This is a genomic window from Pseudomonas sp. PAGU 2196, assembly GCF_022179005.1.
GTDB classification, from domain to species: Bacteria; Pseudomonadota; Gammaproteobacteria; order Pseudomonadales; family Pseudomonadaceae; genus Aquipseudomonas; species Aquipseudomonas kermanshahensis.
Genome location: NZ_BNTL01000019.1, coordinates 1 through 56,138 on the forward strand (window position 1 = coordinate 1; position 56,138 = coordinate 56,138).

A 56,138-nucleotide genomic window follows, 5' to 3' on the forward strand; every position below is an offset into this window, starting at 1 on the left:
GGCGCTTCGCAGCACAAGGCTGCTCCCACATCTGTTTCGGGCCAGTTACGCCTGTACCTACGCGCGCGACCGCCTTGTTTGTTCCACACGATATCGAGGTGGACGCCAAAAGGGCCGCGCGCCTCTGCCTCAGGACTCATTGGCCCGAAACAGATGTGGGAGCAGCCTTGTACTGCGAAGCGCCGCGCGGGCGGCGCTCGATTTCGGCGCCGCCCTCACCCCCAAGGCATTCGCCCGAACCCAACCAGAATCTCAGCCCTTTTCAGCCGGCGCCGAGCTCAACTCGAACGGGCTGCTGTTACGCCGCTGGTTGCGATCTTCCCGCGGCGTCGCGCCAAAGAAATTGCGGTAGGCACTGGAAAAATGCGGCCCGGAAGAGAACCCGCACGACAAGCCGATCTGGATGATCGACTTGCTGGTCTGCATCAGCATCTGCCGCGCCTTGTTCAGCCGCAACTCGAGGTAATACTGGCTGGGCACGCGGTTCAGGTACTGCTTGAAGATCCGCTCCAGCTGCCGACGCGACACGCACACATGCTGGGCAATCTCGTCGGTGGTCAGCGGCTCTTCGATGTTGGCTTCCATCAGCAGCACAGCCTGGGTCAGTTTGGGGTGGCTGGAGCCCAAGCGGTTTTGCAACGGAATGCGCTGACGCTCGCCGCCCTCGCGAATGCGCTCGACCACCAGCTCCTCGGACACCGCCCCCGCCAGCTCCGCGCCATGATCACGCGCCAGCACGGCCAGCAACAGGTCGGTCACCGCCATACCACCACAGGCAGTCAGGCGGTCGCGGTCCCAGTCGAACAGGTGGCTGGTAGCGATGACTTTGGGGAAGCGCTCGGCAAAATCATCCTGCCAGCGCCAGTGCACTGCCGCGCGGTAACCGTCGAGCAGGCCAAGCTGCGCCAGCGGATACACACCGGCAGACAAGCCACCGATCATGCAACCACTGCGCGCCAGTTGTTTGAGTGCGGTCGACAGCACCGAACCCACGGCCTGCGGCGGCTCGTCGGCCAGCAACAAGAGCTTCTGGCACCCTTCGAGGCGGCCATTCCACGGCTCGCCCGGCAAGCGCCAAGCGCCCTCTACCGCCGGCTCGGCCTGCAGAAACGCCAAGTCGTAGACCACATCCGGATGCACCCGCTGGGCCACCTGCAACACTTCCTCGGCCAGCGCCAGGGTCAAGGGCTTGGTGCTGGGCCAAATGAGAAAACCGATTCGCTGGGTGGTCATAGGGTGCGGTCCGAAACCTTGGGGGGCGTTCACGTCAGTGGCACAGGGTCAGGCTGCGCTCGCTGCGCAGCATGCCCTATTCTGGTGCAAAGATGCAGCCTACTTTACTTGAGGCTGCCGGAGAGGAACTGCTTGAGCCGCTCCGATTGCGGGTTGGCCAGTACCTCGCGCGGGCAGCCGGTCTCTTCGACCAGGCCCTTGTGCAGGAACACCAACTGGTTCGACACCTCGCGGGCAAAGCCCATCTCGTGGGTCACCACCACCATGGTCCGGCCTTCCTGGGCCAGCGCCTGCATGACCTTGAGCACATCGCCCACCAGCTCGGGGTCGAGGGCCGAGGTCGGCTCGTCGAACAGCATCACCTCAGGCTCGACGGCCAGGGCACGGGCAATCGCCACGCGCTGCTGCTCACCACCGGACATGTGCCCCGGGAAGGCATCCTTGCGGTGGGCCACACCCACCTTGGCCAGGTAGTACTCGGCCTTTTCCAGGGCCTCTTTCTTGCTCACCCCGAGCACGTGCACGGGGGCTTCGATGACGTTCTCCAACGCGGTCATGTGCGACCACAGGTTGAAATGCTGGAACACCATCGACAGGCGCGAGCGCATGCGCTGCAACTGGCGCGCGTCGGCCGCCTTGAGCGCGCCATCCTTGCCGGCGACCAGTTTCAGCTCTTCGTTATTGAGCAGAATCTTGCCGGCGTGGGGCTGCTCCAGCAGGTTGATGCAGCGCAGGAAGGTCGACTTGCCCGAACCGCTGGAGCCGATGATGCTGATCACATCGCCTGCCTTGGCCGCCAGGGACACGCCCTTGAGCACTTCATGGCTGCCATAGCGCTTGTGCAGGTCTTGGACTTCGAGTTTGTACATGCTGTCGATTCTCACAAAGCGGTCAGTGCTTGCGCGGCGCCAGGTAGCCGAGCCAGCGGCGTTCGGCCATCTTGAACAGGCGCACCAGGATGAAGGTCAGGCACAGGTAGAACACGCCCGCCGTGATGTAGGCCTCGAAAGGCAGGTAGTACTGGGCATTGACCGTGCGCGCCGCACCCGTGATGTCGATCAGGGTGACGATCGACGCCAGGCTGGTGGTCTGCAGCATCATGATCACTTCGTTGCTGTACTGCGGCAATGCCCGGCGCAAGGCCGAGGGCAGCAGGATGCGGCGGTACATCTTGAAGCGCGACATGCCCATGGCCTTGGCCGCTTCGATCTCGCCATGGGGCGTGGCCTTGAGGCTGCCGGCGATGATTTCTGCGGTGTAGGCGCTGGTGTTGACGGCAAAGGCCAGGCAAGCGCAGAAGGTCGCACTGGACAGCAGCGGCCAGAAGATGCTCTCGCGCACCGCTTCGAACTGGGCCAGGCCGTAGTAGATCAGGAACAACTGCACCAGCATCGGCGTGCCGCGGATCACATAGGTGTACAGCCAGGCGGTAAGATTCACCAGCGGCTGCTTGGACACCCGCATCAGCCCCAGCGGAATCGCCGCGAGCAAACCGAACAACAGCGACAGCGCCAGCAGCTTCAGGGTGGTCAGCAACCCGCCCAAGTACAGCGGCATGGCCTCCCACACCACGTTGTAGTCGAAGATCATAGTTCAACCACCTTGACGCCTACCGAGTAGCGTTTTTCAAGATACTTCAGCGCCAGCAGCGAGACACTGGTCAGCACCAGGTACAGGGCCGCCACCGCCAGGAAGAAGGTGAAGGGTTCACGGGTAGCGTCCGCCGCCTGCTTGGCCTTGAACATCATGTCCTGCAGGCCGACCACCGAAATCAGCGCCGTGGCCTTGGTCAGCACCAGCCAGTTGTTGGTGAAGCCCGGGATGGCCAGGCGGATCATCTGCGGCACCTGGATGCGGAAGAACACCTGACGGTTGCTCATGCCATAAGCCACGCCGGCTTCGGCCTGGCCCTTGGGGATGCCGAGGAAGGCGCCGCGGAAGGTTTCCGACAGGTAGGCGCCAAAAATGAAGCCCAAGGTCCCGATACCCGCCGCTAGCGGATTCAGGTCGATGTAGTCTTCGTAGCCGAGCAGCGGCGCTACCCGGTTGATGATGTCTTGCCCGCCGTAGAAGATCAGCAGGATCAGTACCAAGTCCGGAATACCACGGATGACCGTGGCATACATATCGCCCAGCCAAGCCAGCCAGCGCACCGGCGACAAGCGCAGCGCCACACCGATCAGGCCGAGCACGATGGCCAGGGCCATCGACGACAGGGCGAGCTGCAGCGTCAGCCACGCCCCGTCGAGGATGACTGCCCCGTAGCCTTTCAACATGATGAGGTCCTCGACCTAGAGAATGAAAAATGGTGCAAACCTCAGAGCCTCTGCTGTTTGCACCATTGCACAGGTTTAACCCGACGTCTTACTTCGAGTCTGGACCGTAGATATCGAAATTGAAGTACTTGGCTTCGATTTGTTTGTACTTACCGTTGGCACGGATGGCGTCGATGGCCGCGTTGATGCGGTCGACGTTGGCCTTGTCGCCCTTGCGCACGGCAATACCGATGCCGTCACCGAAGTACTTGGCGTCGGTGAATGCTGGGCCTACGAACGCGAAGCCTTTACCAGCGTCGGTCTTCAGGAAGCCATCTTCCAGCAGGGTGGCGTCAGCCACGGTGCCATCGAGGCGACCGGCCGCGACATCCAGGTAGATTTCGTTCTGGGTGCCGTAAGGGACCACGGTGGCACCTTTGGCGCCCAGCACTTCCTTGGCGAAGCGGTCATGGATCGAGCCACGCTGCACGCCGATCTTCTTGCCCTGCAGTTCGTTGAGGCTGTCGCTGACGGTGGTGCCTTCCTTCATGACCAGGCGCGCCGGGGTCAGGTAGTAGCGCTTGGTGAAGTCGACCGATTTCTTGCGGTCTTCGGTGATCGACATCGACGACAGGATAGCGTCGATCTTGCGCACCTTCAGTGCCGGGATCAGGCCGTCGAACTCTTGCTCGACCCAGGTGCACTTGGCTTTCATCTCTTCACACAGGGCATTGCCGATGTCGTAGTCGAAACCGGCGATGCTGCCGTCGGGCTGCTTGAAGGCGAAGGGTGGGTAAGCGGCTTCGATACCGATTTTCAACGGTTTTTCATCGGCCTGCGACACCAGGGAAAACACGGACAGCGCCAGGGCGCCAAGCAGTGCGAGCTTCTTCATCAGGTAACTCCATCGGTACGGGGCAATACAAGGCAGGGTAACAACTGCCCGATATGCGAATGGGTACAACGCGAGCCGCGCAGGGTTCGACCAAGGCCGCAGACCACGAGCGAGTGAGTGGCATTTTAACGACAGCCCGGTAGTCGATATTTCTTCAAAGCGACAACTACTTACAGAAGCGCTTGAAACCACTGCGGGCGATGTTGACAGCCATTGCAAAACATGCAAAGGCGCAAGGAAAATAACCTATAGACCTAGCAATTACTGGGCCTATTATTCGCAAAGCCTTGTACGACGGCAAGTGTAGCGTGCTGTGTTGCAGAAAATGGCTCGGCGAACGCACCGAAACAGGTCATGACTGTTTCCGCTCGCCCCGCGCCTGTGCGTAATCGGTGACAGAAGAGTTACCGATGAATGTCGGGTAACAGTAAAGCAAAAAACCCCGCCGGTTGCCCGTGCGGGGTTTTCTGACACATACACACCCCTGTAGGAGCGGCCTTGTGTCGCGATGGGGCGCGAAGCGGCCCCACCATTTCAGCTTCGCAACTGGCAATGCCGGGGCCGCTTTGCGGCCCTTTCGCGACACAAGGCCGCTCCTACAAGGGCTCGCGCTTTGCTCCAATATCAGGCCGTAGCCAGGTTCATGGCCTTGTGCGTGTCGATCAGATGCTGCACCACACCTGGGTCGGCCAGGGTCGAGATATCACCCAGCGAGCCGTATTCTGCCGTGGCGATCTTGCGCAGGATACGCCGCATGATCTTGCCCGAGCGCGTCTTCGGCAACCCTGGCGCCCACTGGATCACATCCGGCGAGGCAATCGGGCCGATCTCCTTGCGCACCCAGTTCTTCAGCTCCAGGCGCAATTGCTCGCTAGGCTCCACGCCGGCATTGAGGGTGACATAGACATAGATGCCCTGGCCCTTGATGTCGTGCGGCACGCCCACCACTGCCGCTTCGGCAACCTTGGAATGGGCAACCATGGCGCTTTCGATCTCGGCAGTCCCCATGCGGTGGCCAGACACGTTGAGCACGTCGTCCACACGCCCGGTAATCCAGTAGTAGCCATCCTCGTCGCGGCGCGCGCCGTCACCGGTGAAGTACATGCCCCGGAAGGTTTTGAAGTAGGTGTCGACGAAGCGGTCGTGGTCGCCATACAGGGAGCGCGACTGGCCCGGCCAGGAATCGAGAATCACCAGGTTGCCTTCGGCAGCGCCATCGATCAGGTTGCCCAGGTTATCCACCAGCGCCGGCACCACGCCGAAGAACGGACGGGTCGCCGAACCCGGCTTGAGACCAGTGGCGCCCGGCAGTGGGCTGATCAGGATGCCGCCGGTCTCAGTCTGCCACCAGGTGTCGACGATCGGGCAACGCTCCTTGCCGACGGTCTTGTAGTACCAGTTCCACGCTTCGGGGTTGATCGGCTCGCCGACCGAACCCAACAGGCGCAGGCTGGACCCATCAGCACCCTCTACCGCAGCCTGCCCTTCGGCCATCATGGCGCGGATTGCGGTCGGTGCGGTGTAGAGGATATTGACCTTGTGCTTGTCGACGATCTTCGACACACGGGTGATGTCCGGGTAGTTCGGCACGCCTTCGAACAGCAAGGTGGTGGCGCCGTTGGCCAGCGGGCCGTAGACGATGTAGCTGTGGCCGGTGACCCAGCCAACGTCGGCGGTGCACCAATAGACTTCACCTGGGCGGTAGTCGAACACGCGCTCGTGGGTCAGCGCGGCGTAAACCAGGTAACCCCCGGTGGTGTGCAGCACGCCCTTGGGCTTGCCGGTGGAGCCAGAGGTGTAAAGGATGAACAGCGCTTCTTCAGCGCCCATCTCTTTCGGCGCGCAGTGGCTGGAGGCCACTTTCATCAGGTCTTCGTACCAGATGTCGCGGTGTTGGTGCCAGGCGATATCGCCACCGGTGCGCTTGCACACGATGATCTTCTGCACGCTGCTCGTCTCAGGGTTAGTCAGCGCCAGGTCGACGTTGCCTTTGAGCGGCGTACGGCGCCCGCCACGCACACCTTCGTCGGCGGTGATCACCACCTTGGACTTGCAGTCGATGATTCGGCCAGCCAACGCCTCAGGGGAGAAGCCGCCGAATACCACCGAGTGGATTGCACCGATGCGGGCGCAGGCCAGCATGGCGACCACGGCCTCGGGGATCATCGGCATATAGATAGTCACCACATCGCCACGGTGCACGTCTTGGCCGCGCAGGGCGTTGGCGAACTTGCAGACCTGCTCGTGGAGCTCGCGGTAGGTGATGTTGCGGTGCTCGGAAGGGTCGTCGCCCTCCCAGATAATCGCCAGCTGGTCGCCACGCTCTTCGAGGTGACGGTCCAGGCAGTTTGAGGAAACGTTCAGAGTGCCGTCGGCAAACCACTTGATATCGACATGGTGGTCATCGAACGAGGTCTGCTTGACCTTGGTGAACGGCTTGATCCAGTCGAGACGCTGGGCCTGCTCGCGCCAGAAGCCGTCCGGGTTGATCACCGATTGCTGGTACATGGCCTTGTAGGTGGCCTCGTCGGTCAGGGTAGTGGCCGCAACCTCGGGACGAACGGGATACAGTGGAGCCGCACTCATCTGTGTTACCTCGGTGTAATAGTTGTTTTTGTATGGAACCGTTTGTAACTGTACCAGAGCGGCAAAAGCCATTCGACGTTGGTAGTAAAGCAGCGGATTTTGGTACTGACGTACGAGCAAACCGCTCTAGCACGCGGCTCGCAGCCCTGGGCAGAAAGAATCGCGATTTTTTTCGCGCGATTGTTACAGATTCTGTCAAAACACTTTATCAAAAGTCCCACTGTTTCAGCGGTTGCCACCTGCCTAGAATTCATCTCGCCAACAACGGCAAGGCGATTAACTTCTGGCAACAGCCCCCACGAAGGCAAGCGTTAATCACCCGCTAAATCCCGATCGTTAAAACTAGCAGTACTCGCGGCGCCACAAGCGCCGCGCACCCCCTCACGACCTTAGACAGGTAAATAGAAAATGAAAGCGTTACTGGTATTGGTACTTGGCAGTCTTTGCGGCGCGGCAATGGCCGGCGAAGCAAACGATGCCGAGCAGATTCCGGTTGAACAGTACAGTTACTCGCAGCACTTGGACATTGCCCGCGTCATCTCCATGAGCGAAGTGCCCAACGTCTGTGAAGTCGTGCCCGCCCGCATGACCTACGAGGACTCCCAGGGCCAGAAGCACATTCTTGAATACCGCGTGATGGGGAACGGTTGCTCTAACGGCTAACCCTTGAGATCGGGGCCCCGCTGGGGCCCTTCGCGGGTTTCCCCGCGAACAAATAAACCCAGTCGGCTGGCATTATTCAGTTGACTTGCCCAATGCATAATCCCGCAACTTATTGGCAATCGTGGTGTGCGAAACACCCAGTCTTTTGCCCAGCGCGCGACTACTTGTAAATTCCCCCATCAAACTTTCCAGCACGGCTTTTTCAAAACGGCCGACAATCTGTGAAAGGTCCCCTTCCAATGAAAACTCTCCCAACGGTTGCCGCACACCGTAGTCCGGCAACCGTATATGTTCACTTTTAACTACACCACCTTCACATAACGAAACCGCCTGGAACAATACGTTCTCCAGTTGCCGTACGTTGCCTGGCCAGTGGTACTGGCTTAGTTTATCCATCGCGGCCGGTAATAACCGTGGCAAGGCGCAGCCGATCTGCCGACTGGCCTGGTCGAGAAAGTGCTGCACCAAGCCTTCCAGCCCGTCCATGCACTCACGCAATGGCGGAATGTGCAGCGACAGCACGTTGAGGCGGTGGTACAGGTCCTGGCGGAACTCACCGCGCGCGCACAGCTCGGACAAATCCACCTGGGTGGCGCAGATCACTCGCACATCCAGGTACACCTCTTCATCACTGCCTACGCGGCGAAAGCAACCGTCCTGCAGAAAGCGCAGCAGTTTCACCTGCAAACGCGGGCTCATCTCCCCTACCCCGTCAAGGAACAGCGTGCCGCCGGCCGTCAGCTCCAGCAGGCCCAGCTTGCCCTCGGCCCGCGCACCCTCGAAAGCACCCGGCCCGTAGCCGAACAGCTCGGTCTCGGCCATGGATTCTGGCAACCCCGCACAATTGAGCGCCATGAGCGGCGACTGCCCGCGCGGGCTGGCCAGGTGGCAGGCACGTGCCAGCAACTCCTTGCCGGTACCGGTCTCCCCTTCGATCAGCAACGGGGCATCCAAGGGCGCCATGCGCCGCGCCTCGCGCACCACCGCCGCCATCACCCGCGAGCTTTGGAAGATACTGTCAAAGCCGCGCAGCTCCTGCTTGCGCACGTTGTAGATGCGCTCACCGATACGGTCGGCCCGGTGCAGGGTAAGCACCGCGCCGGCCAGCGCCTCGCTGTCGTCATGCTCGGATTGCAAAGGGGCGATGTCGGCGAGAAACACATCCCCTTTCACCTTGACCCGCAGGCCATTGATGCGCGACTTGTTGGCGCGCACCAACTCGGGCAGGTCGAAGTCTTCCACATAACGCGCCAGCGGCATGCCCGGCACCTCGTCGACGCGCACCCCGAGCAACTGCGCCGCAGTGCGGTTGGCGGCGACGATGCTGCCGCCCATGTCGATCGACAGTACCGGAAAGTCCAACGCACCCAGCAACGCGTTCAGCTCCATGTGCCGGCGCTCGCTGGGCATCAAGCCGACGCGTTTGACGCCGAACACCCCGGCAATGGCTTCGAACTTGGGCCGCAGTGCCTGAAACTGCAAGTTGATCAGGTTCGGGCAGTGCAGGTAGATGGCGTTGCCATGGTCGCCGCCCACCTCACCACGCAGCACGTTGATGCCGTACTCCACCAACAGGTTGAGGATGTCGCGAAGGATGCCGATGCGGTTCTGGCAATGCACTTTGATACGCATGAACGCTCTCGAAGCGCCGAAGTTTTTCAACCGGACGCAGAAAATTCGTAAAGATAAGCTGACAAAAACCCGTAAACCATCAGCCCTTTGTCCCGGATTTTCCGACACCTACGCCTTTTTGTAAAATTATCGTTACGAACCAGGGCCAATCCTGGAATGGGGTGGCCACCCTACCCCCGTGCAAATCGGGCAATGAGGGGATATTCCTAAGGTATGTCGTGGACATAACAAGAAAAGCCCTCACCAGGAGAGCCACATGAAACAGACGCAATACGTGGCACGCGAGCCCGATGCGCATGGTTTTATCGACTACCCGCAGCAAGAGCATGCGGTGTGGAACACGCTGATCACGCGTCAGCTGAAAGTCATCGAAGGGCGTGCCTGCCAGGAATACCTGGACGGCATCGATCAGTTGAAGCTGCCCCACGACCGTATCCCGCAATTGGGCGAGGTCAACAAGGTCTTGGGCGCCACCACCGGCTGGCAGGTTGCCAGGGTGCCAGCGCTGATCCCCTTCCAGACGTTCTTCGAACTGCTGGCCAGCAAGCGCTTCCCGGTCGCCACGTTCATCCGCACGCCGGAAGAGCTGGACTACCTGCAGGAGCCCGACATCTTCCACGAGATCTTCGGCCACTGCCCGCTGCTGACCAACCCGTATTTCGCCGAATTCACCCACACCTACGGCAAGCTCGGCTTGGCTGCGACCAAGGAACAGCGCGTTTACCTGGCGCGCCTGTACTGGATGACCATCGAGTTCGGCCTGATGGAGACCCCGCAAGGTCGCAAGATCTATGGCGGCGGCATCCTCTCTTCGCCGAAAGAAACGGTCTACAGTCTGTCGAACGAACCGGAACATCAGGCGTTCGACCCGATCGAGGCGATGCGCACGCCGTACCGTATCGACATTCTGCAGCCGCTGTACTTCGTGCTGCCGAACCTCAAGCGCCTGTTCGACCTGGCCCATGAAGACATCATGGGCATGGTGCAGCAGGCCATGCAGTTGGGCCTGCACACCCCCAAGTTTCCACCCAAGGTTGCTGCCTGAAGCCACCTGATAACAACTCGAACTGGAAAAAGACACCATGAATGCCTTGAACCAAGCCCACTGCGAAGCCTGCCGCGCCGACGCCCCGAAAGTCAGTGACGAAGAGTTGGCCGAGCTGATTCGCGAAATCCCGGACTGGAACATCGAAGTGCGTGACGGCCACATGGAGCTGGAGCGCGTGTTCAAGTTCAAGAACTTCAAGCACGCCCTGGACTTCACCAACGCCGTGGGTGAAATCGCTGAAGCCGAAGGCCACCACCCCGGCCTGCTGACCGAGTGGGGCAAAGTCACCGTGACCTGGTGGAGCCACTCGATCAAAGGCCTGCACCGCAACGATTTCATCATGTGCGCGCGCACCGACAAGGTGGCCGAGACGGCCGAAGGCCGTAAGTAACAAGGGAAAACGGGGCCGCAATGGCCCCGTTTTTTATAAGGCAAATGTCCGCTATTCGCCCGTAAAACCGACAAACGAACGGGAAAAATTTCAAACTGTCATCCAGACTGCTGTATCCTGCCCCAGCTTTTTAAAGCCCCACACGCGCCTGGCGCAGCCTTTTCACTCACACTTGCGAGGAACGACGAGATGCATGAAATCCCGAATCTTCCCTTCCCAAGCCTGAACCCAGAAGAGCAAACCGTTACCGTCCATGCCGAGCCGACGCCTGCCGTCGATCAGGATGGTGACGATCAATCCAGCGCTGACCAGGAATAACTGCGCATCCCCCGACTGTGTGAAAACGGCTGACCTGCGGGCCACCCCCGTCATCACGTTTTCACACCGTCCAGAACTCTGCCACGAAGGCCCCCATGCCCCACTCACCGCGCCCTCTTGCGGTCACCCTGCAAGTCGTCTCCATCGTCCTCTTCACCTTTATCGGCTACCTGAACATCGGCATCCCCCTGGCCGTATTGCCTAGCTATGTGCATAACGACCTGGGCTTCAGCGCCGTGGTCGCCGGCCTGGTGATCAGCGTGCAATACCTCGCCACGTTGCTCAGCCGCCCGACGGCCAGCCGCATCATCGACAACCTCGGCAGCAAGAAGGCGGTGATGTATGGCCTGGCCGGTTGTGGGCTCAGCGGCGTATTCATGCTGGCTTGCGCCTTTCTCACCCACCTGCCCTGGCTGAGCCTGACCTGCTTGCTGATCGGCCGCCTGGTGCTGGGCAGCGCCGAAAGCCTGGTGGGCTCTGGCGCCATCGGCTGGGGCATCGGCCGGGTGGGCGCTGAGAATACCGCCAAGGTCATCTCCTGGAACGGCATTGCCAGCTATGGCGCTCTGGCCATTGGCGCGCCGCTGGGGGTGCTGATGGTCAAGACACTGGGGCTATGGAGCATGGGCGTGAGCATCATGCTGCTGTGCGCGGCCGGCCTTCTGCTGGCCTGGCCCAAGCGCGCGGCGCCCATCGTCAGCGGCGTGCGCCTGCCATTCCTGAGCGTATTGGGCAAGGTGTTCCCGCATGGCTCAGGCCTGGCCTTGGGCTCGATCGGCTTTGGCACCATCGCCACGTTCATCACCTTGTACTACGCCAGCCGCGACTGGCCGAATGCCGCACTGACCTTGAGCCTGTTCGGCGCCAGCTTCATCAGTGCCCGCCTGTTGTTCGGCAACCTGATCAATCGCATCGGTGGTTTTCGCGTGGCGATCGCCTGCCTTTCGGTGGAGACCGTGGGGTTGTTGATGCTGTGGCTGGCACCCAGTGCCGAGCTGGCATTGGCAGGCGCGGCACTGAGTGGGTTTGGTTTTTCGCTGGTGTTCCCGGCGCTGGGCGTGGAAGCGGTGAACCAGGTGTCGGCGGCCAACCGCGGCGCTGCGGTTGGGGCGTATTCGCTGTTCATCGATTTATCGCTGGGGATTACCGGCCCGCTGGTGGGCGCGGTGGCGGCGGGGTTCGGGTTTGCTTCGATGTTCTTGTTTGCGGCGGGGGCTGCGGCGTGCGGGCTGGTGTTGAGCCTTTACCTGTACAGGCAGGCGCGCCGGGCTCGGGATACCCTGCAGCAGTCTTGATTATGCAGTGGCTGTACCGGCCTCTTCGCGGGCAAGCCCGCTCCCACAGGAATCACCATAACCGTCGAGCCAACGGTATCCCTGTGGGAGCGGGCTTGCCCGCGAAGAGGCCGGCGCAGGTTTAGCGCTGCGCGTACTGCAACACCACTTCCAGCGGATGGCGCATCTGCCGTTCGGTCATGCGCTTGACCTGGCTACGGCACGAATACCCCGTCGCCAGCGGTTCATCTTGCTTGTCCAGCTTGGTCGCCCAAGACTGCTCGAAGATGGTCCGCGAGGTCTCCTGGTTTCGCGCTTCATGCCCATAAGTACCGGACATGCCACAGCAACCCGTAGCCTCGGTCACCAGCTTCAAGCCCAGGCGGGCAAACACTTGCTCCCATTGACGGGTGCTGGCCGGCACGTTGGTCTTCTCGGTGCAGTGCGCCATCAGGCGGAAGCTGCCAGCATTGGCAGCCGCTTGCTCGGGCAATGCATCCATCAACCATTCCTGCGGCAACAGCACCTTCGGGCAGTCTTCCAGGCCTGGCACCTTCTGGTACTCCTGGCGATAGACCAAGGTCATCGCCGGGTCCAACCCCACCAGCGGTACACCACAATCGGCCAGGGCCTTGAGCTGGGTGCCATTACGGATCGCCGCCTTGGCGAACGCGCCAAGGAAGCCCTGTACGTGCAGCGGTTTGCCGTTGGCACTGTACGGCGCCAGGAACACCCGGTGGCCAAGGCGGTGCGCCAGGTCGATGAACGCGGCCAGCAGCGGCGTCTCGAAGTAACGGGTGAAGGCATCCTGCACCAGCACGATGCTGCGCTCACGCTGGGCCGGGGTCAGCTCGCGCAGCGCTGGCACGCTGGCCACGCCAACGCGGCAGCGGGTCAGGGTCGCCTGGAAGTTGAAACGGCTGATCAGCGGGCTGTCGACCATGCCGACCTTGTCGGCCAACAGCTTGCTCACCCACTTCGAGCCCATCACCGCGTTATACAGCCCCGGCGCATGCGCCAGGTACGGAATGGTGAACTCCAGCGAACCGATCAGGTAATCCCGCAATGGGCGCTGGTAGCGGCCGTGGTACAGCTCGAGGAAACGCGAGCGGAAGTCCGGCACGTTGACCTTGATCGGGCACTGCCCCGCGCAGGACTTGCACGCCAGGCAACCGGCCATGGCGTCGTAGACCTCGTGAGAGAAGTCCGCCTGCCCCTGGTCACGCCCGCGGTTGTTGCGCAGCCGTGCCGGCAGGCCCTTGAGCCAGGACACCTTGTTACGCGCCGCCGCCAGCACGTCGATATCCGCCGCGCCTTGCAAACGCAGCCACTCACGCATCAACGAGGCACGGCCCTTGGGCGAATGCTGACGCTCCCGGGTGGCCTTCCACGACGGGCACATGGCATCGTTGGGGTCGTAGTTGTAGCAGGCGCCATTGCCGTTACAGTGCACAGCACTGCTGAAGTCCTGCCAGACACGCTCGTCGATGGTGCGGTCGAGGTCGCCGCGCAAGGTCACGCCATCGACCCGGGTCAGGCCTTCGGCGCTGTCGGGTGGGGTGCAGATCTTGCCGGGGTTGAGCTGGTTGCGCGGGTCGAAAGCGCCTTTCAGGCGCTGCAGCGCCGGGTACAGCTCGCCAAAATATTCGGGCACGTATTCTGAACGCAGGCCCTTGCCGTGCTCACCCCACAGCAGGCCGCCGTAGCTTTTGGTCAGCGCCGCCACGGCATCGGAGATCGGCTTGACCAGCGCGGCCTGGGCCGGGTCTTTCATGTCCAGCGCCGGGCGCACGTGCAGTACACCGGCATCGACGTGGCCAAACATGCCATAGGCCAGGCCGTAGCCATCCAGCAATGCGCGGAAGTCGGCGATGTAGTCGGCCAACTGCTCCGGCGGTACTGCGGTGTCTTCCACGAACGGCTGCGGGCGCACCTCGCCCTCGACGTTGCCCAGCAGGCCCACCGAGCGTTTGCGCATGGTGTAAACGCGGGTGACCGCCTCGGCGCCCTCGGCCAGGGTGTGCCCCAGGCGCTCGACGCTGGTGTCGTTTTGCAGGTGCTGGATGAACGCCTGCACCCGTGCATTGACCTCGTCCGGCTGATCGCCGCAGAACTCCACCAGGTTGATACCCAGGGTCGGGCGCTCGGGGTCGGCCGGGAAATACTCGGCGACGCTGTGCCAGACGATGTCCTTCATGGCCAGCATCAGCACCTTGGAGTCGACCGTTTCGATCGACAGCGGCTTGTGCGCCATCAGCGCATTGGCGTCACGCAGCGCGTCCATGAAGCTGGTGTAGCGGACGTTGACCAGTACCGCGTATTTCGGGATCGGCAGCACATTGAGCTTGGCTTCGACCACGTAGCCTAGCGAACCTTCGGCGCCGCACAGCACGCTGTTGAGGTTGAAGCGCCCCTGCTCGTCGCGCAGGTGTGCCAGGTCGTAACCCGTCAGGCAGCGGTTGAGCTTGGGGAAGGTGCTTTCGATCAGCTCGGCCTGGGTTTCCTGGATCTCGCGGGCCACACGGTAGACCTCGCCAACCCGGCCAGGCGCTTCACAGGCCTGCGCCAGCGCAGCGTCATCGATGGGCAGGCTGTGCAGGCGCTCACCACCGAGCAGCACGCTGTGCAGTTCGAGCACGTGATCGCGGGTCTTGCCGTAGGTGCAGCTGCCCTGGCCGCTGGCATCGGTGTTGATCATGCCGCCGACGGTGGCGCGGTTGGAGGTGGACAGCTCAGGAGCGAAGAACAGCCCGTGGGGCTTGAGCGCGGCATTGAGCTGGTCCTTGACCACACCGGCCTGGACCCGCACCCAACGCTCCTCGGCGTTGATTTCGAGGATGGTGTTCATGTGCCGCGACAGGTCGACGACGATGCCATCGGTCAGCGACTGGCCGTTGGTGCCGGTGCCGCCGCCACGCGGGGTCAGTTTGACCTGGGCAAAGCGCGCCTCGGCCATCAGCGTGGCGACCCGCGCCACGTCATCGGCGTCACGTGGGAACACCGCTGCCTGGGGCAGGCGCTGGTAAATCGAGTTGTCGGTGGCCAGCACGGTACGGGTGGCGTAATCGGCACTGATCTGGCCACGGAAGCCGCTGTTACGCAGGGCCTCGAGGAATTCGGGGTAGTTGGCGGTCGGTGCACTGGTCGGCAGCTGGGCGATCATCGACGGATGGCCTCTTGATATGGGCTAATTCACGGAAAACCTGTCAAGCCGGCATGGGTTGTTTCACACCAGATGACGAATAGGCCAATGTTCCTGTAGTTTCGCGCCAAGGGCAAACGGATAATCCTGCCGCTATCGATGACTTTTATGAATGAATTACCGCCACCTGACACCGTCCATGTCGCTGCTGCTGGCGTTCGAGGCTGCCGCCCGGCATGAAAGCTATACCCGCGCCGCCGCCGAACTGTCGTTGACCCAAAGCGCTGTCAGCCGCCAGGTGCAGGCACTGGAGCAGCAATTGGGGTTGACGCTGTTCCGCCGCGAGGGGCGCCAGGTGCAGCTGACCGACGTCGGCCGGCTGTACCAGCGCGAGCTGAGCGAAGCCTTGGGGCGCATCCGCAGCGCCACCTTACAGGCGCTGGCCTACCAATCGGGTGTCGGCACGTTGCGCCTGGCCACCCTGCCCACCTTCGGCTCGAAATGGCTGCTGCCGCGGCTGCATGCGTTCTACAGCGCCCACCCGGGCATGCTGGTGCATATCCATTCACGGATCGAAGCGATCAACTTCGACACCAGCGAGATCGATGCGGCAATCGGTGTGGCGAGCCACGACCTGCCGGGGCTGATCTGCCACCGCCTGCACGCCGAAGAACTGCTGGTGATTCTGCCGCCAGAGGCAGGCGCCGACGCGCATGGCTGGAGCCCCGCCCGGGTTAGCGAAGAAGTGCTGCTGAACGTCGCCAACAACCCGCATGCCTGGGGCGAGTGGTTCTCGCACCACAGCCTGCCGCACCGGGCGATGCGCCTGGGGCCGAGCTTCGAGCTGACGTCGCATTTGATCCAAGCGGTACGGGCCGGCATCGGCATCGGCCTGGTGCCGCGGATATTGGTGGAAGAGGAACTGGCCAAGGGCGAGCTGTTCAGCCCCGGCGAGGCGTTTGCCAGCCAACGCAGCTATTACCTGATCTATCCGCCACGCAACGAAGCGCTGCCGTCGTTGCGGGCGTTTCGCAGCTGGTTGCTGGAGCAGATCTGAGTTTTGTGCTGGTTACACTGGCCTCTTCGCAGCACAAGGCTGCTCCTACAAGGGGCGCTTAACCCAAAAAACCCGATGCCAGTCACCTGGCATCGGGTTTTTCTTGCCGCCTATGGCGTTTACTTGGCCACAGTACCGGCAGCCCCGTTAGCCTGCGCGTCACGCTTAGGCTTGATGAGGTAGAAGAGGAACATCACCACCACCCACACCGGAATCGCATACACCGAGATCTGGATACCCGGGATCTGCAGCATGATGCCCAGGATCAGCACCACGAAAGCCAGGCAGATGTAGTTGCCGTAGGGGTACCACAGCGCCTTGAACAGCGGCTTCTGGCCGGTGCGGTTCAGGTGCTGGCGGAACTTCAGGTGCGAGTAGCTGATCATCGCCCAGTTGATCACCAGGGTCGCCACGACCAGCGACATCAGCAACTCCAGCGCATTCTGCGGGATGAAGTAGTTGAGCAGCACGGCAATCAGGGTCACCGCCGCCGAGACCAGAATCGAACGCACCGGCACACCGCGCTTGTCGACCTTTGCCAGGGCCGCCGGGGCGTCACCCTGCTCGGCCATGCCCAGCAGCATGCGGGCGTTGCAGTAGGTGCCGCTGTTGTACACCGACAATGCTGCGGTCAGGACCACGAAGTTCAGCAGGTGGGCGGCCACATCGCTGCCCAGCAGGGAGAACACCTGCACGAACGGGCTGCTGCCGTAGCTGCCGCCGGACGCGTCGATGCTGGCGACCAGGTTGTCCCATGGGGTCAGCGACAACAGCACGACCAACGCGCCGATGTAGAAGATCAGGATGCGGTAGATGACCTGGTTGATAGCCTTGGGGATCACGGTTTTCGGTTTGTCGGCCTCGGCTGCGGTAAAACCGAGCATCTCCAGGCCACCGAAGGAGAACATGATAAACGCCAGGGCCATGACCAGGCCGCTGACACCATGCGGGAAGAACCCACCGTGTGCCCACAGGTTGGTCACCGACGCGTCCGGGCCACCGCTGCCGCTGGTCAGCAGGTAGGCACCCAGGCCGATCATGCCGACGATGGCCACGACCTTGATGATCGCGAACCAGAACTCGGCCTCACCGAATACTTTCACGTTCATCAGGTTGATGAAGTTGATCAGCAGGAAGAAGCCCGCCGCCGTGACCCAGGTCGGGATCTCTGGCCACCAGTAGTGGATGTACTTGCCGACCGCCGTCAGTTCCGACATGCCCACCAGGATGTACAGCACCCAGCAGTTCCAGCCCGACATGAAGCCTGCGAAACCGCCCCAGTATTTGTGGGCAAAGTGGCTGAACGAACCGGCCACCGGCTCTTCGACGATCATCTCGCCCAACTGGCGCATGATCATGAAGGCGATGAAGCCGCAGATGGCGTAGCCAAGGATCATCGACGGGCCGGCGGATTTCATCACGCCTGCCGAGCCGAGGAACAGACCCGTACCAATCGCACCACCGAGAGCGATCAACTGGATGTGGCGGTTCTTCAGGCCCCGCTTTAGCTCGCCTGAATGCATGTTTTGTCCACTCATGAACGAAGTCACCTGCATTGTTTTTATCTGTGACGAAATCGGACCCACCGCGCTCGTGGCGCAGCGGAATGGGCAAGGTGGTTACCTTGGGTTTCTTGAACGCGGGCGCCGCCGAGGCGGTTCAGCCGGGTGTGATCAAGAGTGCGCGGTACGCAAGAGGGTCACAGGTAAAACGCGGCGCACTGTATACCCCTGCAAGCGCGCAGGCGTCAACGCGTTGCGTCATTTCCTTGGGAAAAAACGCAGCGATCCTGTGGTGTGAGCCTTGAAAGGCGGAGTGATCGGCGTACATGGCGCCTCCATTTGTTGTTTTGTCAGCACGCCTCTGTGGGCGAGCTCTTGCACACGGCAATGCCTGCTATATCAGCGTGCGGCGGGGGTTTGGGCAATAGGTAGGCAGGGTAGACGGGGTGTGCTGGCGACGTGGGCGCGGCAAGTTCTGTTTACAGGTCTAGGAAAATACGCATTCGATGGCCAGAAAGGGATGATTTTGTATAAAAAACGTTACACGGTGGTTTGCCAGCTTTCCACTCGTCAGAAAAAGGGTGATTGATCAATAAGTTGGGGCCGCTTCACGCCCCAGGTCCGCGCTTCATTCGGATTGGGTGGAGGCGAAAAAAAACCAGCCCGAAGGCTGGTTTTTTATCTCACGCTGCGGATCAACCGCGCGGCTTGCCGCGGCCACGGCCTGCCGGCTTGTCGCCCTCTGGCTTGCCGGTACGCTTGCGCATCTCGCTCGGGCGCTCGGCCACCGTGCTGCCACGGTTGCCTTTGCGTGGCGCTTCGTCACGCGACGGGCGCGCTGGGCGCTCGGCGGCGGTGTCACGCGGCTGACGCGCTGGGCGCTCGCCAGCCGTCGCATCGCTGGCCGGGCGCAGGTTACGCACGCGCTCGCCACGCCCCATCGGACGGCTCGACTTGCGCTGCATGCGCTCCATCTTGTCCTTGGCCTTGAGGTTCAAGGTCGGCAGCGCCACCGGCTGCAGGCCCACTTCGGCGGCCAGGATGTCGATTTCGCCCTGGGTCATTTCGCGCCAGCGGCCCATCGGCAGGTCGGAGTTGAGGAACACCGGGCCGAAACGCACGCGCTTCAGGCGGCTGACCACCATGCCCTGGGACTCCCACAGGCGACGCACTTCGCGGTTACGGCCTTCCATCACCACGCAGTGGTACCAATGGTTGAAGCCTTCGCCGCCCGGGGCCTTCTGGATGTCGGTGAACTTGGCCGGGCCGTCTTCGAGCATCACGCCCGCCTTCAGGCGCTCGATCATCTCGTCGTCGACCTCACCCCGTACACGCACCGCGTATTCACGGTCCATCTCGTAGGACGGGTGCATCAGGCGGTTGGCCAATTCACCGTCGGTGGTGAACAGCAACAGGCCGGTGGTGTTGATGTCCAGGCGGCCGATGTTGATCCAGCGCCCTTCTTTAGGGCGCGGCAGGCGGTCGAACACCGTCGGGCGGCCTTCCGGGTCGTCACGGGTGCAGATCTCGCCGTCGGGCTTGTTGTACATGATCACGCGGCGGGTGGCCTCGGCGGCTTCCTCGCGCTTGATCAGCTTGCCGTCGACAGCGATGGCATCGTGCAGGTCGACGCGTTGGCCGAGGGTAGCGGCAACGCCATTGACCTTGATCCGGCCCTGGCTGATCCAGGCCTCGACGTCACGGCGCGAACCGACGCCAATGCGCGCCAGCACTTTCTGCAGCTTTTCGCCGGATGGAGGGGTAATTTCGGTATTTTGCAGGTCTTGCTCACTCATCTGGGCACCTCCCGGTGTAGGAATGAAAAAGGGGTCTTGGCGACGAACGCGCCAAAGGGCCGCGCATCATACGCGGTTCGTGTCGGGAACGCACTGGAGCGTAGTGGGTTTTGTGGGGGCTGGATGGGTTTTCTGCCCAATGGTTTGGCGTTGGCAGTGCCGGCCTCTTCGCGGGGCAAGCCCGCTCCCACACAGAATGCCTGAAGCTTGCTACTTACCTGTGGGAGCGGGCTTGCCCCGCGAAGAGGCCGGCACTGGTGGTAGAGGGTTCAGGGCTGTACCGGGTCTTCACCCTCAACCGAAGGCTCTGGCTCAACCACGTCCTGCTCGCGCAAATCATCGAAGTCGGTCTTCAACCCTTCTTCCATCGCATCCAGCTCCACCAGCAAGCTGCGGAAGCTGGTCTCATCCTTCGGCGCCTCGGCTTCAGCCTCATCCCCCAGGCTTGCATCAGCCAACGCCTGAAGGTGCGCAGGCACCGGCGCCTCGTCGGGGTCGAGCAAGGGTTCGGGCTCCATCTCGCGCAACTCGGCCAACGCCGGCAGCTCTTCGAGGCTCTTGAGGTTGAAGTGGTCGAGAAAGGCCTTGGTGGTGGCGAACATCGCCGGCCGGCCCGGCACTTCGCGGTAGCCGACGATGCGGATCCACTCGCGCTCCATCAGGGTCTTGATGATGTTGCTGTTCACCGCCACACCGCGCACGTCTTCGATTTCGCCACGGGTGATGGGCTGGCGGTAAGCGATCAGCGCCATGGTCTCGAGCAGCGCACGGGAATAGCGCTGCGGCCGCTCCTCCCACAGGCGCCCGACCCAAGGGGCAAAGTCTTCGCGGATCTGCAGGCGATAACCGGTGGCCACTTCCTTGAGTTCGAAAGCGCGGCCATTGCACGACTTGCAGAGTACTTCCAGGGCCTTCTTGAACACCTTGGGCTCAGGGCGCTCCGCCTCTTCGAACAACTCGTACAGGCGCTCAAGGGACTGCGGTTTGCCCGAGGCAAGCAGAAAGGCTTCGATCAGCGACGCCAGGTCGCGGGGTTCATTCAGGTTCATCAGGTTCTTCAACAAACTCGGCGCGAAGCCGCACGTGGATCGCGGCGAAAGCCTCATTCTGCACCAGTTCGATCAGCGATTCCTTCACCAGCTCAAGAATCGCCATGAACGTCACCACCACGCCCAGCTTGCCCTCTTCTGCCGTAAACAGCTCGACAAAGGGCACAAATGCGCCGCCCTTGAGGCGGTCGAGCACCTGGCTCATGCGCTCGCGGGTCGACAGCGTCTCGCGGGTGATCTGGTGGCTTTCGAACAGGTCATTGCGGCGCATGACGTCGGCCATCGAGACCAGCAGCTCCTCCAGGCTGACCTGGGGCAGCAGCTTGCGCACCTTGGCCTGGGGGGCTTCCAGGCGTGGCACGACAATATCGCGGCCCACCCGCGGCAACACGTCGATACCTTCAGCCGCCGCCTTGAAGCGCTCGTATTCCTGCAAGCGGCGGATCAGCTCGGCGCGCGGGTCGCCCTCTTCTTCCTCGATTTCGGTGGAACGCGGCAACAGCATGCGCGATTTGATCTCGGCCAGCATGGCAGCCATGACCAGGTATTCGGCAGCCAGCTCCAGGCGCACGCTTTTCATCAGCTCGACATACCCCATGTACTGGCGGGTGATCTCTGCCACGGGGATGTCGAGGATGTCGATGTTCTGTTTGCGGATCAGGTACAGCAGCAGGTCCAACGGGCCTTCGAACGCTTCAAGAATGACTTCAAGAGCGTCCGGTGGGATGTACAAGTCCACCGGCATCTCGGTCAGGGCTTCGCCGTAGACCAGGGCCAGTTGCAACTGTTGAGGCGACTCGACCTCCTCGGCCGGCGCCTCGGGCGCTTCCACCTGGCTCACGCGTTGACCAGGAACGGGGTCGGGTCGCCGCAGCCTTCGCGGATCAATGCAGGCTCATCGCCCGTCAGGTCGATCACCGTGGACGCCTTGAGGTCGCCGAAGCCGCCATCGATGATCAGGTCGACATGGTGCTCCAGGCGTTGGCGGATCTCGTAGGGGTCCGTCATGGGTTCTTCATCGCCCGGCAAGATCAGGCTCACACTCATCAACGGCTCGCCCAGCTCCTCGAGCAGCGCCAGGACGATGGGATTGGAGGGCACGCGCAGGCCGATGGTGCGGCGCTTCTCGTGCATCAAGAGCCGCGGCACTTCCCGGGTGGCATTGAGGATAAAGGTATAGGGCCCCGGAATGTGCGCTTTGAGCAGACGGAACGTGGAGGTATCGATCTTGGCAAACAGGCCCATTTGCGACAGGTCGCAGCACAACAGGGTGAAATTGTGTTGCTTGTCCAACTGGCGCAGGCGGCGGACCCGTTCGATGGCGTTCTTGTCACCGATCTGGCAGCCCAGTGCATAGGCCGAGTCGGTGGGGTAGACCACCACACCGCCCTTGCGAATGATTTCGACGGCCTGTTTGATCAGGCGCGCTTGCGGGTTTTCCGCATGTATCTGGAAAAATTGGCTCACATAGTCGTCCTGTTCATACCGCCATAGGCTGTTCATGGCTGAATCGGCGCCACAGAGGTGGCAGGTCCTCGGGCAAAGGCCGGTAGGCACCGATCTCTCCCCAGGTGCCGGGGCCGTGGAAGTCACTGCCAGCGCTTGCCAGCAGGCCGAACTCACGGGTGAGGATGGACATCGTGCCCACCTGCTCGGCGGGCATCATCCCGTTGACCACCTCAAGCGCTTGCCCGCCTGCCTGAATATAGTCGGCAATCAGCCGTCTGCGCTTGCTGCGGGTCAGATCGTAATGCATCGGATGGGCCAGGCTCACCCAAGCGTTGGACTGGCGAAGGGTCGCAACGGTTTCGTCCAGGGTCGGCCAATGCTGCTTGACGTCGCCGAGCTTGCCGGCGCCCAGCCACTTGCGGAAGGCCTCGCCGCGGTCCTTGACGTGCCCTGCGCGCACCAGAAACTCGGCAAAGTGCGGGCGCGCTGGGGCGTTGCCGCTGTCGCCGAGTTCTTGTTGCACGGCCCTGGCACCGTCGAGCGCACCCGGCATGCCCTTGGCCGCCAGCCGTTTGTCGATTTCCTCGGCGCGCAGCCAGCGGCCACGGTGCAACGCCTCGATGGCGTCGAGCAAGGGCGGTGCGTCGAGCGGGAAGTCATAGCCCAGCACATGGATGGTTGCCCCACCCCAGGTGCACGACAGCTCTACCCCGCTGACCCAGTGCATGCCGTGCGCGTGGCAGGCCTGGCGTGCTTCGACGAGCCCTTCGAGGGTGTCATGGTCGGTCAGTGCCAGCGTTTGCACCCCGTGCTCATGGGCCCGGGCGACCAGGACCGTGGGCGACAGGGCGCCGTCGGAGGCCGTGCTGTGACAGTGCAGATCAACATTCATGGAGGAGCGCTACCGCTGGAATCGATGTTTGTTATTATGCCGTCACATCCCGATTCTGGCTGCCATTGTGAAACAATTCATCGATTTCATCCCGTTGCTGCTGTTCTTCATCGTCTACAAGCTCGACCCGCGGCCCATGGAGGTCGCCGGCCACAGCTTCGAATTCGGCGGTATCTACAGTGCCACGGCCATGCTCATCGCCAGTTCCCTGGTGGTGTACGGTGCCCTGTTCCTGCGCCAGCGCAAGCTGGAAAAAGGCCAATGGCTGACCCTGGTCGCCTGCCTGGTGTTCGGCGGCCTGACCCTGACCTTCCACAGCGAAACCTTCCTCAAATGGAAAGCGCCGGTGGTCAACTGGTTGTTCGCCCTGGCGTTCGCCGGCAGCCACTTCATCGGTGACCGGGTGCTGATCAAGCGCATCATGGGCCACGCCCTGACCCTGCCCGATGCAATCTGGACCCGCTTGAACCTGGCCTGGATCTGCTTCTTCCTGGTCTGCGGCGCGGCCAACCTGTTCGTCGCCTTCACCTTCCAGGCCTTCTGGGTCGATTTCAAGGTGTTCGGCAGCCTGGGCATGACTGTGATCTTCCTGGTTGCCCAAGGTGTCTACCTGTCGCGTCACCTGCACGACGACCCTTCTACCTCCAAACCCAAGGATTGACATGCTCTACGCCATCATCGCCAGCGACGTCGCGAACTCCCTGGAAAAGCGCCTGGCTGCCCGCCCTGCGCACATCGAGCGCCTGCAGCAACTCAAGGCCGAAGGCCGCGTGGTGCTGGCCGGCCCACACCCTGCCATCGACAGCAACGACCCAGGTGAAGCCGGTTTCAGCGGTAGCCTGATCGTGGCTGAGTTTGATTCCCTGGCCGCTGCACAGGCCTGGGCCGATGCCGATCCGTACATTGCTGCGGGCGTGTACGATAGCGTCATCGTCAAGCCATTCAAGCAAGTTCTGCCTTGATTCAAGGCCGTGTCGCCTGCTTTCGCGGGCAAGCCCGTTCCCACAGGGACAGCGCAAGCTTCGCGCTTTGCGCAAACCTGCAGGTGCGAGCTTGGCCGCGAAAGCAGGCCACGCGGTGCTGCTGGTTACACACTTGCCATCAGTCTGCGGTATCTTTGCCACTGGCGGACCAATATGACGCCGTCGATGGTTGAGTTGAGTGAGTCATGAGTGAGCTGTTACTGATTGATGATGACCAGGAGCTGTGCGAGCTGCTCGGCAGCTGGCTGACCCAGGAAGGTTTTTCTGTACGTGCCTGCCACGATGGCCTGAGCGCACGTCAGGCCCTGGCCGCGCATGCGCCAGCGGCGGTGGTGCTGGATGTGATGCTGCCTGACGGCAGCGGCCTGGAGCTGCTCAAACAGCTGCGCAATGATCATGCCGAGCTGCCGGTGCTGATGCTGTCGGCCCGCGGCGAGCCGCTGGACCGCATCCTTGGCCTCGAGCTGGGCGCCGACGATTACCTGGCCAAACCCTGCGACCCCCGCGAGCTCACTGCCCGCCTGCGCGCCGTATTGCGCCGCAGCCACCCGGCCGCCACCACCACCCAGGTAGAGATCGGCGACCTGATCTACAGCCCGGCACGTGGCGTGGCCAGCATCGATGGCCGCGAGATGACCCTGACCCTGTCCGAAAGCCGCATTCTCGAAGCCCTGCTGCGCCAGCCCGGTGAGCCGCTGGACAAGCAGGAACTGGCGCAGATTGGTCTTGGCCGCAAGCTGACCCTGTATGACCGCAGCCTGGACATGCACGTCAGCAACCTGCGCAAGAAAATCGGGCCCCATGCCGATGGCCGCCCGCGCATCGTTGCGTTGCGTAGCCGGGGCTATTACTACAGCTTGTGAGATCGCTGGGGGCCGCTGCGCAGCGGCCCCAAAATCTCAGCCGCCATCTTTACCCAGCCTTTACCCTCCCCTGACCGCCCTTGACGGTGGGCTGCGTAGACTGTGCTCATCCGGTAACCACCGGCCTATGAAAGGAGAGACACCATGCGCAAGACCCTTATCGCCCTGATGTTCGCCGCCGCCCTGCCGACCGTGGCCATGGCCATGCCTGAAGGCGGCCCGCGTCACGACGGCCCGCATCATCGCGGTGATGCGCCTTTCGCCCAACTGGACCTGAGCCGCGACCAGCGTCAGCAGATCGGCAAGCTGATGGGCGAGCAGATGAAGCAACGCCGCGACATCACCGAGCGCTACCTGTCCAAGCTGCCAGCCGCCGACCAGAAGGCCATGCAGGATGAACTCAAGGCCAGCCACGACAAGACCGACAGCCAGGTCCGCGCCCTGCTCAAGCCTGAGCAACAAAAGCAGTTCGACGAACTGCAGAAAGAGCGGGCTGCGAAGAAAGCCGAATGGCAAGCGTTCCAGGCCTGGAAAGCTGAAAAAGCCGCCAAGGCCCAGTAAGCTAACCGCCCGACGCCCGGCCCGCCCCCCTGCGGGCCGGGCTTTTCCCGTTTGCAGGAGGTGCACTTGCGTTCACTGTTCTGGCGCATCCTGGCCAGTTTCTGGCTGGCCATCACCCTGGTTGCCGGGCTGTCGATCCTGTTGGGCCACATGCTCAACCAGGACGCCTGGATCCTCAGCCGCCACCCGGGCCTCAACACCCTCGCCAGCCACTGGGCCAAGCACTACGAACAGGAAGGCACGGCCTCGGCGCAGCAGTTCCTCGAACGCCGCAAGCAGCGCTTCAAGATCGATGTGCAAGTGCTCGACGACAGCGGCGAGGCTGTGGTGCCCGGCACCTTCCCGCGCCGCGCGGCGGCCTTTGAGGCGCGCCAGCACAATGACGAGCGGCGCTTGCCATGGCGGCGCCTGACCGAGGAATACACCAGCCCCTACAGCGGTGAGACGTACCTGCTGATTTACCGGATCCCGCACCCCGAGCTGGACGCGTGGCACCGCGAGAGCCTGCTCTGGCCACTCAGTGCATTGGGCATCGCCCTGGTGGTCCTGACCTTGTTCAGCCTGTTGGTGACCCTGTCCATCACCCGCCCCTTGAGCCGCCTGCGCAGCGCAGTGCACGACCTCGGCCAGACCAGCTACCAACAGAACAGCCTGGCGCGCCTGGCCGCCCGGCGCGACGAGTTCGGGGTCTTGGCCAACGACTTCAACAAGATGGGTGCCCGCCTGCAGAGCACCATCGGCAGCCAGCGCCAGTTGCTGCGCGACGTCTCCCATGAACTGCGCTCACCGCTGGCTAGGCTGCGTATCGCCCTGGCCTTGGCCGAACGCGCGGAGCCTGAGCAGCGCCAGGCGCTGTGGCCGCGCCTGACCCGCGAATGCGACCGACTGGAAGACCTGATCAGCGAAATCCTTGCCCTGGCCCGTGTCGATGCCGAGCAGGCGCATGCCGAGCCGGTCGACCTCAACGCCTTGCTGGGCGGCGTGCGCAAGGATGCGTTGCTCAGCGCGCCGGAGCAGGAGGTCCGCCTGCAGGCGCAACCTGGCCTGACCTTGCAGGGTTGGCCAACCTTGATCGAGCGCGCCGTCGACAACCTGCTGCGCAATGCCTTGCGCTTCAACCCGGTCGGGCAACCGATCGAAGTCAGCGCCGAGCGTGAGCAGGGCCGCATTGTGTTGAGCGTGCGTGACCATGGGCCAGGGGTGGCGCCAGAGCACCTGGCGCAGCTGGGTGAGCCGTTCTTCCGGGCCCCGGGGCAGCAAGCGGCTGGACATGGACTGGGGCTGGCGATTGCGCGCAAGGCGGCCGAGCGCCATGGCGGCAGCCTGGTGCTGGCGAACCATCCGCAAGGGGGATTTGTGGCACGGCTGGAGTTGCCTGTGGCACAGGTTGTGGGTTGAGCCTGGGGCGGGGCCGCTTTGCGCCCCATTCGCAGCACAAGGCTGCTCCTACACGGGTTACGCGATAGCGGCCCCAACCCTCTCAGCGTTTACTCGCCCCAGGCACTGACATAATCAGCAGTGTCCAGCACGGGCGCGGTACGCGGCTCGTTCACCGGCGTGCCGACATACAGGTAACCGATCAACTCCTCATGCTCGGCCAACCCCAGCCCTTTGTGCACATGCGCATCGAACGCCATGTCACCGGTACGCCACACCGCACCGACACCTTGCGCATGCGCGGCGATCAGAATCCCGTGGGCCGCACACCCGGCCGCCAGGCGCTGCTCGGACTTGGGCACCTTGAAATGATCCTGCAGCTTGGCGATCACCACAATCAGCAACGGCGCACGCAGCGGCATGGCACGTGCCTTGTCCAGCGCTGCCTGGCTGGCATCGCCCTTGTGCTGCACCGCTTCGGCGAACAGCTCGCCCAGCTTCTCGCGGCCCTGGCCTTCGATGGTCAGGAACCGCCACGGGCGTAGCTGGCCGTGGTCTGGTGCACGCAATGCAGCTTGGAACAACGCCTCTCGCTGGGCATCATTTGGCGCGGGGTCGGTCAGACGTGGCACGGAAACACGGTTGAGCAATGCGTCGAGAGCCTCCATCGGCTACCCTCCTGGCAGGTGAATGTGCGGCCATTCTAGCGTTTACATCACCAGACCCATAGGTAGAATGGCGCCCTTCCGTTCAGAGTCAGAGCAGATCACATGGCGTTGCCGACCTTAAGGATCATTGGTTTCATCATCGGCATCTTCCTGATCACCCTAGCCGTCAGCATGGTCGTGCCCATGGCGACCCTGGTGATCTTCGAGCGCACTGGCGACATGCCGTCGTTCCTCTGGTCCAGCCTGATCACCTTCATCGCCGGCCTGCTCATGGTCGTGCAGGGCCGGCCCGAGCACGTGCACCTGCGCCCGCGCGACATGTACCTGCTGACCGTCAGCAGCTGGCTGGTGGTGTGCGTGTTCGCGGCCTTGCCGTTCCTGTTGACGCAACACATCAGTTACACCGACGCCTTCTTCGAGAGCATGTCCGGCATCACCGCGACCGGCGCCACGGTGCTCAGCGGCCTGGACAGCATGTCGCCGGGGATCTTGATGTGGCGCTCGATGCTGCACTGGCTCGGCGGCATCGGCTTTATCGCCATGGCCGTGGCGATCCTGCCGCTGCTGCGCATTGGTGGCATGCGCCTGTTCCAGACCGAGTCTTCAGACCGCTCCGAAAAGGTCATGCCGCGTTCACACATGGTCGCCAAGTCGATCGTCGGCGTGTACGTCGGTTTCTCCGTGCTCGGCGCGCTGGCCTTCTGGTGGGCCGGCATGCGGCCGTTCGATGCCATCAACCACGCTATGTCGGCGATTTCCACCGGGGGCTTCTCGACCTCCGACCAGTCGTTGGCGAAATGGGATATCCCTGCTGTGCATTGGGTCGCGGTGGTGGTGATGATCCTCGGCAGCCTGCCCTTCACCTTGTATGTGGCCACCCTGCGCGGCAACCGCCGGGCGTTGATCCGCGACCAGCAGGTTCAGGGGTTGCTCGGCATGTTGGTGGTCACCTGGCTCGTGCTGGGCACCTGGTATTGGGCCACCACCAACCTGCACTGGCTGGATGCCTTGCGCCACGTGGCGCTGAACGTGACCTCGGTGGTCACCACTACCGGCTTCGCCTTGGGCGACTACAGCCTGTGGGGCAATTTCTCGCTGATGCTGTTCTTCTACCTGGGCTTCGTCGGCGGCTGCTCCGGCTCGACCGCAGGCGGTATCAAGATCTTCCGCTTCCAGGTCGCCTACATCCTGCTCAAGGCCAGCCTTAACCAGTTGATCCACCCGCGCGCGGTGATCAAGCAGAAGTACAACGGGCACCGCCTCGACGAAGAAATCGTGCGCTCGATCCTGACGTTCTCGTTCTTTTTCGCGATCACCATCTGCGTGATGGCACTGCTGCTGTCGCTGCTGGGCGTGGACTGGATGACCGCGCTGACCGGTGCTGCCGGCACCGTGTCGGGCGTAGGCCCAGGGCTGGGCGAAGTGATTGGCCCAGCCGGCAACTATGCGACGCTGCCGGACGCCGCCAAGTGGATCCTCGCCGGCGGCATGCTGCTGGGCCGGCTGGAGATCATCACGGTGCTAGTGTTGTGCATGCCGGCGTTCTGGCGTCACTGACCCCTTCAGGCTCCGCGCCCAGGCGGGCGCGGTATTCGCTGGGGGTGGCATCGAACCAGCGGCGGAACGCCCGGTAGAAATTGCTCGGGTCGGCGAAACCCAGCAGGTAGGCGGTTTCCAGCAGGGTCATGCCGGGCTGGGCCAGGTACTGCTCGGCCAGCTCACGGCGGGTATCGTCGAGCAAGGTCTGGAAGCTGGTGCCCTCCTCTTGCAGGCGCCGCTGCAAGGTCCGCTGAGACAGGTGCAGGGCCTGAGCCAGGGTTTCACGCTTGGGCTCGCCCTGGGGCAGGATGCGGCACAGCACCTGGCGCACCCGGTGGGTGACCCGGCTTTCCGAGAAGCGCGCCAGGTACTCACCGGCAAAACGGTCGTGCAATATGGCCATGGCCTCGTTGGCCGTCGGCAGCGGCGCTTCCATGTCGGCACGTTCGAACACCAGCGCATCGTGCGGTGCATCGAATACCAACGGTGAATGGAAGGCGACCTTGTAGGGTTCGATGTTCTTCGGCTGCGGCCCCTGCACCAGTACCCGGCGCGGCTGTATAACGCGCCCGCTGAGCCAGGTGCACAACGACAGCGCGCACGCCAACGACGCTTCGGCGCTGTGCCGGGTCGGCGGCAGATGGTCGCCATGCACGGTCAGAATCAGCGAATAGCCCTCAGGGCCGAGGCGGAAGCTCAAGTCGGAGCTTTCGGCAATGATGCGCTGGTAACGCACCAGCCGCTCGAAGCCTTCGGCCAAAGTGCGGCTGGACATCAACGCATAGCCCACCACATGGAACGAAGCCGGGCGCACTACCCGCGCCATGTTCAGGCCGATGGCTTCGTTGCCCGACAGTTCCACCGCCAGCTGCCAGAGCCGGGTCATGGAATCCTGAGGGAAACGCGCGTCGGGGTCGTCGAGGGCGGCGAAGTCGAGCCCGAGTTGCTTGAACATGGCTGGGCAATCGAGCCCTTCCAGCTCGAGTGCCTTGACGATCCCTGATGCCCAGCTGGCTGACGTGGTTCTTTCACTCATGACAGGCTTCTTATGCTGACCGCTCCTGCGGTGAACCCCAAGGATACTCAATTGGCGCCTATTGTCACTGGTAGGCCCCGCCAATGACTCTAGACTCGATTCAGGCTCCACGCCGTGCATCTTATCCAGAAGTATTAATCCCGGAGCAGTGCCATGAACAGCGCAGCGCAGTTTCGCAGTTTTGCCGAGTTCTACCCCTACTACCTGGGCGAGCACAGCAACCCCACCTGCCGCCGCCTGCATTTTGTTGGGACAAGCCTAGTGATTGCCTTGTTGGCGTACACCATCGGCAGCGGCAAATGGTTGCTGCTACTGGCCGTGCCGCTGTTTGGCTATGGCTTTGCGTGGGTCGGGCATTTCTTCTTCGAGAAGAACCGGCCGGCGACGTTTACCTATCCGCTTTACAGCCTGATCGGTGATTTCGCCATGTTCCGTGACATCTTGCTGGGCAAGATCAGCCTTTAACTGGCCTGGGCCGCCTTGCGGCCTTCAGCGTGTCGCGCCTGCGCATCCGCCAGGCGATACAGCTCGATGCTGCCATCCCAGTGCTCGATCAAGGCCGTGCACGACTCCACCCAATCCCCGCAATTGAGGTACTCCACCTCCCCCACCTTGCGGATCTCGGCATGATGGATGTGCCCGCACACCACCCCCTGAAACCCGCGGCGGGTGCACTCGTGGGCAATGGCATCCTCGAAGTCGCTGATGAAGCTCACAGCGCCCTTCACCTTGTGCTTGAGGTAAGCCGACAGCGACCAGTAGCCATAGCCGTAACGGGCACGCCAGTGGTTGAGCCAACGGTTGAGCACCAGGGTGAACTCATACGCGCGGTCACCTAAAAACGCCAGCCAGCGGTGGTAGCGGGTAATTACATCGAACTGGTCGCCGTGGATCACCAGCAGGCGGCGCCCATCGGCCGTCAGGTGCTCGGCCTCATCCACCAACTGGATGTTGCCCAGCATCAGCTTCGAATAACGGCGCAGGAATTCGTCATGGTTACCGGTGACATAAATGACCTCGGTGCCTCGCTTGCTCATGGTCAACAGGCGCCGGATGACGTTGGTGTGCGCTTGCGGCCAATAGATGCCGCCACGCAGCTTCCAGCCATCGATGATATCGCCGACCAGGTAGATGCGGTCGGCCTGGTAGCCCTTGAGAAACCGCGACAGGTGCTCGGCCTGGCAGTCACGGGTGCCCAGGTGCACATCGGAAATCCACACGGTGCGCACACGTTGCTTGCGCGAGGGACGGGAGAGTTCAGCGTGGGTCATGGGCGGGCTCCGGCGCAGTTTGCTGGAGACTGGCAGGCGCAGATGACAGCGCTGTGGCAAAACCATGACGGGTGATGGCCTGCAGTGAATGAGGCACAATGCGCGTCTGCCCTGCGAGGACGCCCCCATGACCACAGGCCCGATCCTCTCGCTGCGCCACTACCGTGACAGCCTGATCGCCCACAGCCACGAACACCCGCAACTGGTGTTCGGCCTCAGCGGCCGTCTGGAATTCGAGGTCCAGGGCCACGGTGCACGAGTAGATCGTCAGGCCCTGATGGTGGTGCCGGCGGGTGCGCACCACACCTGCTCAAGCGGTGCTGGCAGCGACTGCCTGGTGCTGGATGTGCCTGGGGAGCACTGGTTGCGCGAGCAACTGGGTGAGCATGCCGATGCCAGCCGCCGGCTGCTTGATCGCCCCGCGGCCTTGGGCCTGGACGCTCGCCAGCAGCAGTTGGTGGACTGGCTGGCGGCCAGCCCCATGGGCGACCCGCTGATCGCCCGACAAGGCGCGGCACTGCTATTGGCCAGCCTTACCCCGCCGGCAGCCGCCAGCATCAGGGCCAGCCAGCGCCTGCCTTATGCGGCGTTCGAGGCGCATATCGAGCAACATGCTGCCTACCCGTTGCAGGTCGCCGACCTGGCGCGCCTGGCCGGGTTGTCCACTGCTCGCCTGCATGCACGCTTTATCGCTGAATGCGCGATGACGCCGATGGATTACATGCGCCAGCGGCGCTTGCTAAAGGCGCGACTACTGGTGGAGCAGACGCTGCTGCCAATGGGGGAGATTGCGGCGCGGGTGGGGTACAGCTCGCAAAGTGCGTTTTCGGCAGCGATGTTGCGGGCGTTTGGCTGTACGCCTTTGGCGTTGCGGCGAGAGTCTGGCGATAACGGACGCTAGTTGGGCGACAGAACGGGTTTGCCTGAAGACCTACACTGTGCCTGCACTGGCCCTTTCGCGGGGCAAGCCCGCTCCCACATGCTTCGGGGGTTGCGCCGTACCTGTGGGAGCGGGCTTGCCCCGCGAAAGGCCAGTACTGACATACTCTTGCTCAAGGACCACCATGAACCACCGCACTGCCCTAGGCGCCCTGCACATTGGCGCGCTGTTCTTCGGCCTTACCGGCGTCTTCGGCAAGCTGGCCGCCAGCGCCAGCCCGGCCATCATCGTTTTTGGCCGCGCCGTTTTTGCCGTCCTGGCCCTGGCCCTGTTCGCCAGTTTTGCCCGCCAAGGCTGGCACCGGCTCAGTGGCCAGGATGTGCGCCGCCTGCTGGCCGGCGGCGTGCTGCTGGCGGGGCACTGGGTCAGCTTCTTCATCGCCGTCAAGGTGGGCGGCGTGGCCATCGCCACCCTGGGCTTCGCCAGCTTCCCAGCCTTTACCGTGATCCTCGAAGGCCTGCTGTTCCGCGAACGCATCCGCCGCAATGAAGCCGTGCTGGTGCTGCTGGTGAGCATCGGCCTGGTGCTGGTCACACCGGCCTTCGACCTGGCCAGCGAGGCCACTGGCGGCCTGCTCTGGGCGCTGCTGTCGGGGCTGTTGTTCTCGTTGCTGTCGCTGACCAACCGCGCCGGCTCCGGCCGCTTGCCCGCCGTGCAGGCAGCACTGTGGCAGAACCTGGTGGTCAGCCTGTGCCTGTTGCTGTTTGCAGCACCCGGGCTGGGCGCGGTGACGCCGATGGACTGGCTGTGGATCGCCCTGCTCGGCGTCTTCTGCACGGGCGTGGCCCACAGCCTGTTTGTCGCCAGCCTGGCCGTGATCAAGGCGCGCACGGCTGCCGTGGTGTTCGGCATGGAGCCGGTCTACGGCATCGCCGTGGCCTGGGCCGTGTTCGCCGAAACGCCCACCGTGCGCATGCTGCTGGGTGGCGCGCTGATCATTTTCGCCATCGTGCTGTCCAGCCGCCTGGCCGCCGAACAACCCGTAAAGCCACGGCCGCTGGCCGAAGGCGCCTGATCAGCGATCGTTGTGGCCCAGGTCGCGCTGCGGGTCGATTTGGTCACGCACCCGCTGCTTGAGCACCTTGGCCTCCGGGAACCCACCGTCGGCCTTGCGCTCCCAAATCTGCACGCCATCACAGGTGATGCGGAAGATGCCACCGGTACCCGGCTCCAGCGCCACCCGGCCAAGGTCGTCAGCAAAGGTGCTGAGCAGTTCTTGGGCCAGCCAGGCGGCGCGCAGCAGCCACTGGCACTGCGTGCAATACGTGATGACGATTTCAGGCTTGCTGATGGCCATTGCGAAGCATCTCCAGGTAAGGGGCCGCTTATACTAGCGGTCTTTTGCCCACGGTTTGAGACTCACGATGCGCCGTTTGCTGTTCTGTTTTTTGCTGATGCTGGTTGCTGCCACGGTCAATGCCGCCGAGCAGGTAAGGCCCAAGGTTGGCCTGGTGCTCTCTGGCGGCGCTGCCCGGGGCCTTGCCCATATCGGCGTGCTCAAGGCCCTGGAGGAACAAGGCGTGCACATCGACGCCATCGCGGGCACCAGCATGGGGGCGGTGATCGGCGGGCTGTACGCCTCGGGTTACAGCGTCGAAGAACTGGAAAAGCTGGCCACTACCCTGGACTGGCAACAGGCCTTGTCGGATGCGCCACCGCGCAAGGACGTGCCGTTCCGGCGCAAGCAGGACGACCGTGATTTTCTGGTCAAGCAGAAGCTAAGCTTTCGCGACGACGGCAGCCTGGGCCTGCCGCTGGGCGTGATCCAGGGCCAGAACCTGGCGCTGCTGCTGGAAAGCAAGCTGGCCCATACCGCCGACACCCGCGACTTCGACAAACTGCCCATCCCCTTCCGGGCGGTGGCCACCGATATCGCCAGCGGCGAAAAGGTGGTGTTCCGCCGCGGCCACCTGCCCCAGGTGATTCGCGCCAGCATGTCGATCCCCGCGGTGTTCGCCCCGGTCGAGCTGGATGGCCGCTTGCTGGTGGATGGCGGCATGGTCGACAACATCCCGCTGGATGTGGCCCGCGACATGGGTGTGGACCTGGCCATCGTGGTCGACATCGGTACGCCGCTGCGTGACCGCAAGCAACTGGCCACGGTGGTCGATGTGCTGAACCAGTCGATCACCCTGATGACCCGGCGCAACTCCGAAGAACAATTGGCCAGCCTGCACCGAGACGACATCCTGATCCAGCCGACGCTGGCCGCGTTTGGCGTGACCGACTTCGGCCGCGCCCGCGAGATGATCGAAGCCGGCTACCGCGCCACCCGCCTGCTCGACCCGCGCCTGGCCGCGTTGCGCCAGCCCGAGGGCGACAGCAGCCTGGCCGTTGCCCGCTCGCCGCGTCAGCGCACGCCGGTGATCACTGCGATCCGGGTGGAAAACGACTCCAAGGTCAGCGATGACGTGATCCGCTCCTATATCCGCCAGCCGCTCGATGCGCCCCTGGAGCTTGACCGCCTGCAGACCGACATGGGCACGCTGTATGGCCTGGACTACTTCGACCGGGTGCAGTACCGCGTGGTGCACAAGGGCGCTGACAACACCTTGGTGATCAATGCCCGCGGCAGACGCGGCGGCACCGACTACCTGCGCCTGGGCCTGAACCTGTCGGATGACCTGCGTGGCGACAGCGCCTTCAACCTCGGCGCCAGCTACCGGGTCAACGGCATCAACAGCCTGGGCGCCGAATGGCTGACCCGCGCCCAGATCGGCGACCAGCAAGAGCTTTACAGCGAGTTCTATCAGCCGCTGGATGTGGGCTCGCGCTACTTCGTCGCGCCCTACCTGGACATAGGCTCGCGCAACATCGAGGCGACCCTGGACAACGACCCGATCGCCGAGTACCGCCTGGAACGTTATGGTTTTGGCCTCAACCTCGGCCGGCAGATCGGCACCTATGGCGAAGTACGCCTTGGCGCGGGCAAGGCCTGGGGGGAAGCCGAAGTGCGTATCGGTGACCAAGACCTGCCCAAGGTCAGCTTCAATGAAGGGTTCTACGAGCTCAAGTACTCGTTCGATACCCTCGACAACGTGTACTTCCCGCACAGCGGCGAAGACATCGGCCTGACCTTGCGCAAGTACGACAAATCGCTCGACTCCGACCAGGACTACCGCCAGTGGCTGTTCAATCTGGACAAGGCCATCAGCAGTGGCCCGAATACCTGGGTGCTGGGCGGGCGCTACGGGCGCACGCTGGATGATGCCGAGGTGGTGACCTCAAGCTTCGTGATGGGCGGCGCGCGAGAGCTGTCAGGGTTCCGCCAGGACTCGGTGTCGGGGCAGAACATCAGCTTGCTGCGCATGGTCTATTACCGCCGCCTGACGCCACGGGCCTACGTGCCGCTGGACTTCCCGTTGTACATCGGCGGCTCGCTGGAACGTGGGCGGGCGTGGAACAACGACAATGAGTTCGACAGTGGGTACATCAATGCGGCGAGTATCTTCCTGGGGCTGGAGACACCGTTGGGGCCGTTGAACCTGAGCTATGGGGCCAACAGTGCGCATGAGCAGGCGGTGTACCTGAACTTGGGGCATACCTTCTGAATCAATGGGGCCGTATCCGGCCCCCGAAATCAGGATTTTTCGAGGTTACCCAGAATCTTCGCATGCACCCGCATGCACACTTCCAGGTCCGCCTCATCCACCCCGGTGAACAGCTCTACCCGCAGCGCGTTGGCAATGGTCTCGATCTGTTCGATCAGCGGCTTGGCCGGTGGGCACAGTAAAATCTTCTTCGCCCGCCGGTCTTCAAGCACTGCCTGCCTGCGCACCAAGCCCTGCGCCTCCAGGCTGTCGAGCAAGCGCGCCAGGGTCGGGCCTTCGACACCCACACTCTGGGCCAGCTCACGCTGGGTCGGTGCTTCTTCGAAACGGGCCAGGTGCAGCAACACCAGCCAGCGCGCCTGGGACAGGTTTAACCCGGCCAGGCGGCGGTCCAGCTCGGCACGCCAACCCCGGGACATCTGGGCCAGCTGCATGCCGAAGCGGTGTTGGTTGTCGGTCAGGGGCATAAGCAACTCATTGAATAGATCTAATTATTAGGCAGCTAACCATGCCCCGGACCACGTGGCAAGGCTCGGGCGCTTGCCAGTGTTCGATAATCGTCAAAAAGCATGACAAAGGTCAGCAGTTGGCGGTTCTGGCCTCGAACCTGCCGGCTGTTAAACGTCGAACTCCGCGGCCAATGCTGCACGTATGCAATACAGCACCCCCTCCGGTACCCGTGGCCCAAACAAGGGCGCGATAGTCGACACCGGCGGCAGCTCACCTTCGCCGTCGAGGAAGGCGTCCTGCACCTCCATCATCAGGTCTTCCGGCAGGTCGAGGGCCTGATCGAGGCTCAGTTCCTGGCGGCCGATGGCCTCGGCCAGCAGGCTGTACACGTTCTTTTCGCTGCAATTGAGCTGGCCGGCGATCTGCGCGGGGGTCATGCCCGCGCGTGCCAGGCTGACCAGCTCGTGGCGCAGGTCGAGCACCACCTTGGGCGCCTCATCGGTGCCACCGCTGTTGTTGAGCACCTCCAGGAAGGCCTGACCGTAACGCTCCAGCTTGCGCGCACCCACGCCGCTGACCTGGGCCATGTCGCTGAGGCTGGCGGGCTGGCTGCGCAGCATTTCGAGCAGCGTCGAATCGGGGAAGATGACGTAAGGCGGCACGCTGTGCTCCTCGGCCAACTTGCGCCGCAGGGTACGCAGCGCCTCCCACAGCTCGCGCTCTTCGGCACGCACCAACTGGCTGGCCGGGCTGCCGCCGCTGCCAGCGCTCTTGGCCACCGTCTGCGGCTTGAGGTCGCGGCGCAGTTGCAAGGTCACCTCGCCACGCAACAGCGGCCGGCAGCTGTCGGAAAGGCGCAGGCCCCCGTACCCTTCGAGGTCGATATCTACCAGGCCGCGTGCGACCAACTGGCGGAACAACGAACGCCACTCAACCTCGGCCAGCGACTTGCCGACACCGAACACCGAAAGCTTCTCGTGGCCGAAATTGCGCACTTTCTCGGTGTCCTTGCCCAGCAGCACGTCCACAAGGTGCCCGACACCATAGCGCTGGCCGGTACGGAATACAGCCGACAGCGCCTGGCGGGCAGGTTCGGTGGCGTCCCAGGTCTGCACTTGGTCGATGCAGTTGTCGCAATGCCCGCAGGGCTGCTCCAGGGTTTCGTCGAAGTACGCCAGCAATGACTGGCGGCGGCAGCGGGTTTCTTCACACAGGGCCAGCATGGCGTCGAGCTTGTGCTGCTCGACGCGCTTGTGGCGCTCGTCGCCCTCGGAGTTCTGCAGCATCTGCTTGAGCATCACCATGTCCTGCAGGCCGTAGGCCATCCAGGCATCGGACGGCAAGCCATCACGGCCGGCACGGCCGGTCTCCTGGTAATAGGCCTCGAGCGACTTGGGCAGGTCGAGGTGGGCGACAAAACGCACGTTGGGCTTGTCGATGCCCATGCCGAAGGCAATGGTGGCGACCATGATCAAGCCTTCCTCGTTGAGGAAGCGGTGCTGGTTGGCGGATCGCGTTTCGGCAGCCAGGCCGGCGTGATACGGCAGCGCCGGGAAGCCCTGGTCGCAGAGGAAGGCAGCGGTCTCGTCGACCTTCTTGCGCGACAGGCAGTAGACGATGCCTGCGTTGCCGCGACGCTCGCCGAGGAAGGCCATGAGCTGCTTGCGCGGCGCCTCCTTGGGCACGATGCGGTAGAAGATGTTGGGCCGGTCGAAACTGGAAAGAAAACGCTCGGCGCCCTGCAGGTGCAGGCGCTGGACGATCTCTTCGCGGGTACGCATGTCGGCGGTGGCAGTCAGGGCGATGCGCGGCACATGCGGGAACAGCTCGGCCAGCTGGCCCAACTGCAGGTATTCCGGACGGAAATCGTGGCCCCATTGCGACACGCAGTGGGCCTCGTCGATGGCGAACAGCGAGATGTCCAGGTCGCGCAGGAAGTCGAGCATGCGCGGCTGAACCAGACGTTCAGGCGCCAGGTACAGCATCTTCAGCTCACCGCGGCGCATGCGCCCGGCCAGCTCACGTTGCTGCTCGGCGCTCAGTGTCGAGTTGAGTGCGGCCGCGGCCACGCCAAGCTCGTCGAGCGTGGCGACCTGGTCGTCCATCAACGCGATCAGCGGCGAAACCACCACGGTCAGGCCTGGGCGCAGCAGCCCCGGCACCTGGAAGCACAGCGACTTGCCGCCGCCGGTGGGCATCAGTACCAGCGCATCGCCGCCGTTGGCCACGCATTCGATGATTGCTGCCTGGCGCCCACGGAAACTGTCGTAGCCGAAGATATCCTTGAGAACGCGCTGAGCCTGTTCGAGCATGTGCAACTCCACAAATCGCCGTACCATCCTGGAGACAGGCTGGACGAAAAACCCGCCCCGCACACGCCGAATGCGTAAGCGGTTTTTACCAGACGGCCGACAAAGACCGCCCCTGGATGAAAAATCGCGGATTATACCCCAGTGCTAACCCACGCAGGGTGCCGCTGTGACAGACGTTCCCTTTGCCCCGCCAACGCTGCAAGGTGCTAGAATTCGGTATCGTTTATTCCCCAAGGTAGCCCTGTAATGTCCTTCGCCGAGCAACTCACCCGCCTGCAAGCCTTCCTCGACGCCGACGAGCTGCACGAAGAAGCGCTGGACTACGTCGCCGCTCACGGCTACCTCACGGCCCTGTCGATCAATGCCGAGGACGTACCCGAGCGCGAGTGGATCGACGCCCTGTTCGCCGAAGAACCCCACTACGCCAGCGATGCCCAGCGCACCGAGATCGAAGCGACCCTGGTGGCACTGAAGGCGCACATCGCGCGTCAACTGGCCAGCGACGAAGAATTCGACCTGCCATGCGACCTGGACCTGACCGACGAGCCGGACGATTCCGACCTGCGCGGCTGGTGCATCGGCTTCATGGAGGGCGTGTTCCTGCGTGAAGAGGCCTGGTTCGAGAACGCTGAAGAAGAAGTCAGCGAGATGCTGCTACCGATCATGGTCGGTTCGGGCCTGTTCGACGAGCAACCAGAGTTCGCCGACATCGCCAGCAATGCCAACCTGCAGGACGACATGATCGTGCAGATCCCGGAAGCACTCAGCGCGCTGTTCCTGCTGCTGCACGCTCCTGATGAGAAGCCGGCGCTGCTCAAGCCACGCCACCACTGAGTCGGCTGTGCGCTACCTGCTGCTGGCCGTTGGCTGGCTCAGCGTTGCGCTGGGGGTGCTGGGGATATTCCTGCCGGTGTTGCCCACCACCCCTTTTCTGCTATTGGCGGCGGCGTGTTTCGCGCGCAGCTCGCCCCGCTTTCACTTCTGGCTGGTCCATCACCCGAAGCTCGGGCCGTGGATCCGTGATTACCTCAGTGGCGAAGGCATACCGCTAAAAGGCAAGGTCTACGCCATCGGCTTGATGTGGGCCAGCATTGGCCTGTCGTGCTACTTGGTACCGCTGTTCTGGGCTAGAGCGTTCATGCTCACCAGCGCGGTGCTGGTCAGTCTCTACATCCTCAAGCAAAAGACCCTGCGCAAGCAGTGATCAATGCTGCGTGCGCCAGTAATAGCACCCTCTTGGTCAACACATAGCGGGCCTAAATCCTCGTTCGTCATTTTTTTGTCGCCAAATATCTATTTCGCCTATCCAGGCTTTTTTTTAGCTGCAAAAGTTCTGGAACTCGCTGTAAACCTTGAAAAACGAGACTTTCAGCCGCTTTGATTTCGGTGGTGCTTTAGCGTCGCCCGCGCCCTCTTAGACCTAATAAGTCAATTATCAATATCTGTTATGAGAAAATCTTCTTATCACTTTGATTGAATGTTCTTAGCTCTGTTGTTAAAAACCTGAAACGATTTGCATGATAACTATATCGTCATTTTTTTGGCGACCAGCAGGACTTATTTTAGGATCAGGGAGAGGTACCCATGCGCGTTTTGACCCCCATCACCAGTGCATTACTGTTGGCAATGGCGTGTGCCAACGTACAGGCGATGTCGATTACCGAGGCTGTTCAGAGCGCCGTGGACTACCATCCGCAGATCAGCTCCAACCGCAACAGCAAGCTGTCTGCCGATGAAGACGTGAAATTCGCGCGTGGCGGCTACTACCCTTCCGTTGACCTGGTCGCAGGCTATGGCCGCCAGCGTTCGGACAACCTCAATACTCGCGGCACCAACCCCGACGGTACGCGCAACCATGACAAGGCCACCCTCAGCTACACCCAGTCTGAGCTGCGCCTGCGGCAGATGCTGTTCGATGGCTTCAACACCTCGAACGAAGTAGGCCGCACCGAAGCGGTCGCCACCTCCCGCGCCTACTACACCCAGGCGGTCGCCCAGGATGTTGCCCTGCGCGCAGTGGAGGTTTACCTCGAAGTGCTCAAGCGCCGTGAGCTGGTGACGCTGGCCAAGAACAACCTGCAAGCCCACCTGCGGGTAAACGACCAGATCGGCCTGCGCACCGAGCGCGGCGTCGGCAGCACCGCCGACCTCGATCAGTCCCGCGCCCGCCGTGCCTTGGCGGAGAACAACCTGGACACCGCCGAAGTCGACCTTGCCGATGCCGAGGCCAACTTCTTCAGCGTCATCGGCAAACACCCCGATGAACTGGAAGGGCCGCAATCGATCAAGGTTGAAATTCCTGGCACCCTCGACGATGCCCGGGAAGGCATGCGCCAGAACAACCCTTACATCAAGTCCGCCCAGGCCGACGTCAATGCGGCCGAGCGGCAATATGAAGTGGCCAAGTCGACCTTCTACCCACGCCTGGACGCTGTGCTGGCCACGGGTGCCAACAACAACCTTGGCGGTGAAAAGGGCCACAGCAACAACGATTGGCAGGCCGGTGTCGAGCTGAACTACAACGTGTTCCGCGGCGGCAGCGACAAGGCCCGCCTGCAGTCCGATGCCCACAAGATCAACCAGGCCCTGGACATCCGCAACAACGCCCTGCGCGAGCTGACCGAGAACCTGAGCCTGGCCTGGAACGCCATGAACAACGCACGCAAGCAGACCCCGACTGCGCGTGAATACGCCGAAACCACCAAGCGCGTGCGCGCGGCTTACCAGGATCAGTTCGGCCTTGGCCAACGTACCCTGCTCGACGTGCTCGACAGTGAGAACGAGCTGTACAACGCCGACCGTCGTTACACCGAAGTGCGTTACACCGAGGAGTTCTCGATGTACCGCGTGTTGGCAACCATGGGTGAACTGTTGAGCAAGCAGCGTATTTCGCTGCCGCCAGAAGCCATTGCCAGCAATGAGGTGAAGACCGACGCACAGCTGCCTGAGATGCGTTGATCAACAGTCGGGGCAACCTGACTGTTGACTGATCCACGTCACGCGTAGGAGCAGCCTTGTGCTGCGAAGAGGCCGGTGAAAGCGCAGTTAATCCTGGCTGTTTTCACTGGCCTCTTCGCAGCGCATAGGCTGCTCCTACACGTTTATGGGGTGCCGTGATTACGCTGGAACGTCTCGGCACCCATGGCTTTGATCTGCCCCTCGATCAGCGCCTCGAACGGTTTGAGCAGTGCGTCGTACCGGGCTGGCTGCTCCAGCACGTTCAGCGCCTCCACCACCGCCTCAAGGGTCGACAATGCCCCCGGCTCCGGCGCCTTGCGCAACCGGTAGCGCGAAGGCGCGACCGCCCCCAGCGTCACACGCGGCAAGGCCTCCAGCAACGGATTCAGGTACAGCAGCTTGCGTGCCTTGCGCCAGGTACCGTCGGGCACGATCAACAGCAAGGGCCTGTCATCCCCCTCACCATAAGCCGTCAGCACCCGGGCATGCTCACCCGGGAACAGCAGCGCCGGCCGGTAGCCTGGTGTCTGCAGCAATTCAACGAGGTCGTCGAACACCTCGCCAACGCGCAATTCGGCATTGACCAGGCCAAGGGCGGCCAGGCGGGCGGTATTCAGGGCGTGCGAGCTTTCACTGGGGTGCTGCAGCAGAACCACGCGGGTGCGGCTGTCGAGCGAGGGTATCAGTGGGCAAAGGCAGTGGTCGAGCGGGCGCTGGCAGCGCTCGCAGCGGGGTCTGGGCATCGGCTTCTCCTTACCGGGCGCAGTGTGCCATAGCCCTGCAGAAAAGCCCCACTTCCTTGTGGGATACGCTGAATGTCAGCGGTTGAAACGCTCCGCCAAGCTATGCAGATACTCCGCCATGCGCTCCAGGTCCTGGCTGATTTCCGCCCCTTGCCTGGCCTGCCCGGCGCTCTGATCACACAGCTGTGCAATCCTCACGATCTGCTGGTTGATATCCTCGGCAACATGGCTTTGCTGCTCAGAAGCCGTCGCCATCTGCTGGCTCATGCCGGTAATCCGGCTGACCGCCTGGGCGATACCGGTCAACGCCGCCTGCACCGCTTCGACACTGTGTACGCTGTCGCGCGAAATCTGCTCGCCGCGGCTGGCCGTGCTCACTGCCCGCTCTGCCCCTGCCCGCAACGAGGCGATGATCTGATGGATCTCCTCGGTCGAGGCACGGGTACGCTGGGCCAAAGAGCGGACCTCATCGGCCACCACGGCAAAGCCGCGCCCCTGCTCCCCGGCGCGCGCTGCTTCGATGGCGGCATTGAGCGCCAGCAGGTTGGTTTGCTCGGCAATCGAGGTGATCGTATCGACCACGCTACCGATCGACTGGGTCTGCTCGGCCAATGCGTTGACCGCCTGGCCGATGTCGTTGACCGCATCGCTCATGCTGCCCATGGCCTTGAGACTCTGCTGGGCCAACTCACTGCCTTGCTGCGCCAACTGGTCGGCATCGCCTGCCGCATGGGCGGTGCTTTGAACGTTGTGGGTAACCTCCTGGATAGTCGCCGCCATCTGCGCGATGGCCGTGGCGGACTGGTCGGTTTCGTTGCGCTGGCGGTCAAGCATCTGCGCCTGGGCGTCGGACAGATCAGCCGACTGCGCCGCCCGCGACTTCACCCCGACGCCGGCGTCGACCAGGCGGGTCAAGGCGGTTTGCAAGCGGGCCTCTTCGCTGATGATGGCCATGTCCAATTGGCCCTGCAGGCCCAGGTTGTCGCTGTAGGTCAACGCCACCAACGGGCTGGTGAAGGCTTTCGGGTGCTCGCCAAGTGTGCGCCGAATGGCCTGGCTGTGGTGATGCTCGACCAGGTACCAGGCCAGCAACAGGCTGCTCATCAGCACCCCCAGGGCCGCGTAGGGCGGCAGCCACAGGTAGCTTGCCGCCGACAGCAGGCCCGCGCCGATCAGTGGCCAGCCGTGCCCCATTTCATGCCCTAGCCGCGCCGCCCACGACACCGGCGAACGACCGGACCGCAAGCGCGCGTAAAGCGCTTCGGCACGGCGAATCTGCTCACGTGTCGGCACTGAACGCACCGACTCATAGCCACTGACCCTGCCCTGCTCATACACCGGGGTGACGTAAGCGCTGACCCAGTAGTAATCGCCGTTTTTGGCGCGGTTCTTGACCACACCCATCCAGGGTTTGCCTTGCTTGATGGTGTCCCACATGTGCCCGAACACCGCCGGGGGCATGTCGGGGTGACGCACCAGGTTGTGGGTCTGGCCGACCAGTTCGTCGTAGGTAAAACCGCTGATCGCCACGAAGGCGTCATTGCAGTAGGTGATGCGGCTGTTGAGGTCCGTCGTGGAGATCAGGCGTTGATCGCTGGAGAAGGTTCTTTCGTGCTCAGTGACGGGCAAATTCATGCGCATCTTGGGCGATCCTTGCAGGATGAAATAGGGAGGAATCATCAGCGCAAGTTGATGTTTAGCAGAGCGCTATCAGGTTAGCGGTCATGTTCTGTAGGAATTGAGCCCGTCCCGACGGAATGCATGAACAGGCTGTGTATCAGCCCACGTTCAGCTGGCTTTTAAGCAGGTCGCGGAACGTCTGAATCAACGGCTCGCGGCTGCGGCCACGACGAATGATCAAAGAAAAGGGTGCCTGATAGCCGAAGGTAGACGGCGACAACACCCGTAGATCGCCCTTCTCCACCCAAGCCTGGGCGTAATGCTCTGGCAGGTAGCCAATGTAGGCACCGGAGAGAATCAGGATCAGCTGCGCCTCCATGCTTTCCACCGTCGCCGCACTGTGCTTGAAGCCATGCCGGGCCAGCTCTGCCTGGCTCCAGTAGCCACGCCCGACCATGCGCTGCTGGGTCACCACCTGCTCAGGGATGCGCCGCTCGTTGAACAACGGATGGCGGCTGCTGCAGTACAGCCAGTGCTGCTCACGGTACAGCGGCTGATAAACCAGGCCGCTCATGCGCGAAGAGAATGCCCCGATGGCGAGGTCGAGGCGGTTGTCCTGTACACCCAATTGCAGTTCGTACGGGCTGGACACCGACAGGTGCAAGTGCACCGCCGGGTGCTCCTGGCTGTAGGCGCCGATGGCTTCGGCCAGAGGCAGCGCGCGGTCACCCACGGTGGAGTCGATCACGCCCAGGTTGAGCGTGCCGCGCAGTTCACCCTTGAGGGCCGCGGCATATTGCTCGAAGCCATCCAGCTCGGCCAGCAGGCGCAGGCTCTCCTGATGGAACAGCTCGCCTTTGCTGGTGAGGCTGAAACCGCCGCGACCACGGTGACACAGCACAATCCCCAACCCGCCCTCCAGCTGGCTCATGTAGGTGCTGATGGCTGACGTCGACAGGTTCAAATCGCGCTGGGCGTTGGCGAAGCCCTGGTGACGCACCACGCTGACGAAGATGCGCAGCAGTTTCAGATCGGGCAGGGTCGAGGTCATGGTGCAACGGTTCCGCAACAGTAAATGCGTGAAGTCTAACTGGTTGCGCGGGCATTAGTTCAGAAATTCCTGAAGTAAGTATTTGCCGGTAGCGATTCTTCCTACGCACTACCTTGCGCAAACTCGGCCGAAATGTCCTGCCCGCCGGCACAACCAGACTACACAGGCGCGCCGCGGCACAGGTTCGAACAAACACAACAATCGACCGACTGATGAGGCCCACCGTGGACAAGACTCTCCACCAACCACTGGGCGGCAACGAAATGCCGCGTTTCGGCGGCATCGCCACCATGCTCCGCCTCCCCCACCTGCAAAGCGCCGCCGGCCTGGATGCCGCATTCATCGGCGTGCCCCTGGACATCGGCACTTCGCTGCGCTCCGGTACCCGCTTCGGACCGCGTCAGATCCGCGCCGAGTCGGTGATGATCCGCCCGTACAACATGGCTACCGGGGCTGCGCCATTCGACTCGCTGTCGGTCGCCGACATCGGTGACGTGGCCATCAACACCTTCAACCTGCTCGACGCCGTGCGCATCATCGAAGAAGCCTACGACGAAATCGTCGAGCACAACGTTATCCCGATGACCCTGGGCGGCGACCACACCATCACCCTGCCGATCCTGCGCGCCCTGCATAAAAAGCACGGCAAGATCGGCCTCGTGCACATCGATGCCCACGCCGACGTCAACGACCACATGTTCGGCGAGAAGATCGCCCACGGCACCACCTTCCGCCGCGCTGTGGAAGAGGGCCTGCTCGACTGTGACCGCGTTGTGCAGATCGGCCTGCGCGCCCAGGGCTACACCGCCGACGACTTCAACTGGAGCCGTCGCCAGGGCTTCCGCGTGGTGCAGGCCGAGGAATGCTGGCACAAATCGCTGGAACCGCTGATGGCCGAAGTCCGTGAAAAAGTCGGCGGCGGCCCGGTTTACCTGTCGTTCGACATCGACGGTATCGACCCCGCTTGGGCCCCAGGCACCGGCACGCCTGAAATTGGAGGCTTGACCACGATCCAAGCGATGGAGATCATTCGCGGCTGCCACGGCCTGGACCTGATCGGCTGTGACCTCGTCGAAGTCTCCCCGCCTTACGACACCACCGGCAACACCTCGCTGCTCGGCGCCAACCTGCTGTTCGAGATGCTCTGCGTGCTGCCGGGCGTCGTGCGTCGCTGATCCTGGCGATAGCACGACGCCGCTTGACTGCAATACCCCGGCAGGAGCCATGAGGGAGGGCCACTGAGGCCCGCCAACACAAGACTAGACCGCCGGGTGGCGCTAAGCCCGTGCGGTCGATCTCGCCATAATAAAGATAATCGGGAGACCCCCAATGGCCTTGGACATCATCGTTGTAATGATCTATACCGCCGGCATGCTCGGGCTTGGCTGGTATGGCATGCGTCGGGCAAAAACCCAGGAAGACTACCTGGTGGCCGGACGCAACCTCGGCCCGACCCTGTACATGGGCACCATGGCCACTACCGTACTCGGCGGCGCCTCCACCGTCGGCACTGTGCGCCTGGGCTATGTCCACGGCATTTCAGGCTTCTGGCTGTGCGCAGCCCTGGGCCTGGGCATCATTGCCCTCAACCTGTTCCTCGCCAAACCGCTGCTGCGCCTGCGCATCTACACTGTGACCCAGGTTCTGGAACGGCGCTACAACCCGATGGCACGCCAGGCCAGCGCGGCGATCATGCTGGCGTACGCGCTGATGATCGGCGTGACCTCGACCCTGGCCATGGCGACCGTGCTGCAAGTGCTGCTCGAGTTGCCGTTCTGGATGTCGCTGATGCTCGGCGGCGGCGTGGTGGTGCTGTACTCGACCATCGGTGGCATGTGGTCGCTGACCCTGACCGACATCGTCCAGTTCGTCATCAAGACCGTCGGCCTGATGTTCATCCTGTTACCGGTGTGCCTGTACAAGGCCGGTGGCTGGGACACCTTGGTGGCCAAACTGCCTGCGGCCAGCTTCCAGCTGACCACCATCGGCTGGGACACCATCATCACCTACTTCCTGATCTACTTCTTCGGCATCCTCATCGGCCAAGACATCTGGCAGCGCGTATTCACTGCCCGTGACGAGAAGGTCTGCCAACGTGCCGGTACCACCGCAGGCGTTTACTGCGTGGTGTACGGCCTGGCGTGCGCCCTGATCGGCATGGCCGCGCACGTACTGATGCCCGACCTGGCCAACCCAAACAATGCCTTTGCGGAGATGATCAAGAGCACCCTGCCCGATGGCATTCGTGGCCTGCTGATGGCGGCGGCCCTGGCGGCCATGATGTCGACTGCCAGCGCCGGCCTGCTGGCCGCGTCCACCACACTGACTGAAGACCTGCTGCCCAAGCTGCGTGGCGGCAAGCAGTCGAGCCTGGCCATCAGCCGCCTGTTCACCCTGCTGACCGGCCTGGTGGTACTGGGTATCGCCTTGGTGGTGAACGATGTGATCAACGCCCTGACCTTGGCCTACAACCTGCTGGTCGGCGGCATGCTGATCCCGCTGATTGGTGCGATCTTCTGGAAACGCGCAACCACCGCAGGCGCCATCGCCAGCATGTCGCTGGGCTTCGCTACTGCGCTGCTGTTCATGTTCAAGGATGGGCTGGAAGCCAACACGCCGATCTACTACAGCCTGGCAGTTGGCCTGGTGAGCTTTGTCGCAGTCAGCCTGATGTCGCGTAAATCGATGGCAGCAGTCAAGCTGGCCTGATACGCACTAGGCCATATAGACGATTCACCGCAACAAAAAGGCCGCCGCATCAGCAATGATGCGGCGGCCTTTGTCATTTCAGCGACGGCGCGGTTGGCGCTTGCGCTGCTCTTCATCAGTCGGGATCGGCACCGGCTGCAGGGGGGGTGGAATCAACCCCAGTGCGACAGCCAAGTCGTGGAGCCAGTTGAACAGTGGTTTCTTCATAGTGCCCCCTTGACGGGTCAGCCTCACGGTCAATCAATCCAGTGATGTTTCATACAGATCATAGCCCGATGTCCTGTATTGCGCATGCATCTGGTCTTAGAGATAAGGGCCATTTTGACGCGGATCAAGCCTGAACGGCGCATTCCGACGATTGGTTAATCGTTTCGCTTTGTTGCAGATCGATCCAGGCCTGCAAATTTGCCCCACGCATGCCCTGGCGCCACATCAACCACGTGACCGCCTGATCGAAGGGTGCCTGCAGCCGGTGGACCCGCACCCGGTCGCGCCCAGGCAGGCTGTCGAGCATGGACTGCGCCATCATGGCCACGCCCGCGCCGGCAATCACGCAGGCCAGCATGCTCTGGTACGACTCGATCTCCATCACCCGCCCCATCGGCGTATGGGCGTGGGCGTACCAGGCCTCAAGGCGCATCCGGTATGAGCAGCCCTGGCGGAAGGTGAACACCGCTTTGCCTGCCACGTCTTTTGCCGTGTGCACGGGCGGGTGTTCGGGGCTGGTGATCAACACCAGCTGTTCCTCGCACAGCGGCACACCGTCCAGCCCGGCCAGGCTTGGCGGGCCATCTACCAAGGCCGCGTCCAGGCCATGGCTGAGCAAGCCCTCGAACAGCTCACCGCTGGGCGCTGCACGCACCTGCAGGTTCACCGCCGGGTACGCCTGGTGATAACGCGCCAGCAACGCCGGCAGGTGGGTGGCTGCGGTGCTGTACATGGTGCCCAGCACAAACTCCCCCGCCGGCTGGCCACCTTGCACGGCCGCCATCGCCTCTTCACGTAGCGCCGACAAGCGATTGGCGTAGTCCAGCAGCACCTTGCCCGCGGGCGACAATTGCAGGCGCTGGCGCTCGCGCAGAAACAGCTCCACGCCCAATTGCTCTTCGAGCTGGCGCAGGCGCGTCGACAGGTTCGACGGCACCCGATGCAGGCGCTCGGCGGCGCGTGTGACCGAACCTTCCTCGGCCACCGCCTGGAAGATGCGCAGTTGGCTGAACTCCATACCTTTCTCCAAAACAGAACAACTTCATCATCATTATTCAATTTTATTGAATGCGAAAGCCCCCTAACCTGCCATCCATCGCTTACCAACGTGCAGGAGCCCTTCCATGTCGCCCCGTATACAACTGCTGGCCAGCGCCGTGGCGCTGATGATGGCCATGGGCATCGGCCGCTTCGCCCTGACCCCACAACTGCCGCAACTGATCGCCGAAGGCCAGTTCGACCTCACGGCCGCCGGGCTGGTCGCGGCGGCCAATTACCTGGGTTACTTCATCGGTGCGGTGGATGGCATGTTCGCCCGCAAGCCTGCCCAGGTACGCCTGCGCCTGCAGGGTGGCCTGTGGCTGTGCGTGCTGTTGACCTTGGCCTCGTGGGCCGCCGATGGCTTCTGGAGCCACCTGCTGTTGCGCTTCGGTACCGGCGTGGCCAGCGCCTGGGTATTGGTGATGATCACCAGCCTCAGCCAGCAGGTTGCCAACGCACACCATCAACCCCGCTTGGGCGCTTTGGTGTTTGCCGGGCCGGGCCTGGGGATCGCCGTTACCGGGCTGCTGGCACTGGTTGCGCATGGGCTGGGTCTGGGTTCGGCAGCGCTGTGGCTGATCTACGCGGTGGCGGCACTGATGATGCTGTTGGCCGTACGGCCCTGGTTGCCGCAGGCGCAAGCGCAAACGGTGCACCCGGCCACTGCGCAGCCCGGTAGGGTAGGCAATGCTGGGATTGCGCGCCTTGGGCTGGTCTATGCCTTGTACGGCGTTGGTTACATCCTGCCGGCCACCTTCTTGTCACAGATGGCCAACCAGCAGTTTCACGGCCAGTGGATGGCCGACCTGTTCTGGCCGGCCTTTGGCCTGGCAGCCGCGCTGGGCGTGCTGCTGGTGAGCGTGCGCCGGGCCGGCCGGACCTCTGCCTGGCTGACCGCCACCCTGTGGCTGCAAGGGATCGGCGTGCTGGCATGCCTGATGGGCGGTGGCCTTGGCTTGGGGTTGGGTGTGGTGCTGTGCGGCGCGCCGTTCCTGGCCTGCATGCAGCTGGTGATGCAGCGCTCGCGGGAGCTGGCGCCGCACGCGACGCAGCGTAATGCCGGGCTGCTCACTGCGTGCTTTGCACTCGGGCAACTCAGCGGGCCGTTGTTGGCGGCAGTCAGCAACCACTACTCGGGGAGCCTGCAACTGGCGTTGCTGCTGGCTGCGAGCGGGTTGGCAGTGGCCGGGGTGTTGGTGCTGACTGCAGCCCATGCCAACCCCAGCTGCCTGGCGGCCCCTTCAACCACTGCGCAATCCGTGTAGGAGCAGCCTTGCGCTGCGAAGAGGCCAGTCGCAACAACGTAGATGCTCGCTGCTGCCACTGGCCTCTTCGCAGCGCAAGGCTGCTCCTACAGGGGTTTCGGTTGACGGTCAGTGAAGCCTAGGGCAGCGGCTATCACCCCACCCATTTGCGCAATTGCTGCTTCACCCAAGGCTCTGCGCTCACCAGCACTACGCCAAGCAACACCATCACCGCGCCAAGTACGAAGTTCACACTCAGCGGCTCATCCAGCAGCAGCACGCCGAACGTGACGCCGAACAGCGGCGTGATGAACGAAAACACCGCGAGGTTCGACGCCAGGTATTTGCGTAACAACCAGAACCAGGTCAGGTAGCTGACAAACGACACCACGATCCCTTGGAACAGCACACTGCCCACCGCCAAAGGCGTCAGCGACACCGCGCCGATCTGGCCGCTGAGCAAGGCAATCAGCAGCAACCCGGCAAAGCCCACCGCCAACTGATAGAAGAGGGTCAAGGTCGCCGGCGCTTCCGAAAGCCGGGAACAGCGCACCACCACCGTCGTCGCACCCCAGGCCAGCCCCGCCACAACGCCAAAGGCATCGCCCAGCAACGTGCGGCTGTCCATTTCTTCAAACGACATGCCACCGGCAAACGCAGTGGCAATCCCGCCGAAGGCCAGCAAGATCCCCAACCACTGCAGCAGCCGCAGCCGCTCACTGGGCAGCATGAAGTGCAGGCCCAACGCCGTGAAAACGGGTGCCGTGTAGAGGAAGACCGACATGTGCGCTGCCGACGTCAGCTTCAACCCTTCAGCGATGAACAAGAATTCGACACCAAACAACCCACCCGCCAACAGCCCGGCGCGCCAAGTGCTGCCCACCTGCTCCCAACCACCGCGCCAGCAGATCATCAGGCCCACCAGCACGGCGGCGATGCAGTTGCGCAAGGCGGCCTGCATGACCGGAGCGATGTCGACGGCAGCCGTCTTGATCAGCACTTGCTGGCAGCCCCAAATCAGGCATAACCCAAGCATGACCTGGAAAGCGAAGGCGTCGGGGTTCTTCCGGGCCGCGCTCATCGGCGGGCCTTTGGGGTAATCATTGGCATGGGATCAGCTCGGCAGTCTTCAAAGACTGCCGATTATCGGGTTTACAGGCCCACCCGTGCCACCCTCAAAACGACCTCAAGCAATCTGTGCCTTCGATGACACCTGCTCAAAGGTCGCTTCATCCAACGCATCGGCTTGTTCATCCAAGACCTGACGCGGGTGCTCGAAGCCCGGAATGCTGCTGTCGATCAGGCTCAACAGGCGCGAACCGCGTTCGCTGAGGACGAAGTTTTCGCCGTTGCCCCCCTCTTCATCAGGACGACTTTCGATAAAGCCTCGCTCGAACAGCAGTTTTTCGTATTCGCAGGCCCGGGTCTTCAAGTGGTCCAGATCGCCTATCGGCTGGCCTTTGGCGGCTAGCGCCGCGGCGTGCTGCTCGGCGTAGGGGCGTGGCGTAAAGCTGTGACCAGCGCTGTTCTGCACTTCATGCAGCAAGCGTTCGATCAAGTCCCAGTCGTAGGTGGTGCTCATGGCGGCAGGCTCCTGCTGTGGACGGAAGGGGTACACAGGTTGGGACCTGCCTGCGGCGGGTCGTGTTCAGAAAAAAACAGAAACCATTTGATGCGCTAGCCCCTTGTGATTTATAAACTACATTCACCCAATGAAGAAGATCGAATCCAGCAGTTTCAGACATTGGGTGCATGGGCTCCGGGACGAAATGGCGCGTATCCGGATCATTGCTCGTATTAACCGTTTGATGGAGGGCCTGCCTGGTGACGTCTTGGCAGTTGGCCACGGCGTGAGTGAACTCCGAATTCAACAAGGTCCGGGCTACCGGGTGTACTTTCACCAAGCAGGCGATACGTTGGTAATACTGCTTTGCGGCGGGGACAAGAGCAGCCAGCGGCGGGACATCAAAGCGGCTCACGAAATCCTGCGTTCCTGGAGGATGCAAAATGACTGAAACATTTTTTGAGTTCGATGCGGCCGATTACCTGACCACACCGCAAGCCATTGCTCAATTCATGTCCGATGCGCTGGAGACGGGTGATGCCAGCTACGTGGCCAAAGCCGTTGGCGTAGTGGCTCGTGCAAAAGGGATGAGCGATCTGGCGAAAGAAACCGGCTTGTCTCGTGAGCAACTTTACCGGTCGTTCAGCGAACACGGCAATCCGACCCTTAAATCGTTCCTCGCAGTCATGAAGGCGTTGGGTATAGACATGACGGCAAAACCTCACCTTGCACACTAACTGTTGGTTATCTTGCACCTGCGGGTTATCGAGCCCGCCGGTCGTCCAGGCTGAACTTCAAGGCATGTACCGCCCTCCACCGCGCATAGCCAACGCAAGAGGTAGAAAGGATGAAATCGCTGCTGCGCATCACCTGTGCAACCGCCTTGCTCTGCGCCCTGCCCGCTTGGGCCTGTACGCCGGAGGAGGCCACCCAGAAGCGCGAAGAACTGGCCGGGCTGGTCAGCCAGCTGACCGAACAGAACCCGCAGAAGGCCAAGGAGATCAACGATGAGCTCCAGGGTATGGAGCTGGGGACGGCGAGCAAGGACCTGCCGGACAAGTGCCAGCTGATCGATACGCGAATCAAGGAACTCAAGGCCGCAGAGCGCAAAGCCGAGTAATTACGGGCATTTCACCAGTCCGTTGTTGTTCGCACTCGTTCGTCTGGGTTCGCCACTATCCGGCCTAAAACTGTATATTCTACCGTGACCACAGACCCGTTACGGCACCGGATATACAGTTATGGCCACCCAGCCGAAGAAAGCCGCCAGCGCGGCAGCAAAGAAGCCGCTCACCGATTCCACGGTGCGCAGCGCCAAGCTCGGTACCCATCCAGACGGTACTGTGCGTGGCTTGTCCCTGATCGTGACGGAAACCGGCACTCGGTCCTGGCGGCTGCGCTACTGGGTCGACGGTAAGGAGTTCGTTCACACGCTGGGCCGCTTTTACATCCTCAAGGAGGGTGTTCCGCTGCCGAGCGATCACATGGGGCTGCAGGACGCTCGCAGCGCAGCTGTGGGCGTGAAAGCCGGTGCCCGTGACGGCATCCATCCGAAGGCCGAAAAGCAGGCCAAAGTCGCAGTCAGGCGTGCCGAGCAGGCACAGACCTTCCGGGCCGTGGCGGTTGAATTCGTCGAGCACAACCTGACAGCCAACGAGTGGTCACCCAGCACCGAAAAGGGCCACCGCTACGCACTGGCCGCCATCTACGGGATCACCGTAAACGGCGTCCCAGTTGGCGATACCCCCATAAAGCAGATCAACCCTGAACACATCAGGCAGGCCTTGCTGCCCTATCAGAAATCGGACCCAAAGCGCCCTACCGCCGAGCGCTACGCATTCAGCGTGATCAAGCGCGTGCTGGACTACGCCAAGGTAGCTCGCTACGTGGAAAGCAACGTCGCTGACGGCTGCGAGGGACTGATATCGAAGCGCAAGAAGGGCGAGCCGCGTGCCAAGAGCCACCACGCGGCGATCCTCGACCCTGCGGACCTGGGTCACTTCCTGTGCAAGCTGGAGGCACACCCGCTGCGCAGCCCGAGCTGGTACGGCATGCGATTGCTGACCATGCTGCCGGTACGGCCGAGCGAGCTGGCGACGATGCGGTGGGCGGATCTGGACCTGGACACCGGCTGGTGGGACTACACCATGCCGAAGGTCGACAGGCTCCACCGTGTGCCCCTGCCCCGCCAAGCGGTCGAAATCCTGCGCGAGCTTCGAGAGCGGCGCATGGGCCAGGCCGAATATGTGCTGCCCTCTCGACTCGCACCGGATAGAGCAATGCACCCGGAGAGCATACGTCTGCTGCTGACCAAGCAAATGGAATACAGCGTGGGCACGGTGACGCCCCACGGATTCCGCGCCACCTGGCGAACACTCGGCAAACGACACCTCAAGTTAGACCCCGATGTGCTGGAACTGGCGATGGGGCACGAAACGAAAGACCCCCTCGGCGGCGCCTATGACCGTGACGACCTTATGCCGGAGCGGATCGAAGCCATGCAGATCTACGCTGACTGGCTGGATCAACTACGCGAAGAGGCCAAGCTGACGAGCGGCAATAGCACGACGGTTCAAGAACCGTTGCATAACCAATGATACCGGACTATCGTGAATGCACTTGATAGGTGACTGCAGGAAGCGGAGCACCTAACCCACGCTATCCCCGCCCCAAGGCCCGCCATAGGAGCCTGACAGGTAGATCGAAGCGCGACACGGAAGAAACAGTCGCCATCGGGATCAGCAAGCCAGCCACAGCGCTCGGCTCGTTGATTTCGAGGTCTACCATGAACGCACCGCAAACCCAAAACGCCGTCCCCCCTCGCACCAGCCGCTACGGGCAGCTGCGCGACATCCTGCAAATCCTCCCGGTCGGCCGCACGACTGTCTACGAGTGGATGAAGCTCGCAGACGACCCCTTCCCAGGCACTATTTCTCTCGGCGGACTGCGCAGCACAGGGCGCGCCAAGGTTGCCGTATGGGATCTTGAAGAAGTCTACGCCTGGCTCGACCGGCAAGCGCAAAAACCGCGCGCTTGCGGCACTAAGCCAATGCAGCAAACCGCATGAACGTGACCGCGCCGTCAGAGCGCAGCACCGCAACCACTTATGGGCGTCCATTGGCCAACAAGAACCCGGACAAGCGCCGTAAGCGCTGCCGGGCTAAAGGATGACTCCATATGAATAGCTTTACATCGACCGTCGACTTCACCGCAGCCGGTGCAGCCTCACTGATTGCCAGCATGGCGCGCAACCGCCAGGACGGCGCCGCCAACCAGCCATTGGCTACCCCTGTGCCAGTAACGGCTGGAGCGGACACCAACATTGTGCCGCCACCCACTCCGCAATCAGAGCTGAAAGCCTACCCTTGGCCAGATGCTATATCGAGGGCTCAGTTGGACAAGCTTTCAGGGGACTTCGCGATAGTATCAACGGGGGCCACCAGCCAAGCCTTACACAAAAAGAGCGGTGACCGCATGGCGCGCGATGGCTTCGGGCAGCACACCGCCGAGTATTATGGCGAAGTGACGTTGGAGTGGCTGGTCCCCGCCAGCGAGGGCGTACCAGCCGCACGCATGCAGAAGACCGTTCCCATTGGTGATTGGTGGCTTGGGCACAAGTGGCCTGGGCGCCGGGTGGTGAGACGCACCACGATGGAACCCACCAACGACCCGGAGCGCACTGGAGACGCAAGGTTCGGCTACCAGTACCGTGACCCCGAAGTGCTGAATCTTTGGTACGTCTACAAAGAAGACATGGCAACCCCTGCCGAGGGCGTCACCCTGGATGACCCACGCGTGCAGATATTCATAAACCAGCTACGCCGCTTCTGCGGGTTCGCCCCGGACTGCAACCGCACTGTAACGTTCTTCCTCGCCGCGTATGCCTGGATCTACCAACACCCTGAGGTCAGGTTGCCGTGGTTCACCGTGATGTACTCGGAGTACGGCGGCACCGGCAAGTCGAAGCTCTTCAAGCTATTCATGCGTGTGTTCGGCGCGGATTTGGTCTCGTCCTGCACGGGCGAAGACCTGAACGAGAAGTTCACGGAGCTGACGGACCACAAGCGGGTGGTCTTCGTGCATGAGATGCCGCAATCCGCAAGCCGATCAGCGATTGGGTACGAGCGGTTCAAGAGCCGGACTACCGAGGAATACGTGGCCTCGCGGCAGATGCGCATCGGGTCAAAGCAGGTACGCAACTTCACGCACTATGTAATCTCGACGAACAACCTCGATTGCTTGCCCCTCGCGCAGGGTGATCGCCGTGC

55 protein-coding genes (1 of these 55 running past the window's edge) are annotated in these 56,138 nt (G+C 62.5%); 28 read left to right on the forward strand and 27 right to left on the reverse strand.

The features are described from left to right. Positions 1-252 precede the first annotated feature (252 nt). The 6 genes from argR to acs all read right to left on the reverse strand — a co-directional run bounded on the left by argR (position 253) and on the right by acs (position 6,969). The gene (gene argR / locus MFF34_RS17265; RefSeq protein ID WP_027593085.1) at positions 253-1,233 is read right to left on the reverse strand and encodes a transcriptional regulator ArgR; all 981 of its coding nucleotides are present in this window, start codon (positions 1,231-1,233) and stop codon (positions 253-255) included. A gap of 104 nt (positions 1,234-1,337) precedes the next feature. Continuing rightward, positions 1,338-2,102: an arginine/ornithine transport ATP-binding protein AotP gene (aotP, locus tag MFF34_RS17270; RefSeq protein WP_027593086.1), complete on the reverse strand. Its 765-nt coding sequence runs from the start codon at positions 2,100-2,102 to the stop codon at positions 1,338-1,340. Positions 2,103-2,124: 22 nt separating this feature from the next. After that, on the reverse strand, positions 2,125-2,823 hold the full coding sequence (locus MFF34_RS17275; protein WP_027593087.1) for an ABC transporter permease: 699 nt from the start codon (positions 2,821-2,823) through the stop codon (positions 2,125-2,127). After that, positions 2,820-3,509, reverse strand: a complete 690-nt coding sequence (locus MFF34_RS17280; RefSeq protein ID WP_027593088.1) for an ABC transporter permease — start codon at positions 3,507-3,509, stop codon at positions 2,820-2,822. The genes MFF34_RS17275 and MFF34_RS17280 overlap by 4 nt, the downstream gene beginning before the upstream one ends. An 88-nt stretch (positions 3,510-3,597) precedes the next feature. Beyond that, positions 3,598-4,383, reverse strand: coding sequence for an ABC transporter substrate-binding protein (locus MFF34_RS17285; protein WP_027593089.1), 786 nt, complete (start codon positions 4,381-4,383; stop codon positions 3,598-3,600). 624 nt (positions 4,384-5,007) lie between these two features. Then, entirely contained in the window at positions 5,008-6,969 is a 1,962-nt protein-coding gene (gene acs, locus MFF34_RS17290) for an acetate--CoA ligase (protein WP_027593090.1), read from the reverse strand. Between the two features lie 408 nt (positions 6,970-7,377). Here acs and MFF34_RS17295 point away from each other — a divergent pair, with 408 nt between their 5' ends. Next, positions 7,378-7,632, forward strand: a complete 255-nt coding sequence (locus MFF34_RS17295; RefSeq protein ID WP_027593091.1) for a DUF2790 domain-containing protein — start codon at positions 7,378-7,380, stop codon at positions 7,630-7,632. Between the two features lie 72 nt (positions 7,633-7,704). Here the strand turns inward: MFF34_RS17295 and MFF34_RS17300 are convergent, their stop codons facing one another. Continuing rightward, positions 7,705-9,264, reverse strand: a complete 1,560-nt coding sequence (locus MFF34_RS17300; RefSeq protein ID WP_027593092.1) for a sigma-54-dependent phenylalanine hydroxylase transcriptional regulator PhhR — start codon at positions 9,262-9,264, stop codon at positions 7,705-7,707. A 256-nt stretch (positions 9,265-9,520) separates the two neighbouring features. Between MFF34_RS17300 and phhA the strand changes: the two genes are divergently transcribed. The 4 genes from phhA (at position 9,521) to MFF34_RS17315 (ending at position 12,316) form a co-directional block, all read left to right on the forward strand. Continuing rightward, a complete protein-coding gene (gene phhA, locus MFF34_RS17305) occupies positions 9,521-10,309 on the forward strand; it encodes a phenylalanine 4-monooxygenase (RefSeq protein WP_027593093.1) in 789 nt (262 codons plus the stop codon). A gap of 37 nt (positions 10,310-10,346) precedes the next feature. After that, positions 10,347-10,703 carry a 4a-hydroxytetrahydrobiopterin dehydratase gene (locus MFF34_RS17310; protein ID WP_027593094.1) on the forward strand — a complete coding sequence of 119 codons (357 nt, stop codon included), beginning with the start codon at positions 10,347-10,349 and terminating at the stop codon, positions 10,701-10,703. A 189-nt stretch (positions 10,704-10,892) separates the two neighbouring features. Continuing rightward, positions 10,893-11,021: a hypothetical protein gene (locus MFF34_RS28105; protein ID WP_256214942.1), complete on the forward strand. Its 129-nt coding sequence runs from the start codon at positions 10,893-10,895 to the stop codon at positions 11,019-11,021. Between the two features lie 95 nt (positions 11,022-11,116). Continuing rightward, positions 11,117-12,316 (forward strand): MFS transporter, encoded by a 1,200-nt coding sequence (locus MFF34_RS17315; RefSeq protein ID WP_099430130.1) that lies wholly within the window; start codon positions 11,117-11,119, stop codon positions 12,314-12,316. A 121-nt stretch (positions 12,317-12,437) separates the two neighbouring features. On the opposite strand, the gene MFF34_RS17320 is transcribed toward MFF34_RS17315, so the two are convergent. After that, the gene (locus tag MFF34_RS17320; RefSeq protein ID WP_238215477.1) at positions 12,438-15,458 is read right to left on the reverse strand and encodes an FAD-binding and (Fe-S)-binding domain-containing protein; all 3,021 of its coding nucleotides are present in this window, start codon (positions 15,456-15,458) and stop codon (positions 12,438-12,440) included. 151 nt (positions 15,459-15,609) lie between these two features. Here MFF34_RS17320 and MFF34_RS17325 point away from each other — a divergent pair, with 151 nt between their 5' ends. Beyond that, positions 15,610-16,494: a LysR substrate-binding domain-containing protein gene (locus MFF34_RS17325; RefSeq protein ID WP_027593098.1), complete on the forward strand. Its 885-nt coding sequence runs from the start codon at positions 15,610-15,612 to the stop codon at positions 16,492-16,494. A gap of 119 nt (positions 16,495-16,613) precedes the next feature. Here MFF34_RS17325 and MFF34_RS17330 read toward each other — a convergent pair whose 3' ends face one another. The 6 genes from MFF34_RS17330 to MFF34_RS17355 all read right to left on the reverse strand — a co-directional run bounded on the left by MFF34_RS17330 (position 16,614) and on the right by MFF34_RS17355 (position 23,182). Continuing rightward, positions 16,614-18,032, reverse strand: coding sequence for an amino acid permease (locus MFF34_RS17330; protein WP_172960378.1), 1,419 nt, complete (start codon positions 18,030-18,032; stop codon positions 16,614-16,616). Positions 18,033-18,691: 659 nt separating this feature from the next. Continuing rightward, complete coding sequence (rluB, locus tag MFF34_RS17335) at positions 18,692-19,792, reverse strand: 23S rRNA pseudouridine(2605) synthase RluB (RefSeq protein WP_027593100.1); 1,101 nt, start codon at positions 19,790-19,792, stop codon at positions 18,692-18,694. Positions 19,793-20,061: 269 nt separating this feature from the next. Further along, on the reverse strand, positions 20,062-20,841 hold the full coding sequence (scpB, locus tag MFF34_RS17340) for an SMC-Scp complex subunit ScpB (protein WP_238215479.1): 780 nt from the start codon (positions 20,839-20,841) through the stop codon (positions 20,062-20,064). After that, entirely contained in the window at positions 20,828-21,586 is a 759-nt protein-coding gene (locus tag MFF34_RS17345) for a ScpA family protein (protein ID WP_238215578.1), read from the reverse strand. Before MFF34_RS17345 ends, scpB begins: the two co-directional genes overlap by 14 nt. A gap of 92 nt (positions 21,587-21,678) precedes the next feature. Further along, positions 21,679-22,308 (reverse strand): L-threonylcarbamoyladenylate synthase, encoded by a 630-nt coding sequence (locus MFF34_RS17350; protein WP_033694002.1) that lies wholly within the window; start codon positions 22,306-22,308, stop codon positions 21,679-21,681. 13 nt (positions 22,309-22,321) lie between these two features. Further along, entirely contained in the window at positions 22,322-23,182 is an 861-nt protein-coding gene (locus MFF34_RS17355) for a PHP domain-containing protein (RefSeq protein WP_099430134.1), read from the reverse strand. A 67-nt stretch (positions 23,183-23,249) separates the two neighbouring features. Here MFF34_RS17355 and MFF34_RS17360 point away from each other — a divergent pair, with 67 nt between their 5' ends. The 5 genes from MFF34_RS17360 (at position 23,250) to MFF34_RS17380 (ending at position 26,987) form a co-directional block, all read left to right on the forward strand. Further along, entirely contained in the window at positions 23,250-23,843 is a 594-nt protein-coding gene (locus tag MFF34_RS17360) for a septation protein A (RefSeq protein ID WP_027593105.1), read from the forward strand. Position 23,844: 1 nt separating this feature from the next. After that, positions 23,845-24,144: a YciI family protein gene (locus MFF34_RS17365; RefSeq protein ID WP_027593106.1), complete on the forward strand. Its 300-nt coding sequence runs from the start codon at positions 23,845-23,847 to the stop codon at positions 24,142-24,144. Positions 24,145-24,350: 206 nt separating this feature from the next. Next, on the forward strand, positions 24,351-25,028 hold the full coding sequence (locus MFF34_RS17370) for a response regulator transcription factor (protein WP_027593107.1): 678 nt from the start codon (positions 24,351-24,353) through the stop codon (positions 25,026-25,028). A gap of 144 nt (positions 25,029-25,172) precedes the next feature. Further along, complete coding sequence (locus MFF34_RS17375; protein WP_027593108.1) at positions 25,173-25,589, forward strand: Spy/CpxP family protein refolding chaperone; 417 nt, start codon at positions 25,173-25,175, stop codon at positions 25,587-25,589. A 60-nt stretch (positions 25,590-25,649) separates the two neighbouring features. Next, positions 25,650-26,987, forward strand: coding sequence for a HAMP domain-containing sensor histidine kinase (locus tag MFF34_RS17380; RefSeq protein ID WP_238215481.1), 1,338 nt, complete (start codon positions 25,650-25,652; stop codon positions 26,985-26,987). A gap of 89 nt (positions 26,988-27,076) precedes the next feature. On the opposite strand, the gene MFF34_RS17385 is transcribed toward MFF34_RS17380, so the two are convergent. Next, positions 27,077-27,634: an NAD(P)H nitroreductase gene (locus MFF34_RS17385; RefSeq protein WP_238215483.1), complete on the reverse strand. Its 558-nt coding sequence runs from the start codon at positions 27,632-27,634 to the stop codon at positions 27,077-27,079. A gap of 102 nt (positions 27,635-27,736) precedes the next feature. Between MFF34_RS17385 and MFF34_RS17390 the strand changes: the two genes are divergently transcribed. Further along, a complete protein-coding gene (locus tag MFF34_RS17390; protein ID WP_238215485.1) occupies positions 27,737-29,191 on the forward strand; it encodes a TrkH family potassium uptake protein in 1,455 nt (484 codons plus the stop codon). Here the strand turns inward: MFF34_RS17390 and MFF34_RS17395 are convergent. After that, positions 29,148-30,209, reverse strand: a complete 1,062-nt coding sequence (locus MFF34_RS17395) for an AraC family transcriptional regulator (protein ID WP_027593112.1) — start codon at positions 30,207-30,209, stop codon at positions 29,148-29,150. The genes MFF34_RS17390 and MFF34_RS17395 overlap by 44 nt on opposite strands. A 153-nt stretch (positions 30,210-30,362) precedes the next feature. On the opposite strand from MFF34_RS17395, the gene MFF34_RS17400 reads away from it, so the two are divergent. Further along, positions 30,363-30,674 carry a DUF962 domain-containing protein gene (locus tag MFF34_RS17400; RefSeq protein ID WP_238215488.1) on the forward strand — a complete coding sequence of 104 codons (312 nt, stop codon included), beginning with the start codon at positions 30,363-30,365 and terminating at the stop codon, positions 30,672-30,674. On the opposite strand, the gene MFF34_RS17405 is transcribed toward MFF34_RS17400, so the two are convergent. Continuing rightward, positions 30,671-31,480, reverse strand: coding sequence for a UDP-2,3-diacylglucosamine diphosphatase (locus MFF34_RS17405; protein WP_085272477.1), 810 nt, complete (start codon positions 31,478-31,480; stop codon positions 30,671-30,673). The genes MFF34_RS17400 and MFF34_RS17405 overlap by 4 nt on opposite strands. Before the next feature lie 127 nt (positions 31,481-31,607). On the opposite strand from MFF34_RS17405, the gene MFF34_RS17410 reads away from it, so the two are divergent. After that, positions 31,608-32,381: a helix-turn-helix domain-containing protein gene (locus MFF34_RS17410; protein ID WP_238215489.1), complete on the forward strand. Its 774-nt coding sequence runs from the start codon at positions 31,608-31,610 to the stop codon at positions 32,379-32,381. Positions 32,382-32,544: 163 nt separating this feature from the next. Beyond that, entirely contained in the window at positions 32,545-33,435 is an 891-nt protein-coding gene (locus MFF34_RS17415; RefSeq protein ID WP_238215491.1) for a DMT family transporter, read from the forward strand. On the opposite strand, the gene MFF34_RS17420 is transcribed toward MFF34_RS17415, so the two are convergent. Then, on the reverse strand, positions 33,436-33,717 hold the full coding sequence (locus MFF34_RS17420; RefSeq protein ID WP_027593117.1) for a SelT/SelW/SelH family protein: 282 nt from the start codon (positions 33,715-33,717) through the stop codon (positions 33,436-33,438). It abuts the gene before it with no gap. Between the two features lie 67 nt (positions 33,718-33,784). On the opposite strand from MFF34_RS17420, the gene MFF34_RS17425 reads away from it, so the two are divergent. Further along, complete coding sequence (locus tag MFF34_RS17425) at positions 33,785-35,971, forward strand: patatin-like phospholipase family protein (protein ID WP_238215493.1); 2,187 nt, start codon at positions 33,785-33,787, stop codon at positions 35,969-35,971. Between the two features lie 29 nt (positions 35,972-36,000). Here MFF34_RS17425 and MFF34_RS17430 read toward each other — a convergent pair whose 3' ends face one another. Both MFF34_RS17430 and recQ read right to left on the reverse strand, forming a co-directional pair. After that, the gene (locus MFF34_RS17430; RefSeq protein WP_027593119.1) at positions 36,001-36,438 is read right to left on the reverse strand and encodes a MarR family transcriptional regulator; all 438 of its coding nucleotides are present in this window, start codon (positions 36,436-36,438) and stop codon (positions 36,001-36,003) included. Positions 36,439-36,588: 150 nt separating this feature from the next. Further along, the gene (recQ, locus tag MFF34_RS17435; protein ID WP_085272475.1) at positions 36,589-38,733 is read right to left on the reverse strand and encodes a DNA helicase RecQ; all 2,145 of its coding nucleotides are present in this window, start codon (positions 38,731-38,733) and stop codon (positions 36,589-36,591) included. A gap of 246 nt (positions 38,734-38,979) precedes the next feature. Here recQ and MFF34_RS17440 point away from each other — a divergent pair, with 246 nt between their 5' ends. From MFF34_RS17440 to MFF34_RS17450, 3 genes are all read left to right on the forward strand, one after another. Next, a complete protein-coding gene (locus tag MFF34_RS17440) occupies positions 38,980-39,567 on the forward strand; it encodes a YecA family protein (protein WP_027593121.1) in 588 nt (195 codons plus the stop codon). 7 nt (positions 39,568-39,574) lie between these two features. After that, positions 39,575-39,937 carry a YbaN family protein gene (locus MFF34_RS17445; protein ID WP_238215502.1) on the forward strand — a complete coding sequence of 121 codons (363 nt, stop codon included), beginning with the start codon at positions 39,575-39,577 and terminating at the stop codon, positions 39,935-39,937. A 380-nt stretch (positions 39,938-40,317) separates the two neighbouring features. After that, complete coding sequence (locus tag MFF34_RS17450; RefSeq protein WP_027593123.1) at positions 40,318-41,691, forward strand: TolC family outer membrane protein; 1,374 nt, start codon at positions 40,318-40,320, stop codon at positions 41,689-41,691. A 143-nt stretch (positions 41,692-41,834) separates the two neighbouring features. On the opposite strand, the gene MFF34_RS17455 is transcribed toward MFF34_RS17450, so the two are convergent. The 3 genes from MFF34_RS17455 to MFF34_RS17465 form a co-directional block, all read right to left on the reverse strand. Next, entirely contained in the window at positions 41,835-42,434 is a 600-nt protein-coding gene (locus MFF34_RS17455) for a tRNA-uridine aminocarboxypropyltransferase (protein ID WP_238215531.1), read from the reverse strand. A gap of 75 nt (positions 42,435-42,509) precedes the next feature. Next, on the reverse strand, positions 42,510-44,075 hold the full coding sequence (locus MFF34_RS17460; RefSeq protein ID WP_238215533.1) for a PAS domain-containing methyl-accepting chemotaxis protein: 1,566 nt from the start codon (positions 44,073-44,075) through the stop codon (positions 42,510-42,512). Positions 44,076-44,211: 136 nt separating this feature from the next. After that, a complete protein-coding gene (locus tag MFF34_RS17465) occupies positions 44,212-45,105 on the reverse strand; it encodes a LysR family transcriptional regulator (RefSeq protein WP_027593126.1) in 894 nt (297 codons plus the stop codon). A 224-nt stretch (positions 45,106-45,329) separates the two neighbouring features. On the opposite strand from MFF34_RS17465, the gene speB reads away from it, so the two are divergent. Together speB and MFF34_RS17475 are read left to right on the forward strand one after the other, a co-directional pair. Beyond that, positions 45,330-46,280 (forward strand): agmatinase, encoded by a 951-nt coding sequence (speB, locus tag MFF34_RS17470; protein WP_027593127.1) that lies wholly within the window; start codon positions 45,330-45,332, stop codon positions 46,278-46,280. Positions 46,281-46,434: 154 nt separating this feature from the next. Further along, a complete protein-coding gene (locus MFF34_RS17475) occupies positions 46,435-47,814 on the forward strand; it encodes a sodium:solute symporter (RefSeq protein ID WP_027593128.1) in 1,380 nt (459 codons plus the stop codon). 78 nt (positions 47,815-47,892) lie between these two features. Here MFF34_RS17475 and MFF34_RS28110 read toward each other — a convergent pair whose 3' ends face one another. Next, on the reverse strand, positions 47,893-48,021 hold the full coding sequence (locus MFF34_RS28110; protein ID WP_256214945.1) for a PA1414 family protein: 129 nt from the start codon (positions 48,019-48,021) through the stop codon (positions 47,893-47,895). A 124-nt stretch (positions 48,022-48,145) separates the two neighbouring features. Next, positions 48,146-49,039 (reverse strand): LysR family transcriptional regulator, encoded by an 894-nt coding sequence (locus MFF34_RS17480; protein ID WP_238215535.1) that lies wholly within the window; start codon positions 49,037-49,039, stop codon positions 48,146-48,148. 106 nt (positions 49,040-49,145) lie between these two features. On the opposite strand from MFF34_RS17480, the gene MFF34_RS17485 reads away from it, so the two are divergent. Then, positions 49,146-50,327 (forward strand): YbfB/YjiJ family MFS transporter, encoded by a 1,182-nt coding sequence (locus MFF34_RS17485; protein ID WP_238215537.1) that lies wholly within the window; start codon positions 49,146-49,148, stop codon positions 50,325-50,327. A 133-nt stretch (positions 50,328-50,460) separates the two neighbouring features. On the opposite strand, the gene MFF34_RS17490 is transcribed toward MFF34_RS17485, so the two are convergent. Both MFF34_RS17490 and MFF34_RS17495 read right to left on the reverse strand, forming a co-directional pair. After that, on the reverse strand, positions 50,461-51,387 hold the full coding sequence (locus MFF34_RS17490; protein WP_099430143.1) for a DMT family transporter: 927 nt from the start codon (positions 51,385-51,387) through the stop codon (positions 50,461-50,463). Positions 51,388-51,492: 105 nt separating this feature from the next. Beyond that, the gene (locus MFF34_RS17495; protein ID WP_027593132.1) at positions 51,493-51,888 is read right to left on the reverse strand and encodes a hypothetical protein; all 396 of its coding nucleotides are present in this window, start codon (positions 51,886-51,888) and stop codon (positions 51,493-51,495) included. A gap of 130 nt (positions 51,889-52,018) precedes the next feature. Between MFF34_RS17495 and MFF34_RS17500 the strand changes: the two genes are divergently transcribed. The 6 genes from MFF34_RS17500 to MFF34_RS17525 form a co-directional block, all read left to right on the forward strand. Further along, entirely contained in the window at positions 52,019-52,321 is a 303-nt protein-coding gene (locus MFF34_RS17500) for a type II toxin-antitoxin system RelE/ParE family toxin (RefSeq protein WP_238215540.1), read from the forward strand. Further along, the gene (locus MFF34_RS17505) at positions 52,314-52,607 is read left to right on the forward strand and encodes an addiction module antidote protein (protein WP_027593133.1); all 294 of its coding nucleotides are present in this window, start codon (positions 52,314-52,316) and stop codon (positions 52,605-52,607) included. The genes MFF34_RS17500 and MFF34_RS17505 overlap by 8 nt, the downstream gene beginning before the upstream one ends. A 110-nt stretch (positions 52,608-52,717) precedes the next feature. After that, complete coding sequence (locus MFF34_RS17510) at positions 52,718-52,990, forward strand: hypothetical protein (protein ID WP_238215542.1); 273 nt, start codon at positions 52,718-52,720, stop codon at positions 52,988-52,990. A gap of 121 nt (positions 52,991-53,111) precedes the next feature. Then, complete coding sequence (locus tag MFF34_RS17515) at positions 53,112-54,467, forward strand: site-specific integrase (protein WP_238215543.1); 1,356 nt, start codon at positions 53,112-53,114, stop codon at positions 54,465-54,467. A gap of 188 nt (positions 54,468-54,655) precedes the next feature. Further along, the gene (locus MFF34_RS17520; protein WP_238215544.1) at positions 54,656-54,937 is read left to right on the forward strand and encodes an AlpA family transcriptional regulator; all 282 of its coding nucleotides are present in this window, start codon (positions 54,656-54,658) and stop codon (positions 54,935-54,937) included. Between the two features lie 110 nt (positions 54,938-55,047). Beyond that, positions 55,048-56,138, forward strand: partial view of a primase-helicase family protein gene (locus tag MFF34_RS17525; RefSeq protein WP_238215546.1) — the 5' portion only. Its footprint extends 529 nt past the window's final position; the window shows 1,091 of its 1,620 coding nt (coding positions 1-1,091); its start codon is at positions 55,048-55,050; its stop codon lies beyond the right edge, outside the window.

Bases quoted from the DNA above. Each gene is read 5' to 3' on its own strand.
- MFF34_RS17390 (WP_238215485.1), top strand. From the start codon at position 27,737: ATGGCGTTGCCGACCTTAAGGATCATTGGTTTCATCATCGGCATCTTC.
- MFF34_RS17500 (WP_238215540.1), top strand. From the start codon at position 52,019: ATGAAGAAGATCGAATCCAGCAGTTTCAGACATTGGGTGCATGGGCTC.
- MFF34_RS17275 (WP_027593087.1), bottom strand. From the start codon at position 2,823: ATGATCTTCGACTACAACGTGGTGTGGGAGGCCATGCCGCTGTACTTG.
- MFF34_RS17490 (WP_099430143.1), bottom strand. From the start codon at position 51,387: ATGAGCGCGGCCCGGAAGAACCCCGACGCCTTCGCTTTCCAGGTCATG.
- MFF34_RS17310 (WP_027593094.1), top strand. From the start codon at position 10,347: ATGAATGCCTTGAACCAAGCCCACTGCGAAGCCTGCCGCGCCGACGCC.
- MFF34_RS17400 (WP_238215488.1), top strand. From the start codon at position 30,363: ATGAACAGCGCAGCGCAGTTTCGCAGTTTTGCCGAGTTCTACCCCTAC.
- MFF34_RS17425 (WP_238215493.1), top strand. From the start codon at position 33,785: ATGCGCCGTTTGCTGTTCTGTTTTTTGCTGATGCTGGTTGCTGCCACG.
- MFF34_RS17285 (WP_027593089.1), bottom strand. From the start codon at position 4,383: ATGAAGAAGCTCGCACTGCTTGGCGCCCTGGCGCTGTCCGTGTTTTCC.
- MFF34_RS17385 (WP_238215483.1), bottom strand. From the start codon at position 27,634: ATGGAGGCTCTCGACGCATTGCTCAACCGTGTTTCCGTGCCACGTCTG.
- MFF34_RS17375 (WP_027593108.1), top strand. From the start codon at position 25,173: ATGCGCAAGACCCTTATCGCCCTGATGTTCGCCGCCGCCCTGCCGACC.
- phhA (WP_027593093.1), top strand. From the start codon at position 9,521: ATGAAACAGACGCAATACGTGGCACGCGAGCCCGATGCGCATGGTTTT.
- scpB (WP_238215479.1), bottom strand. From the start codon at position 20,841: ATGAACCTGAATGAACCCCGCGACCTGGCGTCGCTGATCGAAGCCTTT.
- MFF34_RS17330 (WP_172960378.1), bottom strand. From the start codon at position 18,032: ATGAGTGGACAAAACATGCATTCAGGCGAGCTAAAGCGGGGCCTGAAG.
- MFF34_RS17345 (WP_238215578.1), bottom strand. From the start codon at position 21,586: ATGCCGGTGGACTTGTACATCCCACCGGACGCTCTTGAAGTCATTCTT.
- MFF34_RS17295 (WP_027593091.1), top strand. From the start codon at position 7,378: ATGAAAGCGTTACTGGTATTGGTACTTGGCAGTCTTTGCGGCGCGGCA.
- MFF34_RS17355 (WP_099430134.1), bottom strand. From the start codon at position 23,182: ATGAATGTTGATCTGCACTGTCACAGCACGGCCTCCGACGGCGCCCTG.
- MFF34_RS17415 (WP_238215491.1), top strand. From the start codon at position 32,545: ATGAACCACCGCACTGCCCTAGGCGCCCTGCACATTGGCGCGCTGTTC.
- MFF34_RS17430 (WP_027593119.1), bottom strand. From the start codon at position 36,438: ATGCCCCTGACCGACAACCAACACCGCTTCGGCATGCAGCTGGCCCAG.
- MFF34_RS17455 (WP_238215531.1), bottom strand. From the start codon at position 42,434: ATGCCCAGACCCCGCTGCGAGCGCTGCCAGCGCCCGCTCGACCACTGC.
- MFF34_RS17410 (WP_238215489.1), top strand. From the start codon at position 31,608: ATGACCACAGGCCCGATCCTCTCGCTGCGCCACTACCGTGACAGCCTG.
- MFF34_RS17480 (WP_238215535.1), bottom strand. From the start codon at position 49,039: ATGGAGTTCAGCCAACTGCGCATCTTCCAGGCGGTGGCCGAGGAAGGT.
- MFF34_RS17485 (WP_238215537.1), top strand. From the start codon at position 49,146: ATGTCGCCCCGTATACAACTGCTGGCCAGCGCCGTGGCGCTGATGATG.
- MFF34_RS17475 (WP_027593128.1), top strand. From the start codon at position 46,435: ATGGCCTTGGACATCATCGTTGTAATGATCTATACCGCCGGCATGCTC.
- MFF34_RS17510 (WP_238215542.1), top strand. From the start codon at position 52,718: ATGAAATCGCTGCTGCGCATCACCTGTGCAACCGCCTTGCTCTGCGCC.
- MFF34_RS28110 (WP_256214945.1), bottom strand. From the start codon at position 48,021: ATGAAGAAACCACTGTTCAACTGGCTCCACGACTTGGCTGTCGCACTG.
- MFF34_RS17315 (WP_099430130.1), top strand. From the start codon at position 11,117: ATGCCCCACTCACCGCGCCCTCTTGCGGTCACCCTGCAAGTCGTCTCC.
- MFF34_RS17440 (WP_027593121.1), top strand. From the start codon at position 38,980: ATGTCCTTCGCCGAGCAACTCACCCGCCTGCAAGCCTTCCTCGACGCC.
- MFF34_RS17395 (WP_027593112.1), bottom strand. From the start codon at position 30,209: ATGAGTGAAAGAACCACGTCAGCCAGCTGGGCATCAGGGATCGTCAAG.
- MFF34_RS17450 (WP_027593123.1), top strand. From the start codon at position 40,318: ATGCGCGTTTTGACCCCCATCACCAGTGCATTACTGTTGGCAATGGCG.
- MFF34_RS17420 (WP_027593117.1), bottom strand. From the start codon at position 33,717: ATGGCCATCAGCAAGCCTGAAATCGTCATCACGTATTGCACGCAGTGC.
- MFF34_RS17320 (WP_238215477.1), bottom strand. From the start codon at position 15,458: ATGATCGCCCAGCTGCCGACCAGTGCACCGACCGCCAACTACCCCGAA.
- argR (WP_027593085.1), bottom strand. From the start codon at position 1,233: ATGACCACCCAGCGAATCGGTTTTCTCATTTGGCCCAGCACCAAGCCC.
- MFF34_RS17495 (WP_027593132.1), bottom strand. From the start codon at position 51,888: ATGAGCACCACCTACGACTGGGACTTGATCGAACGCTTGCTGCATGAA.
- aotP (WP_027593086.1), bottom strand. From the start codon at position 2,102: ATGTACAAACTCGAAGTCCAAGACCTGCACAAGCGCTATGGCAGCCAT.
- MFF34_RS17520 (WP_238215544.1), top strand. From the start codon at position 54,656: ATGAACGCACCGCAAACCCAAAACGCCGTCCCCCCTCGCACCAGCCGC.
- MFF34_RS17405 (WP_085272477.1), bottom strand. From the start codon at position 31,480: ATGACCCACGCTGAACTCTCCCGTCCCTCGCGCAAGCAACGTGTGCGC.
- acs (WP_027593090.1), bottom strand. From the start codon at position 6,969: ATGAGTGCGGCTCCACTGTATCCCGTTCGTCCCGAGGTTGCGGCCACT.
- MFF34_RS17505 (WP_027593133.1), top strand. From the start codon at position 52,314: ATGACTGAAACATTTTTTGAGTTCGATGCGGCCGATTACCTGACCACA.
- MFF34_RS17300 (WP_027593092.1), bottom strand. From the start codon at position 9,264: ATGCGTATCAAAGTGCATTGCCAGAACCGCATCGGCATCCTTCGCGAC.
- MFF34_RS17365 (WP_027593106.1), top strand. From the start codon at position 23,845: ATGCTCTACGCCATCATCGCCAGCGACGTCGCGAACTCCCTGGAAAAG.
- MFF34_RS28105 (WP_256214942.1), top strand. From the start codon at position 10,893: ATGCATGAAATCCCGAATCTTCCCTTCCCAAGCCTGAACCCAGAAGAG.
- MFF34_RS17515 (WP_238215543.1), top strand. From the start codon at position 53,112: ATGGCCACCCAGCCGAAGAAAGCCGCCAGCGCGGCAGCAAAGAAGCCG.
- MFF34_RS17465 (WP_027593126.1), bottom strand. From the start codon at position 45,105: ATGACCTCGACCCTGCCCGATCTGAAACTGCTGCGCATCTTCGTCAGC.
- recQ (WP_085272475.1), bottom strand. From the start codon at position 38,733: ATGCTCGAACAGGCTCAGCGCGTTCTCAAGGATATCTTCGGCTACGAC.
- MFF34_RS17370 (WP_027593107.1), top strand. From the start codon at position 24,351: ATGAGTGAGCTGTTACTGATTGATGATGACCAGGAGCTGTGCGAGCTG.
- MFF34_RS17460 (WP_238215533.1), bottom strand. From the start codon at position 44,075: ATGCGCATGAATTTGCCCGTCACTGAGCACGAAAGAACCTTCTCCAGC.
- rluB (WP_027593100.1), bottom strand. From the start codon at position 19,792: ATGAGTGAGCAAGACCTGCAAAATACCGAAATTACCCCTCCATCCGGC.
- MFF34_RS17325 (WP_027593098.1), top strand. From the start codon at position 15,610: ATGAATTACCGCCACCTGACACCGTCCATGTCGCTGCTGCTGGCGTTC.
- MFF34_RS17280 (WP_027593088.1), bottom strand. From the start codon at position 3,509: ATGTTGAAAGGCTACGGGGCAGTCATCCTCGACGGGGCGTGGCTGACG.